Below are 56,688 nucleotides of genomic sequence, written 5' to 3'. Positions count from 1 at the left end.
GACCCGCGAGCCCCGAGGAGAATCATGAAGGGCCTGCACCGGCTCAGCCGGCGTCGCCGGACCCTGACGACAGGAGTGGCGGCCGCAGCGCTGGTGGCCGGTGTCGTGACGCTCCTGCCCAGCTCCGCCGGAGCCGCGTCCCTGGGTACGCAGGCGGCGCCCTCGGGCCGCTACTTCGGCACCGCGGTGGCCGCCGGCAGGCTCGGCGACCCGGCGTACACCGCGATCGCGGACCGGGAATTCAACATGGTCACCCCGGAGAACGAGATGAAGTGGGACGCCATCCAGCCGTCCCGCGGCAAGTTCAACTTCGGCCCCGCCGACCGGATCGTCGACCGTGCCAAGGCGAACGGCCAGCGGCTGCGCGGCCACACCACGGTCTGGCACTCACAGCTCCCGGCCTGGGTCAGCTCCATCGGCGACGCGGGCACGCTGCGCGGCGTGATGAACAACCACATCACCACCACGATGACCCACTTCAAGGGCAAGCTCTACGCCTGGGACGTGGTCAACGAGGCGTTCGCCGACGGCCCCGGCGGCCGGCTCCGCGACTCGGTGTTCCAGAAGGTGCTGGGCAACGGCTTCATCGAGGAAGCGTTCCGCACCGCACGGGCGACCGACTCATCGGCCAAGCTCTGCTACAACGACTACAACATCGAGAACTGGTCGGACGCCAAGACCCAGGGCGTCTACCGCATGGTCAAGGACTTCAAGTCCCGCGGCGTGCCCCTCGACTGCGTCGGATTCCAGAGCCACTTCGGGGCCGGCGGCCCGCCGTCCAGCTTCAAGGCCACCTTGTCCCGGTTCGCCGCCCTGGGCGTCGACGTGCAGATCACCGAGCTGGACATCGCCCAGGCGTCGCCCGCCCACTACGCCGACGCGGTCAACGCGTGCCTGTCCGTGGGCCGGTGCACCGGCATCACGGTGTGGGGTGTCCGGGACAAGGACTCCTGGCGCAGCCGCGAAAGCCCCCTGCTGTTCGACAACGACGGCAAGCCCAAGGCGGCGTACACCGCCGTCATGAACGCCCTCAATTCCACCCCGGGCACCCACCCGGGCACCACCCCTGGCACCACTCCGGGCACCACTCCGGGCAAGCCGGCCGACGGGGCCGGTGGCGGGGAGATCAAGGGCGCCGCCTCCGGCCGCTGTATCGACATCAACAACTCCACCACCGTCAACGGCACCCAGGCACAGCTGTGGGACTGCAGCGGACAGGCCAACCAGCGCTGGACCTACACCGCAGGCAAGCAGCTGAAGACGTACGGCAACAAGTGCCTGGACGCCAAGAACAAGGGCACCGCCAACGCCACCGCCGTGGTCATCTGGGACTGCAACAGCGGTGCCAACCAGCAGTGGAAGATCAACGCCAACGGCACCGTCAGCGGCGTCCAGTCCGGGCTGTGCCTCGACGCCGTCGGCGCGGCCACCGCCAACGGAACGAAGATCCAGCTGCACTCCTGCGCTTCCGTCGGCAACCAGAAGTGGACCGGCCCGGCCGGGAAGCCGACCCCTCCGCCGACGGGCGCCGCGTGTGCCCTTCCGTCGAACTACCGGTGGAATTCAACGGGTTCCCTGGCGCAGCCGGCGAACGGCTGGGTCTCGCTGAAGGACTTCACCAGCGTGATGCACAACGGCAAGCATCTGGTCTACGCGTCGAACTCCACGGGACCGAAGTACGGCTCGATGGCGTTCAGCCCCTTCACCAACTGGTCGGACATGGCGTCCGCAGGTCAGCAGGGGATGAGCCAGCCCACGGTGGCACCCACGCTGTTCTACTTCGCGCCCAAGAAGATCTGGGTGCTGGCGTACCAGTGGGGTTCGTGGCCCTTCATCTACCGCACGTCGAGCGACCCCACCAACCCCAACGGCTGGTCCGCGCCGCAGCCGCTGTTCACCGGCAGTATCACCGGCTCCCTCACCGGTCCGATCGACCAGACCCTGATCGCCGACGACCAGAACATGTACCTGTTCTTCGCCGGTGACAACGGCAAGATCTACCGGGCGAGCATGCCGATCGGGAACTTCCCGGGCAGCTTCGGTTCGTCGTACACGACGGTCATGAGCGACACGGAGGCCAACCTGTTCGAGGCACCCCAGGTCTACAAGGTTCAGGGCAGGCAGCAGTACCTCATGATCGTCGAGGCGAAGGGTGCGAAGGGGCGCTACTTCCGCTCGTTCACGGCCTCCAGCCTGAGCGGTTCATGGACCCCGCAGGCCGCGACCGAGAGCAACCCCTTCGCGGGCAAGGCCAACAGCGGTGCCGCCTGGACCAACGACATCAGCCACGGTGACCTGGTCCGCAACAACCCCGACCAGACCATGACCGTCGACCCCTGCAACCTGCAGTTCCTCTACCAGGGCAAGTCGCCCACCTCGAACGACCCCTACGACCGGCTGCCGTACCGGCCGGGCGTCCTCACCCTGCAGCGCTGACCGCCTGGGCGGGCCGCACCGGATCGTGTAAGCGGCCCGCCCCGGATCTTGTACAAGTCTACGAAGAGCCGTCTCAGCCTGCGGATCTCTTCATGCCTTCCACCCCTATCCGGCGCCGCTCGGCCCGCTGTGTACTCCTCACACCAGTGGCTACGAAGCGAGGGATTTCCCTCGTCCGACAAGGAGTTCTCGTGGGGATCCAGCGGAAGCACACCATGTACCACTCGACGGTCGTCGATGCCGGTCCTGACGCCGTATGGGCCGAGGTGCGCGACGCCCTGAACCTGGTGAAGATCGTGTCCGGCGACGCGGTGAGGGACGTGTGCTGGGCCGAGGGCGGCTCGGCGGAGCGGGTGCCGGCGCGGTACGACTTCACTCTGGTGTTCTGCGACGGCCTCGTCCAGCAGGAGATCGCCGGGCGCGACGAGGTGGAGCGGTCCCAGACCTACCGGGCCGTCGCGCCGACGACGGGTGTCGACGCCTACGTCGCCACCATTCGCGTCCGGACGATCACCAACGACCCGGAGCGCAGTTTCTTCGACTGGACAAGGGAATTGACGATCGCCGAGGACGCCGATCCCGAAGTCGTCGAAGGGATCATCGCCATGATGGCGCATCAGACCGACTCCGTACGGGACCACTTCGCGGCGGCGGGCAAGTAACCTGGAGTAGCGGCAGGGCGGCAACCAAGGGTGGCGGCGGATCTTGTAGAAGTCTACGAAGGGCCGTCTCAGCCTGCGGATCTCTTCATGCCTTCCGTCACTGGCTGACTCCGCTCCGTGGACTGTCTACTCCTCAACGGCTCGCAACAAAACGGCAGTTGCGGCCGAGCGCCCGTTGTTACGACGCAGGGGAGAAAGCCTTGACCGAGACGTTGGCCGAACGGCACATAGAGATCTCATGGCCCGAGCTGGGTGTCACCGTCACCGCCGAACTCGACGACCGCAACCCCGCGTTGGCCGACGCGCTGTGGGAGTCATTGCCCTACCAGAGCCTGCAGGGGCACGCGTTGGTGGCGGGCGAGCACCTCTACCACGCGGCGCCGATCCCCTCGCTGCTGCATCTGCCCGCCGCGTACAAGATCGCCGACCGGCGTGAGGCACCCGACGGGACGGTGTTCTGTTCCGCGCTGCAGCATCTGGGCATCAAGTACGGCACGTTGAGCGAGCCGATGCCGGCGGCCCCGGTGGGCCGGATCCGGGCGGCGGACCTGGGGGGTCTGCGCGAAGCCGGGCGTGCGGTGTGGGATTCGGTCTATTCGACGAAGAAGCCGGCCCTGGTGGAGGTCCGCAGGGTGGGGGAGGAGGGCGGTCACCGCATTCCCCGGCTGACGGCTGCCGATCCTGACGCGAGCCGGCTGATCCAGGACGTGCACGCCGAGACGGAGAAGATCTGGCTGGCCGGGCCGCCCGAGCTCATCGACCTGCACGAGGGGCGGATCGCTTCCGGGGCCGGGAGCTTCGAAACCGTCCTGCCCACCCTGCTGTTCGTCAACGGCGAGACCCGCCCGCTGGGGTACGCCACCTACGGCGGTCTGATCCGGGGCGCGGTCGCGGACATGCCGATGGACGCCCTGCACCAGATGACGCGCCTCTTGATCGGTGTCCCGGCCGAGTTCCTGGGCTACTGCGGGCTGGAGAAGCTATGGGCCTTCACCCAGCGCTTCCTGTCCTGCGTCGACCGCCTCGACCGGGCCGATTTCCTGGCCGTGGCAGGCCAGTTGGCCCTCTACATCAATTGCCTGGGCGGCTGGAACCTGCATCTGTACCCGTGGGACAGCGGAGACCACCTGCGCCGGCAGCGCCCCGTCGAAGCGGGCCGGCAGGCATGAAAACCGTCCTGCCCGACCGTACGGACGTCCTCGTCATCGGCGGCGGCGTCATCGGCACCTCGATCGCGTGCCATCTCGCCGAGTCCGGCGTCGGCACCGTCCTGCTGGAGCGCGGCACGCTCGGATCGGGGGCGTCCGCGGCCACTGCGGGCGTGGTGCGTACGTACTTCCCCGGCGACGCCCGCACCGGCAGCCTCGCCGTCCGCAGTACGCAGGCGTACCACGCCTTCGCCGAGCGGACCGGAACTCCCCTGGGCCTGGAGCGTGTGGGGTTCCTGGTGCTGTTCACCGAAGAGCGCCAGGTGGAGGAGTTCCGACGCGATCAGGCCGCCCAGCGGGCCGCGGGAGTGGACGTCGAGCTGGTGTCCGCGGCCGAGGCGGCGCGGCTCAACCCGCTGCTCGACGAGCGCAGCATCCTGGCGGCGGCCTGGTCGCCCGAGGCCTACTCGTGCGACCCCGCCGCGATCGTGCGCGGCTACGCGGCAGCGGCCCAGGAGGCCGGCGCCGTCCTCCGTACGGAAACACCCGTCACCGGCATCGACCTCGACGGGCGGGTGCACACGCCGGCGGGCAGCATCCTCGCCGAGACCGTCGTCTGCGCGGCCGGGCCCTGGTCGGGAACGGTCGCCGCGATGGCCGGTGTCGACCTTCCCGTGGCGCCGGACCCCATCGAGCTGCTGCTCACCGATCCGCCCGCCGCCGGGCCCGCGTCCGCCGCGCTGCCGATGACCCTGCACCCCTCCAGCCTGCGGATCCGTACCTGGAAGGACCGCCTCCTCGTCGGTATGGGGCGGCCGGGCCCGGACGAATCCCGCAAGGAGTGGCTGCGGAGGCTGTCGGACCAGCTCGGCACCACCTACCCGGCTCTCGCCGGCATCCGCGTGCACCGGGGGTGGAGCGGGTCCCTCGACGCCAGTCCGGACGGGGCCGCCTTCATCGGCCGGGATCCCGCCCGCCCCTTCGTCTACGCGGCAGGGTTCTCCGGCCAGGGACTGTGCCAGGCGCCCGCGGCCGGAGAGATCGTCCGCGACCTGCTGGCGGGCAAGCAGTCCTGGACCGACACGGCCGGCCTTTCCGCCGACCGCTTCACCATCGGGACCGCACAGCCGGCGCAGTCGGCGCAGTCGGCAAGCAAGAGAAGGAAAACACCATGATTGTCTTGGGGTGGAACGGTTTCACCCGTGTCTCGGACTTCTTTGCCGAGAACTTCGGTGCGGTCGGCAAGGAAAAGCACTATCTCCTCGGTCACGACGCGGGCGCATCGCTCCTCGTGGACGGCGAACTGGTCGCCGCCGTGGAGGAGGAGCGACTCAACCGGGAAAAGAAGACCACCGATTTCCCCGTCAATTCGGTGAATTGGTGCCTCGAAAGAGCAGGGCTGCAATTCTCGGACATCGACCTCATCGCCATCCCCTGGAACTGGTCCGACGAGGTCCAGGACCAGATACTCTCCTCCATCTCCTCCGCACCGATGGAGCCCTCGGTGCAGCAGTATCTCGTGGACAGCATGCACAAGCTGTTCGTCGAGGTCGTGAGCCCCGAGGCGGTCCTCGCGGACTTTGCCGCACGTACCGGCTTCACTCCCGATCCGGACAAGGTGGTGTTCGTACCGCACCACTTCGCTCATGCGATGACCGGCTACTACCTGGCGGGAATGAAGGACAGCGCATTCCTCGTCAGTGACGGCCGGGCCGAAATCTTCTCGTCATTGATGGGTGAAATCCGTGACGGGGAGATTCGGGTGTTCGACGAGTCGACCATCGGCGCGGAACATTCGATCGGGCTCCTGTTCGGCGCGATTACGCGATTCCTGGGCTTCGTGCCCAACAACGACGAGTACAAGATCATGGGTCTGGCCGGATTCGCCGAGCCGCCGGTACCGAATCCGTTCCTTGAGAACCTCGTCGAATTGCATGAGGACGGGCGTTATAGCTTCAGCAGTCCTCTGCGGACGGACGACCCCCGCAGCCTGGAGCCCCTGTTCGAGCAGTGGTTCGGTCCGGCGCAGGACACCCGCGCGTACATGGCCGAGGTGGCCTCCGCGGCGCAGGAGATGCTGACCGTCGTCACACGCCACCAGGTCAGCGCGCTGGAATCCAAGTCGGATCTGAACCACCTGCTCTTCGAAGGCGGTGTGGCGCTCAACTGCCTCAACAACACCCCGCTGTTCGAGGGTTCGCGGTTCGACGACATGGACGTGAGCTTCGGCGCCAGCGACACGGGCATCGTCATCGGCGCCGCCGTGCACGCCTGGATCAGCCATCCGGACACCGTCGGAAAGGTGAAGTCCGCGCCGCAGGTCACCCCGTACCTGGGACCGGAGTACGACGACTCGACGATCGAGCGGACCCTGCGGGAATTCGGCGGCCGGGTGCGATGGCGCAGGCTGGCCGACGACGAGGTGGTCGACCAAGTGGCGAAACTGCTCACCGAGAAGGTGGTCATCGGCTGGTACGAGGGCCGGATCGAGCACGGCCCCCGGGCCCTGGGCCACCGCAGCATCCTTGCGAACCCGAACTTCCCGGACATCAAGGACGTCATCAACACCAGGGTCAAGCACCGCGAACCGTTCCGTCCGTTCGCACCGATCGTGCTGGAGTCGGACGCCCCGAAAGTCTTCGACATGGGCCGCAAGACCCGGTCGCCGTACATGACGTTCGTCTTCCCGGTGCGGCCCGAATTCCGCGACGTACTCCCGGGCGCGACGCATGTGGACGGCACGTCCAGGGTGCAGACGATCACCGATCGGGACACCCCGCGGCTGGCGGCTCTGCTGCGCCGGTTCACCGCACTGACGGACGTTCCGTGTCTGCTCAACACCTCGTTCAACGTGGCGGGCGAGCCGATCGTGTGCACCCCGGCCGACGCGCTGAACTGCTTCCTCGGCACGGAGATCGACTACGTGGTGCTCGGCAACTACCTCGTGACGAAGGCCGGGCCGTCCGCCGGTCCCACCCAGGAATCGGCCGCTTGAGCGCGGAGCCCGCCGACCGGATCAGCGGGCCGTCCCCGGCAGGGCCGTCCCCGGCAGGGCCCGCCCCGGCCGGGCTCGCCGACCGGGGCGCGAGAACCACGCTCGTACTGATGCGGCACGGGGAGACGGCGCTGACGCCGGAGAAGCGGTTCTCCGGCAGCGGCGGGGCCGACCCGTCGCTGTCGGCTGCCGGGCGGCGGCAGGCCGGGGCGGCCGCCGCGATGCTCGCCGCGCGCGGGACGGTGCAGGCGGTCGTGTCCTCACCGCTGCGGCGCTGCCGGGAGACCGCCGAGGCGGCGGCCGTAAGGCTGGGTCTTGAGGTACGGGTCGACGAGGGACTGCGCGAGGCGGACTTCGGGGCCTGGGAGGGGCTGACGTACGCCGAGGTGCAGCAGCGCCGCCCGGACGAGCTGGCGGCGTGGCTGCGCTCGCCGACGGCCGCGCCGTCGGGCGGTGAGTCCCTCGACGACGTGGCGCGGCGGGTGGCACCGGCGCGGGACGAGCTGCTGGCCCGGTACGCGGGGCGGACCGTGCTGGTCGTCTCGCACGTGGTGCCGGTGCGGCAGCTGGTCCGGCTGGCGCTCGGGGCGCCGCCGGAATCGCTGTTCCGGATGGAGATCGCGGCGGCTTCAGTGTCGGTGGTGGCGTACGACGCGCAGGGAAATGCCTCGCTGCAGTCGCTCAACGACACCTCGTACTTGCGGTGAGATCACGAGCGGACCGGCTCTTGTAGAAGTCTACGAAGAGCCGGTCTCAGCCTGCGGAGTTTTCATGTCTTCCACTCCTAGCTGTCACCGCTCGGTTGGCTGTGTACTCCTCAACACAGGGTGCAACAGAGCAAAGGTGCGACGAGGCGAGGGGCGAGCGCGTGGACTTCCTCCGACCCGCCCCACGGGCGGATGAGCAGGCCGGGTCCGGGGCCGAGGCCCATGCTGGAAGGGGCACGGCATGAGCGCACCCGATTCCCCCGGATCTTCCTGAATCCCCTATCCCGGCTTTCACCGGCTTTCACCGGCTTTTATCGACTTTCACCGACCTTCACCGACCTTCACCGACACCGATCTTCACCGAACCGAGGAGTCACCGTGACCGCGCACGCCCAAGAGAAGAGCATCCAGGAACTTGAGCGCGCCTGGATGGACGAGGTCATCGGGCTGGCCACCACCAGCGTCCGCAACGGCGGCGGTCCGTTCGGTGCCCTGGTCGCCAAGGACGGCGAGATCGTCGCGATCGGGAACAACCAGGTCACCGCGAACCTGGACCCGACGGCGCACGCCGAGGTGAGCGCGATGCGTGCCGCCTGCAAGGAGCTGAACACCTTCTCGCTCGAAGGCTGTGTCCTGATCACCTCGTGCGAGCCCTGCCCGATGTGTCTCTCGTCCGCACTGTGGGCGCGGGTCGACCGGATCGTCTTCGCCGCCGACCGGGACGACGCCGCGGTGGCCGGTTTCGACGACCGCAAGTTCTACGACCTGTTCGAGAAGAAGCCCCAGTCGGCCTGGCCGGCGACGATCGAGCAGCTGGCCATGGCGAACCGTACGGAGCCGTTCGACGCGTGGCTGGCCAAGTCGGACCGCATCGACTACTGAGGTCCCGCTGTCGAGGGCCGCTGTCGAGGGCCGCTGTCGAGGCCCCCGCTGCCGAGGTCCCGTTCCGTTGGATCAGCCCCAGGTCACACTCGCTGTGACCTGGGGCTGACCCATGTCCGGGCCCCGGTGCGCCTACGACACGTCCTGCGGATACCAGCGCAGCTCGACCGTGTTCCCGTCCGGGTCCTGTACGTACAGGGACTGGGCGTCGCCGCGGGCGCCGAAGCGGGGGACCGGGCCTTCCAGGACCGTGAAGGTGCCGGAGTCGATGACCGCCTGCCAGTCGAGGGGGTCGACGGTCAGACAGATGTGGTCGACGTTGGACTCGCCGCGCGGGCGGCTGAACAGGTCAATGATCGTTGCTGAGTTGACGCGCACGGAGGGAAACGGGACCTTGCCCGCCCGCCACTCCTCCACGCGCACCGGTTCCAGGCCGAGGGGCCCGGTGTAGAAGGCCAGGGAGCGTTCCACGTCCTGGACGTTGAGTACCAGGTGATCGAAGTCCTTCACATGCAGCTGAGGGAGAGACATGGAGGGAATCAAGCAGGGGGGAGTGGCGGCTGTCAATGAGCGGGGACGGCTGTCAACTGGGCGGGCGCTGGGTCCAAACCTCCAGCTCGGGGCGGCCGTTGGCGGCCGGGATGCGGTCCGTGCGGCTCCAGCGCCAGGCGTCGTACGCCGCCTTGGCCGCCGTGTTGGAGGGCTCGATGAGCGTGGTGACGAGCTCGGCGTCGACCCGTACGAGCAGTCGCTCCTGGAGGCGTTCGGCGACCTTCTGGCGGCGGTACGCGGGGGCGACCATCAGGTCGGCCACGTTGAACACCCGCCCTGAGTCCGCGAGTTGGCCGATCTCGGGCGGGGCGATGTCATGGCGTCCGTACCACCAGGAGCCCTGCCGGTCGGGGAGATAGCCGTAGATGCAGCCGACCAGGGCGGTGGCGGTGCTGGCGATCAGCAGGTCGAAGCCCGGTCGCTGGACGTCGGCCGCGAAGCGCGTCAGGAAGGCGGTCCGGTCGTGGAAGGCCGGGTCGTCCGGGGGCACCGGTTCGTACGGATTGCGCCGCGGGGCCGTACTGCTGCTGTCGCGGTACGTCAGTTCGTACAGATCCGCGATGGAATCCCGCTGTTGGTCGGCCTGCCATCTGCTCAGCCGACGGAAGAACACCTCTGCCACTACTGCCATGCCCACAGCGTGACAGTGGGGAGCGGGTTGTGGAACAGGACCTACGCCGACTGCCCGAGCGCCGCCTCTATCTGGGCGGTGACCTCCGCACCGGGCAGCGGGCGGCCCGCGCGGTCGAAGCCGTGGATCGAGGTCTCGCCGAGGCGGACCGTGGGGGTGCCGCGGACCCCGCTGCGGCCGAAGGCCTCGGCCACCGAGACCGCCCAGGGGACGTACGTACCGGAGATGGTCGCCTCGCGGAAGGCGGGCGCGACCAGGCCCACGGACTCGCCGACCCGGAGCACGACCGAGGGGTCGCCGTAGGAGTCGACGCTCTCGTCGGGCTGCTGTGCGTAGAGGGCCTCGTGCAGGGTCTTGAAGTCCTGCTGGCCCTCGTTGAGCGCCGCACCCGCCGCGTTCAGCGCCGTCGTGGAGCCACGGCCGCCGAGCATGGAGTCGAGGAGCGCCGCGAAGTGGTACTCCAGGCGCAGCCGGCCGTCGTCCGCGAAGCGGCGGATCGCGGCGCCCGCGCTGTGCTCCAGGCCCGCGCAGTACGGGCAGCGGAAGTCCTCGTAGAGGGAGAGGACCGGGAGCGCGCCCGCCTCTCCGTACGGGACGACAAGACCGGACTCGCCCGTGGTGTGCGCGGGCGTCCGGGGCTGCTGGGGGGACTGCGACGACTGCGCGGACTGCGACGACTGCGACGACTGCGACGACTGCGGGGACTGGGACGGCGCGGGCTGCTGCGACATGGACCGGGCTCCTTTTCGTCCCTCCCAGATACGCACAGGGGGGCGGGCGGCGCATCTCCAGCCGGTGGTGGTGGCGGTGCTGGTGGTGGTGCCGGTGTCGGTGCCGGTGGGCGTGGAACTTACTTGGCGTCCGCATAGCACTCCACCGCCGCCACCGTGAAGGGGAACCGCACCGGGGTCTCCCCGAAGGTGATCCGCCCGGCCAGCTCACCGGCCGCGCGGATCGCCTCAGCGACCGCTTCCGTCTCCTGCGCCGGGCAGTGCACGATCACCTCGTCGTGCTGGAAGAAGACCAGCTCGGCCTTCATCCCCGCCGCGTGCAGGGACTGCCGCAGCGCCGCCAGCATCAGCAGCGCCCAGTCCGCCGCACTGCCCTGGACGACGAAATTGCGGGTGAAGCGGCCCCGGGCGCGGTTGTTGCGCGAGGCGTAGCCCGGGGTGAACTCGCCTTCGGCCACAAGCGCTTCGTCCGGGTCCTGCGGGATTCCCGCCTCCCCGGCGTCGTCGTCCGAACCCGCCGCCGGCGGGCACGTCCGGCCCAGCCACGTGCGGACGAGCCGGCCCTCCTCGCCCGCTCGGGCCGCGTCGTCCACGAACTGCACGGCACGCGGGAACCTCCGGCGCATCGCCGCCAGGTTCTTCAGGCCGTCGCCGGAGGTCTGCCCGTACACCGCGCCCAGCACGGCGAGCTTCGCGGCCTCGCGGTCACCGGAGAAGGCCCGGTCGGAGACGGCCTTGTAGAGGTCGCCCGGCTGGCCCGCGACGTCCATCAGGCCCGGGTCGCGGGAGATCGCGGCCAGGACGCGCGGCTCCATCTGGTCGGCGTCGGCGACCACCAGGCGCCAGCCCTCGTCGGCGACGACCGCGCGCCGGATGACCTTGGGGATCTGGAGCGCTCCGCCACCGTTGGTCACCCAGCGGCCGGTCACCGTGCCGCCCGGCAGGTACTCGGGTCTGAAGCGGCCGTCGCGCACCCAGTCCTGGAGCCAGCCCCAGCCGTGCGCGGTCTGGATCCGGTAGAGCTTCTTGTACGCGATCAGCGGGGCGACGGCCGGGTGGTCGATCTCTTCGAGCTCCCAGCGCCGGGTCGATTTGACCTTGATCCCGGCCTGCGCGAACGCCTTGATGACGTCGGCCGGCAGCTCGGGGCGGACCCGGCGGCCGAACGCCTCCGACACCTGGTCCGCCAGCTCGGCCATCCGGCGTGGGTCGCCGCCGCCCGCGTACCGCTCGCCGAGGAGCTCGTCCAGTACGGACCGGTGGACGTCGGCCCGCCAGGGCAGCCCTGACTGGTTCATCTCGGCGGCGACGAGCATCCCGGCGGACTCGGCGGCGGTCAGCAGGCGCATGCGGTCCGGGTGGTCGGCCGCGTCGTGCCGGCGGACCTGGTCCTCGTACACCTGGAGGAGGGCCTCGAAGGGGAGGTGCACCGGCTGCGGCTCGAACAGCGAGGACTGGGAGCCGGGCTCGGCGGCGCGCTGCGGGGGATCGGGCGGTACGGGCAGGTGGTGCAGGCGGGCGTACGAGGCCGCGGCGGAACGGGGCTCGCCCAGGCGGCCCGCGTGGCCGAGGAGGAGGAGCTCGGCGTCCTCGATGTCGTAGCAGCGGGAGACGCGGACGCCGGCGGCGAGGAGGCGGGGGTAGATCTCGGGGGTGGAACGCCAGACCCAGCGGGTCGCCGCGGGGCGGGAGCGGACGGCTTCGGCGAGGTCCGGTTCGTGGCAGGGGGTGGCGGCGGGGCGGCCGGCCCGGGTCAGTGGGGCCAGCAGCGCCCCGCCGCCTTCCGTCGCGGCGACAGCCCACCGGTCGTTCATGAGATCGAGTGTGGCAGGGGGGTCTGACAATGCGCCGCGACCGGGCGGAAGGGGGTGCGGGAGAGGTGCGGGCCGGCGCGTGGGGAGGCGGGGGCGCCCTTGTGTCGTACGGGCGTTCACGCTATCTACACGCATTCCCCTGCTCCTGGCGCACAACTTCTCGGCAGTCCCACCAGTCACATGGGTGTGTGAATGTCCGTACCGGAAGAGGAGCTCCATGAACGTCCGTCATGTCCTGGCCGCCGCGGTGGCGACAGCAGCTCTGTCCGCCACCATGGCGCCCGTCGCGTACGCCGCGGACGCACCTGCGGAGTTGCCCTCCTGCAGCGACGTCTCCATGGGTGGCGGCGGCTACGAGCAGAAGCTGATCAAGGCGACCATGTCGGAAGTGGCCGGACCCATCGTCGCCGGCGGCGACTGGTCCCCCTACACCGTCACGGTGACCAGCACCTCCGCCGACGAGCTGAAGAACGTCGGCCGGGGCGTGACCGTCGCGCGCCAGACGGAGAACGGTGAGGACCAGCCAGGACCCTGGATGGACGTCGAGTACAAGTCGAAGGAGACCGGCCAGTGGGTCGCCCTTGAGGGGAACGGCGGCCCGCTGGCGGACCTCGGCACGCTGAAGCCGAAGGAGTCGGTGAAGCAGGAACTGCGGCTGCGGGCCGCCAAGGACATTCCCGCGGTGATCAATTTCATCGACTCGTTCTTCACGGCCTACGTCGACGACGTCTACGTCAACCCGTCGTCCGGTGTGAAGACCCCCTGCCGCGGCAGTTCGGGCGCGATGGACACCTTCGGGGTCAAGCCGGCCGGGACGACCCCGGAGCCGACCCGCACTCCCGGTCCGAAGCCCACTTCGAGCGCCACGCCGACCACCAGGCCGACTGCCACGGTGACTCCGTCCGGCGGTCCTTCGGTGACTCCGGCAGGCAAGCCCACCGCGACCCCGAGCACCGTCCCGACGGCCACCGGGTCGGCCGCCGCCACCCCGCAGCTCGCGGGCGGTACGGGCGTCGCGGGCGGTACGGGCGGTACGGGCAACCTCGCCTCCACCGGCACCTCCGGCGCCCTGCCGGTCGTCGGCCTCGCCGGTGGCGCCGCGGTGTTGCTGGGTGTGGCAGCGATGATCGTCGTACGGCGCAAGGGACGCGCGCAGCAGTAGCGGCGGCCCGCAGCCCCCGCCAGTAGCACTGGAGGTAGCGGTAGCGGTAGCGACGGCCCGCAGCCCACGTCAGTAGCACTGGAGGTAGCGGTAGCGGTAGCGGCGGTCCGCGCACGTGGATGTACGGCCGCACGGCGCGCCCGGGATGCCGACCGGGCGGGCCGCTGTCACGCTCGACGCATGCGAGTGGCACTGGCACAGACCGACTGCGTCCTCGGCGACGTCGAAGCGAACCTGGCGGCGGCCCGGGACCAGATCAGGCAGGCCGTCTCCCAGGGCGCCGACCTCGTCGTCTTCCCCGAGCTCAGCCTGCACGGCTACCACCTGGGCGCCCTCAAGCAGGACACCTCCGTCGAAGCCCGCGACCCGCGGCTGATGGAGCTGGGCACGCTCGGCGCGGACGTCGTCGTCGGGTTCCACGAGTACACCTCCATGAGGGCGTACAACACCTCGGCGTACTACGCGGCCGGCTCCCTGCTGCACGCCCACCGCAAGCTGTACCTCCCGAACTACCTGGCCTGGGAGGAGCGCAAGCACGTCAGCCCCGGCCAGTCGCTGAAGGCGTACGACCTGCCCGGCGGGCGGGGCCGGGCGGCCACGCTCATCTGCAACGACGCCTGGCAGCCCGTGCTGCCCTGGATCGCCGTGCAGGACGGCGCCGAGGTCGTCGTCGTCCCCGCCAACAGCGCGGCCTCCCTCGACCCCGAGGCGATGGACACCGGCCTGTACTGGGACAGCCTGCTGTCCTACACGGCCCGCATGCTGCAGTGCTGGGTGATCTTCGTGAACCGCGTCGGCAGCGAGAACGGGGCGTCCTTCTGGGGCGGCTCCCGCGTCGTCGACCCGCGCGGCATGGTCGTCGCCCAGGCCCCCAAGTGGGAGGCCGCTCTGGTCACCGCCGACATCTCGGTGCCCGAGGCCCGCCGCCAGCGCCGTGCGGTGCCGCTCGTCGCCGAGGCCAGGCTGAGCCTGGTGTCGCGCGAGGTCGGCCGTCTGATCGACGAGGGCGGCGACAGCTGAGCAGCGGCTGAGCGGGCTCCGGCGACAGCCGAGTACGGGCTTAGCCGAGGAAGGGCTTCACGGCCGGGCGCGGTATACCAGAAGGGTGAGCCCGATCGAGGAGATACGTTGACCGACACTGCCGCCTTCCCGGGCGCCGACCAGGCGTTTTCCGCGCTGTACGGAACGGGCGACGACGACCTCGACCTCGGCGCCTCACTGCTCGCCGCCGCCCCCTGGGCGGACGCGGGACGTGAAGTACTGCGACGGGGCGAGGAGTTCGTGCGCCGCGCCTGGGACCGGGGCTGGCAGCCGGCCGACGTCGCCCGCCTCGTCCGCCGCGACCTCAAAGAGGTGCACATACGCCTCCTCGCCGACCTGATCGCCGCCGAGCACCGCCACCGCGCTGCCGCCCGCGCGTACGTGCCGCCGCGCTGGCAGGAGCAGCTGCGGGAACTGGGCGTCCAGGACGGGCCGGTCCGGTGGAAGAGCGATGAGCTGTACGCCGCCGCACTCGCCCGCCGCGAGAAGACCGACCGCTTCTCCCTGGCCACCGCCGTACTGGAGCTGCTGCGGCTGCTGATCCGGCTCCCCACGATCGAGCCCGTCGGGCCCGCGCCCGGCGCCTCCCCGCTCGTGCAGCAGCTGCAGGCCGCACCCGGCGAACCCCGCATGCTCACCCGGATACGCGCGCTGCTCGCCAAGGCGGAGGCCACGGACTACCCGGAGGAGGCCGAGGCGCTCACCGGGAAGGCGCAGGAGCTGATGGCGCGGCACAGCATCGACGACGCCGTCCTCGCAGCGCAGGGACACTCCGCGGACGGGCCCGGCGCCTGCCGCATCGGCGTCGACGCACCGTACGAGACGGCGAAGGCGATCCTTCTCGACGCGGTCGCGACGGCGAACCGCTGCCGGTCCGTGTGGAACAGCGAGTTCGGGTTCTCCACGGTCGTCGGCTTCGAGGCCGACCTGGAGGCCGTCGAGCTGCTCCACACCTCGCTGCTCGTGCAGGGGACGGCCGCGATGACCCGCGCGGAGGCCGCCCAGCGGGCCGGCGGGCGCAAGCGCACCAAGTCCTTCCGGCAGTCGTTCCTGACGGCGTACGCGAGCAGGCTCGGCACCCGGCTGGCGGAGGCCACCGAGCACGTGGTGGAGGAGGCCGGAGCCCAGGAAGCGGGCGGGTCCCTGCTGCCGGTCCTCGCCGCACGGGACGTGGCGGTCACCGACCGGGCGGAGCAGATGTTCCCGCGCACCACGTCCACGCGCGTGCGTGGCGTGAACGACCTGGCGGGCTGGGAGCACGGGACGGCGGCGGCGGACCGGGCCTCGGTGCACGGGGCGCGGGGGCCGCGGGACCGGATCACGCGTTGACGCGACCACGACGACGAAGGCGACGACGAGCCGGGTGCGCAGCCCGCCGAAGAGGCGCCGCGAGCGCCTCTTTGAGGCGGACGTGTCTTTGCCGGTGTTGGCCCTGATGTCCTTTGGCCCTGCTGTCGTTTGTCCTGATGTCGTTAGTCCTGCTGTCGTTCGTGCGGTTCACAGCGGCCCGAAGCGGTAGCCGAAGCCCCGCACCGTCTGTACGTACCGCGGCTTCACCGGTACGTCCTCCAGCTTGGCCCGCAGCCTGCCGACCGCCGCGTCCACGATCCGGGAGTCGCCCAGGAAGGTGTGGTCCCAGACGGATTCGAGGAGCTGCTCACGGCTGAAGACCCGGCAGGGGGAGGCCGACAGTTCGAGCAGCAGCATCAGCAGTTCGGTGGGCGGCAGCGGCACCGGTGTGCCGTTCTTGGTGACGGTCAGCCCGGCGCGGTCGATCACCAGGCCGCCCGGACCGCCGGCCGGGTCGCCGTCCTGAGCGGTGTCGGGGCCCTGCCGCAGTGACGGTTCCGCGCGCCGCAGCGCGGCCCGGATGCGGGCCTCCAGGACGGGCGCGGATGCGGCTGCACACCTCGAAGCCGTCCATGCCGGGCAGCATCAGGACGAGCACGGCCGGCTCGATCTTGCCGTCGCCGGGTCCAGTCAGCAGCGCCAGGGCCTCCTCGCCGGTGGCCGCCGTGTCGACGGCGTACCCGTGCCGTCGCAGCACGAGCTCCATTCCGTCCCGTACGGACGCGTCGTCAAGCCGACCCGTTGGCGGGGGTCCCTCCCTGTTCGAGCGAAGCCGAGAGCTTGGGGGCGGGTGGGCAAGGTAGCGGCCCCCACGCGGAGCACAACCCCCCGACCGCCCGCCCTCGCGACCGCCCCGCCCCGCCCCACCCCACCCCACTTGCCCCACTCCGTCCCCTCCCACCCCCAGCCATTACCCTCGTCCCCATGAGCTGGCTCAAAGCCCTGAAGGACACCGCCCGCTCCGGGCTGACGGTCGAGCCTCAGCGCCTCGACCCCCTCATCGCGGTCCGAGCCGCCATCGGCCTCGCCCTGGTCGTCGGCACCGCCCTCCACCTCTTCGGCCCCGCCGTCGCAGCCAGCTCCGCCTTCGGCGCCTTCCAGGCCGCCCTGGCGACCTTCCAGCGCAGCTGGCGCACCCGCCCCGTCCTCGCCCTCGCCTCGGGCGCGAGCCTCGCCGTGACGACCTTTGTCGGGTACCTGACCGGCGCTCACCCGGTGCTGTTCATCAGCCTGCTGGCCCTGTGGACGTTCCTCTCGGGCATGGCGTGGGCGGTCGGCCCCACCGCAGGCATGATCGCCAGCTCGAACGTGGCGATCATGCTGGTGACCGTCACCCTCCCGACCTCCGTCGCCGCAGCCGCAGGCCACGCGGGAATGATCATGATGGGCGGGGTCGTCCAGGCGGCGCTGATCGTCCTCTTCCCGGTCCGCCGCTGGGGCGCCCAGCGCGACGCCCTCGCCGACGCCCTCGCGGCCGAGGCCGACTACGCGCGACGGCTGCGGCACGACCCCGTCGCCCCGTTCGACCCCGAGCCCCTGATGACCGCCCGCCACGCCGCCGCGATCACACCCCGCCAGGCCCGCCGCCGCCCCGCCGAACTGCACGGCACCCGCGGTCTGGCGGAACGTATCCGCCCCGTCCTCGCCTCCCTCGCCGACCCGGCCCTCGGCGTCCCCGCCGAGGGCGAGGAACGCGCCCGGGTCCGCGAGCTGCTCGCCGCCGCCGGGTCCACCCTCGACGCCGCCGCCCGCGCCGTCCGCAAGGGCGAGCCCGTCACGATGTCCCCGGCGGCCCGAGCGGTGCTCGCCGTCCCCAAGGAAGGCGCCGTCCTTACCGGTCCCGCCCGCCGCGCGGAGTCCCGGCTGATCACCCTGCTGCGGGACGTGATCGAGACCGCCCAGGGCAGTGGCACCACCAATTCCCGGAGCACCGGCCCCGAACGCAGCCTCAAAGAGGACACCGCCTACCGCACCGCCGCCCGCCTCGCCCGCAACGCCGCCCGCCGCGTCGCCCGCCGCCCCGAGCACCGTGCCGACCCCGACGACCACCTGCACCGGCCCACGGTTCTGGAGCTGTTCCCGGTCGCCCTGCGCGCCATGCGCGGCGAACTGCGCCGCGACTCCCCGGTACTGCGGCACGCCCTGCGCGTCGCCGCGGTCAGCGCCACCGGGTACGCCGTCGCGTCGTTGCTCCCGCTCGGCCACAGCTACTGGGCGCCCATGGCCGCCGTCATGATCATGCGGCCGGACTTCTCGCAGACGTACTCGCGCGCCGTCGCCCGCTTCGGCGGCACCCTGCTGGGCGTCGCCCTCGCCACCGGCCTCGTCCAGCTCACCCACCCGGACACCCGGCTGTCGGCGGGGCTCGCCGTCGGATGCGCCTTCCTGATGTTCCTGCTGCTGCGCACCGGCTACGCCGTCACGCAGGTCTTCGTCGCCGCGTACGTCGTCTTCCTGCTCGGCATGGGCGGCCTCCAGTGGACCCAGACCGTCCCCGAGCGCGTCGTACTGACCCTGGCGGGCGGGCTCCTCGCGATGCTCGCGTACGCCGTCTACCCGGCCTGGGAGACCCCGCGCCTGCGCACCCGCCTCGCCGACTGGCTGATCGCCGACGGCCGTTACGCCTCCGCCGTCCTCCAGCGGTACGCCGACCCCGCCGGCGCCCCGCGCGAGGCCGTGCGGGAGACCCTGCTCGGCACCCGCGAGGCGCGGGTCGCCTGGAAGGACGCCCTGGAGCGGGCCGCCAACGAACCCGTACGGCACCGCGGCCTGTCCCGCGCAGCAGCCGCCGACGCCCCGCACGCCCTCGCCCAGCTCGCCCGCGTCGCCATGCTGATGGAGGCGCACCTCCCGGCCCGCGACACCACACCCGTACCGGCCGCCGCCTCCCTCGCGGACGCGCTGCACCGCGACGTCACCGACGCGGCCCGCGCCGTGCGCGAACGCCGCGCCCCGAAGTGGGACACCTACCGTGCCGCCCTGGCCGCGTGGGAGGCGGACTACTCCGACCACGCAGTCGGCGACGACAAGGTCGTACGCAAGGGAGCCGGGCTCCTCCTCGAAGCGCTGGACGAACTCACCGACGCCCTGGCAGGCGAAGGGCCGCGCCCCAAGGGAAGCGCGGCCGCCGTCACCTCATAGAGGAGGTGCTCCGAACGAGGTGTTCTGAACGAGGTGCTCCGAACGAGGTGGTTCTGAACGAGGTGTTCTGAGCCAAGAGCCGGAGTTAGGACTCCGGCAGCTTCGGCATCGACGGCATGTCCGTCGGTATCCGCGTGGGCAGCGCGTCCGACGGCGCCTTGGAGAACTTGTCCTCGATCCCGCTGCCCTCCCACTTCACGGTGAGGGTCTTGCCGTCCGCTCCGACGGTCACCTCGCCCTTCGTGCGATCGGTGTTGCCGTTCGCGCACTTGAGGTCCAGGGAGACCTTCCCCGTGCGGACCGTGCGCCCCGTGCACAGGTGCTCGCCCGCGATGCCTGCCATGTCGTCCTGGACGGTCAGGACGACGAGTTTGCCGTGGGTGGTCGCCATCCAGGAGCCCTTGATGTCGGCGTTCCCCGCGTCCCCGGAGGGCGCTCCGGTCTCGCCGCCGGTCCCTGCGCCGGAGGTGGCGGCCGGCGGTTTGGCGCTGCCCTTTGCGTCGCCGCCGCCGTTGCCGTCGCTGCTGCATCCGGTCAGCAGAAGAGCGGCCGCGAGCGCGGCCGCCCCGGCGCCGCTGCGTATGTGACTGTGCACTCCAGACTCCCCATGTGCTGTTGCCAGTGGATCAATTGGCAGGTGGAAGGAACGCGTCAAGCTACCAGGGCGTCTCTTGAAGGAGTCCGTACGGAATGGGTGCCAATAGAGGCATCCGGTTCTGTAGTCAAGAGGCAACCCCGCGTGCACGTGCATCTGCCCATGCATCGGCAGGTGAACGAAGCTATGATCCGGGTCAGTTGACACCAGTACTTCCGGGAGCGACCTGTGCACCACGCATACAACGGCATGGCTGCCACAGAGCTCCACGGAGTGGTCTGGCAGAAGAGCAGGCACAGCAATTCGCAGGGCTCCTGTGTGGAGTTCGCGAAGCTGCCCGGTGGCAACGTTGCCGTGCGGAACTCGCGGTACCCCGAGGGGCCCGCGCTCGTCTACACACGGGCGGAGATAGAGGCGATGCTGCTCGGCATCAAGGACGGCGAGTTCGACCACCTGACGGCAGGAAACTGACGCACGGGGGAACCCGGCCTGCCGCAGGCTTGCGGGGGCAGAGAACCTGCAGGGGCAGATGCGAGAGCAGGGGCAGGCGCGGGAGTAAACTCGGGAGCAGACGGGCCACTGCTCGCAGGGTGCGGAGCGCTACTGCTCGCCCTGCAGCCGGAACAGCGCCCACACGACCTTGCCGTGCAGCGTCCCGGCCAGCGGGTGCCACCCCCAGCTGTCGCTGAACGAGTCCACCAGGAAGAGCCCGCGCCCGGACTCCGCCGAGAAGTCGTCGCTCTCGCGCGCCGCCGGCCCGTCATGGCTGGGATCACGTACCGCGCACACCAGCCGCGAGCTCCAGCGCATCAGATGCAGCCGCACCGGCGGATCGTTCTCGCGCGGGGTGTCGGCGGGCAGGGCATGCCGCAGAGCGTTGGTGACGAGCTCGGAGACCACCAGGGCCACGTCGTCGAATCTGCTCTCCAGGTCCCACTGGCACAGCGTGCTGCGGGTGAACTTCCGTGCCCCGCCCACCGCTTCGTACCGCGCGGGCAGCGCGCAGGAAGCCGAGGTGGACACCGACGAGGGGTCGATGGGGGGCAGGCCCTGCCGTAACGGCACGAGCATGGTCGATCCATTCATCCCCATGCGAGGCGCTCCCGGGTTCGCGGTCCTGGCGATACGGCGGTGATGCAGCAGCTCTACAGCGGCGGTGCGACAGCGAATGCAGCAGCGATGCAGCAGTAGTCATACGTGCGCGCGGACCAAGGTTCCCGAATGCGTACGGCAGATGCAAGGGCAGATGCACGTGCACGCGCCTGACTTGGGCAACAGAGTGCCGTTTCTTGCTCATTTCTTCCTCCAACCACTTTCACGGCCTTGCCATTTCCGTAACCGAATGCGTACAGGCTGAAGCGTTTTGGTGGCAGACTTCGCCCTCTCGGGACCCTGGGGGAGGGCCTCGCGCACACATGAACGAGAGGGAGGGCCGGAGAAGTGACCGCAGGCGAGTCGAGCGGATCAGTGGTGCGTCGCATCCTGCTCGGCTCTCAGCTCAGGCGGCTGCGCGAGTCGCGCGGCATCACCCGCGAGGCGGCCGGCTACTCGATCCGTGCATCCGAATCGAAGATCAGCCGCATGGAGTTGGGACGGGTGAGCTTCAAGGCCAGGGACGTAGAGGATCTGCTCACGCTCTACGGGGTCACGGACGGGGCGGAGCGCGAGTCGCTGCTCGCACTGGCCCGTGAGGCCAATCTCGCGGGCTGGTGGCACAGCTTCGGCGACGTACTGCCCGGCTGGTTCCAGACGTACGTCGGGCTTGAGGGCGCGGCGTCACTGATCCGGATCTACGAAGTCCAGTTCGTGCACGGCCTGTTGCAGACCGAGGCGTACGCACAGGCGGTCGTCTCGCGCGGCATTCCGCACGCCACCGCCGCAGAGGTGGACCGCCGGGTCGCGCTGCGCCTGGAGCGGCAGAAGATCCTCGTCTCCGAGCGTGCCCCGCACTTCCACGCCGTGCTCGACGAGGCGGCCCTGCGCCGTCCGTACGGCGACCGGGACGTCATGCGGGGGCAGTTGCAGCACCTGATCGACATCTCCGAGCGGTCCAACGTGACGCTCCAGGTGATGCCCTTCAACTTCGGCGGCCACGCGGGCGAGAGCGGCGCCTTCACCCTGCTGCGCTTCCCGGAGTCCGACCTCTCCGACCTCGTCTACCTGGAGCAGCTCACCAGCGCGCTCTACCTGGACAAGTGCGACGAGGTCGGCCAGTACGAGCGCGTCATGGACCGCCTCCAGGAGGACTGCCCGAGCCCCTCCGCCACCCGGGACGTCCTGCGTGGACTCCTTCAACTGATCTGATCCATATGTACGTTGACGGAACCTCATACTCCCCAGGAGCATCAGACTCCGCAGGGGAACCGTGGCAACAGCAGTGGCAGCAGTAAGGGATCGCATGTCCTTCTTCACCGACCTGGCGCACCAGTACATCGATGGCGAGTGGCGGACCGGCAGCGGCTCGTGGGACATCATCGACTTCAACCCGTACAACGGGGAGAAGCTCGCCGCGATCACCGTTGCCTCGGTCGCCGAGGTCGACGACGCCTACCGCGCCGCTGAGCGCGCCCAGCGCGACTGGGCCGCCGTGAACGCGTACAGCCGCCGCGACGTCGTGGACCGGGTGCTGCGCCTCGTCGAGGAGCGCGAGCCCGAGATCGTCGCCGCGATCACCGAAGAGGTGGGCGGTACGTTCGTGAAGGCGACGTACGAGGTGCGCCTCGCCAAGGAATTCCTGCGCGAGGCAACGCAGTTGGCCACGCTCCCCGAGGGCCGCATCCTGGCCTCGCCCGTTCCCGGCAAGGAGAACCGCGTCCACCGGCTCCCGGTCGGCGTCGTCGGCGTCATCAGCCCCTTCAACTTTCCCTTCCTCACCGGCATCAAGGCCGCCGCCCCCGCCCTCGCCCTCGGCAACGCCGTCGTGATCAAGCCGAACCAGAACACCCCCGTCGTCGGCGGCGGGCTCATCGCCCACCTCTTTGAGGACGCGGGGCTGCCCGCCGGACTCCTCAACGTCCTCGTCACGGACATAGCCGAGATCGGGGACGCGCTCCTGGAGCACCCCGTCCCCAAGGTGATCTCCTTCACCGGCTCCGACCGCACCGGCCGGCACGTCGCCGCCGTCGCCGGTGCCCGCTTCAAGCGCACGATCCTCTCCCTGAGCGGCAACAGCGCCCTGGTGGTCCTGGACGACGCGGACCTCGACTACGCGGCCTCGGCGGCCGTCTTCAGCCGCTTCGTCTCCCAGGGCCAGGTCTGCATGGCCGCCAACCGGATCCTCGTCGACCGGTCGGTGGAAGAGGAGTTCACGGAGAAGTTCGTCACGAAGGTGCGGGCACTGCGCACCGGCGACCCCGCCGACCCCGCCACCCAGCTCGGCCCGGTCATCAACACCTTCCACGCCGACGCCCTGTCGGGCCTGGTCGACCAGGCCCTCGCCGAGGGCGCGACCGCTCTCGTACGGGGTGCTACGCGCGGCAACCTCGTCGAGCCGACCGTCCTGGCCGGGCTGCCCGCCGGCTCGCCCATCCTGGAGCAGGAGATCTTCGGCCCCGTCGCTCTCCTGCTGCCCTTCGACGGCGAGGACGAGGCGGTACGCATCACCAACGACAGCCCGTACGGACTGAGCGGCGCCGTCATGACCGGCAACGTCGAGCGCGGCGTCCGCTTCGCGAAGCGCATCGAGACCGGCATGATCCACATCAACGACTCGACCATCCAGGACGACCCGCTCGTCGCCTTCGGCGGCGAGAAGGCGTCCGGCGTCGGCCGGATGAACGGCGAGTCGACGGTCGATGTCTTCACCACCCAGAAGTGGATCTCGGTGCAGCACGGCCGCTCCGAATTCCCCTTCTAGATTCCCCTGCCGGATTCCTTTTCCCGAGGCCGCGATTCAGGACTGAACCTGTCCGCAAGCCGCCCTAACGTAGTGGTTGTTCCGAGCGAGTCCCCTCCTCGAAATACCACCGAAGGGCGGCCATCATGGTCCTGCACGTCAGCGCCGACAACTGCACCGACGAGGCCAGCACACTCCTCGCCTTCCTGGACGAGCAGCGCAAGGGCATCCGCAACGCGCTGCGCGGCCTCACCGACGAGCAGGCGGCGACCACGCCCAGCGCCAGTGAGCTGTCCCTCTCCGGCCTGCTCAAGCACGTCACCGAAGTCGAGCAGAACTGGCTCGCCATGGCCGGCTGCGACATCGAGCCCGTCCAGCGCACCGAGGCCGACTGGGACGAGAGCTTCCGCCTGGTCCCGGAGAAGGGCGAGACGGTCGCCTCGAAGCTCGCCCAGTGGGAAGAAGTGGCCCGCAAGGGCGCCGAGTTCAGCCGCACCGCCGACCTGGAGTCCACCTTCCCGCTGCCCGAGGCCCCCTGGTTCCCCAAGGAGGACGTCTCGCTGCGCTGGGTGCTGCTGCGCCTGATCACCGAGATGGGCCGGCACGCGGGCCACGCGGACATCATCCGCGAGTCCCTGGACGGCAAGAACTCGTACGAACTGGGCGAGTAGCGGCGGTACCCGAGCCTCCTGGCGAGTGACCGGGGCGGGGCGGAAGCCGGGGCGGGGCGGAAGTCTTCGCGGGGGAGAACGCGCACGGCGGGCTTGCACCTCACGCGGCGTGAGGAACCACGCTGGAGCACGTACCGACGAAAACCCCACCTCATAGAGAGGGCAGCGGACAGCCATGAGCCACCCCGTGGGAAAGATCGCCGAGCTCGCCGGAGTCACGGTGCGCACGCTGCACCACTACGACGCGATCGGCCTGCTCTCGCCGAGCGGGCGCAGCCACGCCGGGCACCGCCGCTACAGCGACGGCGACCTCGACCGGCTGCAGCAGATCCTGTTCTACCGGGAGCTCGGCTTCCCTCTCGACCAGGTGGCGGCCCTGCTGGACGACCCGGAGACGGATCCGCGCGAACACCTGCGGCGCCAGCACGCGCTGCTGACGGACCGGATCACCAGGCTCCAGGACATGGCCGCCGCCGTCGAAACCGCCATGGAGGCACGGAAGATGGGCATCAACCTCACGCCCGAGGAGAAGTTCGAGGTCTTCGGGGACTTCGACCCCGACAAGTACGCCGAGGAGGTCCAGCAGCGCTGGGGCGACACCGAGGCGTACCGCCAGTCGCAGCGCAACGCGGCCACGTACACCAAGGAGGACTGGAAGCGGCTCACCGAGGGCTTCGACGCCATCCACCGCCGGATGGCCGACCTGCTCACGGCGGGGGTCGCCGCCGACTCGGAGCAGGCCATGGACCTGGCCGAGGAACACCGCAGGTTCATCTCCGGCAACCACTACGAGTGCGGCCACGAGATGCACATGAGTCTCGGGGAGATGTACGTCGCGGACGAGCGGTTCACCGCCACGTACGAGGCGATCAGGACCGGTCTCGCCGTCTACATGCGCGACGCGATGCTGGCCAACGCGGTGCGGCACGTCTGAGCCGTACGGGGCGGGTCCGCGCTGACCCGCCCCGTACGGAACCACTCACTCCTTGCTGAGGACGACTGCCGTCCCGTACGCACACACCTCGGTGCCGACGTCGGCGGCCTCCGTCACGTCGAAGCGGAACATCAGCACCGCGTTGGCGCCGCGCGCCCGCGCCTGCTCGGTCAAACGCTCCATGGCCTGGTTACGGGTCTCCACCAGGGTCTTGGTGAGGCCGCGCAGCTCGCCGCCGACCAGCGACTTCAGGCCCGCGCCGATCTGACTGCCCAGGTGGCGCGACCGCACGGTCAGGCCGAAGACCTCGCCGATGACCTGTTCCACCCGGTGACCAGGGACGTCATTGGTGGTGACGACCAGAATGTCCGACTTCCCGCTCTGCCCGCCGCCGTACTCCTCGATGCCCATGAGAACCCACCTCTTCCAGTCGACTTCTCCCCGGTTCCTACCGGAGAGCTTTGCGCCGGTCTGTGCAGAGTGCACCCTGGGAGGGCCGGGGGAACCCGGACGTGCACGCGCGCGTTGATACTTTTGGCCAGCCCATCGCAGACGATCCCCCTGGAGTCCGGAACTCGTGAATACGCTTGCGCTAGGACCGGCCTGGCTGGACCCGGACTACCTGCTGAACACGTTCGGGCTGTGGGGCCTGCTCGCCATCGTCTTCGCCGAGTCCGGCCTGCTGATCGGATTCTTCCTGCCCGGCGACTCCCTGCTGTTCACCGCGGGCCTGCTGGTCACCACCAACAAGCTGGACACCCCGCTGTGGCTGCTCTGCCTGCTGATCGTGCTGGCGGCGGTGCTCGGCGACCAGGCCGGCTACCTCTTCGGCCGGAAGGTCGGCCCGGCCCTGTTCCGACGGCCGGACTCGAAGATCTTCAAGCAGGAGAACGTGCAGAAGGCGCACGACTTCTTCGAGAAGCACGGCCCGAAGGCGCTGATCCTGGCCCGCTTCGTGCCCATCGTGCGCACCTTCACGCCGATCATCGTCGGCGTCAGCAAGATGAACTACCGCACGTTCCTCACGTACAACGTCATCGGCGGCGTCCTGTGGGGCGCGGGCGTGACGCTGCTCGGGGCGGCGCTCGGCAATGTCGAGTTCGTCCACAAGCACATCGAGTTCATCCTGGTCGGCATCGTCCTGATCTCGGTCGTCCCGATCGTCATCGAGGTCCTCAGGGCCCGCAGCCAGTCCAAGAAGAACCCCCCGGCCCCGGCCGAGCCCGCCCACGGAACCCCGCCGGCCCCGGGTCAGGCCCCCTACGGAAGCCCGCAGGCCCCGGGTCAGCCCTCCTACGGAGCCCCGCAGGCCCCGGGCCAGCCCTCCTACGGAAGCCCGCAGGCCCCGGGCGCCCCGCTCGGCCCCGAGGCTCAGGACCACGCCACCCAGATCCTGCGCCCCCAGTCCCAGAACCCCCCGAACAATCCGCCGCAGCGCGGCCGTCACGCCAAGAGGTAGCGCCGCGCACCGAGAGCCGCGCACCGAGAAGGGGCGCCCGGGACACGAGTCCTGGGCGCCCCTTCTTCGTACCGCTGGAAAACCCAGAGCCCCCGGAAAACCTGGAGCCCCCGGAGATCCCAGAGCCCCCGGAAAACCTAGAACCCGCGCGTCCGCTTCGCCGCCCGCCGGCTTCCGTCCCGCGCTCCCGGCATCCGCAGGAACAGCCGGGAGATCTCGCCACCCAGGTTCACGCCGATGGCGATCGCCAGCGAGATGGCGGCGGCCTTGGACAGCGACGCCAGACCCGTGTTGACGTCGTTCTGCGCGATGCCGAGGAGACCGTAGTACGTCGCGGAACCCGGCAGCAGCGGCCCGATCGCCGCCGTCACGTACGGCAGCGCCGACGCGTACTGGTAGCGCGAGAAGAGCTGCCCGAAGAGGCCGACGAGCCCCGCCGCGACGGCCGTCGCCGCGACGGCCGAGATTTCGCCCGTCGTGTTCATCGCGCCGAAGACGATCCAGGCGACACCGCCGTTCAGCGCCACCATGATCACCGTGTTGCGCTCCTGCTGGAGCAGGATCGCGAAGGCGAAGCACAGCGCGATCGACGCCAGGATCTGGATCACCGGCCGGGACTCGACGTGCATGGTGGCGTCCGGGTGCAGGTTCGGGTTCAGCCCCGCCCCCACGTACAGCACGATCAGCACACCCAGCACGATCGCGATGAAGAAGTACATGACTTCGAGCAGCCGTGCGGACGCGGTGATGTAGTAGCCGGTCAGCCCGTCCTGCACGCCCGCGACCAGCGCCCGTCCGGGCAGCAGCGCGAAGAGCCCACCGGTGATCACGGCGGACGGCAGGATTCCGCCCACCACGTCCGCCGGTACGAAGGCGAGACCGACGCCCATCGCGGCCGGCGGCATCGCCGCCGCCACGAACTGGTAGAACTCCGGCAGCCCGCGGCCCGCGCACAGCCAGGCCAGCCGGTCGCCCAGGATCGCCCCGATCGCCGCCGCGACGAACACGATGACCCCACCGCCGACGAGCACCGACGCCGACCCGGCGAGCAGCCCGCTGGCGCCGGACAGCGCCCAGCCCGGGTACGGGTGCCGGTTTCGCCGGATCTCCGCGAGGCGCCGGTACGCCTCCTCCAGGGTGACGTCGATGTCCTCGGCGGTGATGTCCGCGATCAGCCGGTAGACGCCCGCCAGCCGGGTGTAGTCGGTGCCCCGGCGCCGTACCGTCCGGCTGGCCGTCACCGGGTCGTCGATGAGCGAGGGCTGGTACGAGATCGACAGAAGCGTGAAGGTGACGGTCGGCTCGCACCGGTCGAGCCCGTAGGCCCGGCACACCGCGAACATGGCCGCCTCGACGTCCTCGGCCCCCTCACCGCCGGCCAGCAGCAGCTCGCCGATACGCAGCGTCAGGTCGAGCACGCGCGGCACGGCGGGACCCGAGTCCTCCTCGTCGCTGTGCCGCTGCACGCTGTCCGGTACGGGCCGGTCGCCGACCGGCATGCGCAGCAGGGTGCGCATCCGGTCCTGCCAGGGGGCTTCCTTCGTGAGCCTGACCACGGGTATGCCCTGCGCGGGAGTGAACGCCGGCGGGGAGTGCCGGGCGCTGTACGTCCTGGGGGTATCGAACACGTTCCGCTTCTGGGCGGCGGTCCTGGGCGCGTCGAAGGCGGAACCTTCCTGCGCCTGCGCCGCCTCGGGCGTCAGCCCCTGCGGAAGGGCGAATTCCGAGGTCGGCTGCTCCTCCTCGGCCGACGGAGCGGTCCGCAGCCCCTCCGGAAGCGCGAATTCCGAGGTCACCGACTGGTCCTCGTCCACGACCACCACCGGGATGGCCTGGGTCGCCCCGATCCCGGACGTGGTGCTGGACGCCGTACGAGCGGTCCGTCCGGCCCCGGAGCCGGACGCCTGGGCCGGCTTCGCGTCGGACGGCTGGGCCGGCTTCGCGTCGGACGCCTGGGCCGGCTTCGCGTCGGACGGTGCCGTGAACGCACTGTGCGCCTCGTCAGACTGCGGCTTGCGGTCCTCGGGCTCCTCGCCCCCGGCACCGCCCCTGCCGCCAGCCTTGCCGCCGCCCTGTGCCTCCGCCACCACTCGCCTCGCTCCCACCACTCCAGTCCCGTACAAACTCCGCCTGCCCAGTATGTTCACGGATCCACGCCGCCCGCCCCGTGGGCCGAGCCTCCTCCACCGCACCCATGCAAACGGGCGGCCACCCCCTCATAGAGGGTGTGCCGCCCGCCGCACGGACTACCTGGCGCCTGCGCGCAGTCAGTGCGCCCCACCCTGCGCCTCAAGGCGCTTGTAGGAAGCCTCGATCTCGGCCTCCGCCTCGGTGCGACCGACCCAGTCCGCACCCTCGACCGACTTGCCCGGCTCCAGGTCCTTGTAGACCTCGAAGAAGTGCTGGATCTCCAGGCGGTCGAACTCCGACACGTGGTGGATGTCGCGCAGGTGCTCCACCCGCGGGTCCGAAGCCGGGACGCACAGCAGCTTGTCGTCGCCGCCGGCCTCGTCGGTCATACGGAACATGCCGATGGCGCGGCACTTGATGACGCAGCCCGGGAAGGTGGGCTCGTCAAGGATGACCAGCGCGTCCAGCGGGTCACCGTCCTCGCCGAGGGTGTTCTCGACGAATCCGTAGTCCGCGGGGTAGCTGGTCGAGGTGAAGAGTCGACGGTCCAGACGGATCCGACCGGTCTCGTGGTCCACCTCGTACTTGTTCCGCGAACCCTTCGGAATCTCGATCGTGACGTCGAACTCCACGGGTGGCTCCTCCATGATCAACACAGTCTGCATAAGGGTGATGCGTCCCTCCGGAGGAAACCGACCCCCCGGAGCCCCGGCCGAATGGGCCGGATGTGCCCCGCGGGGTGCCGTGCTCGCGCAAGACGCAGTGATTAAGTGTCCCTCACGCAGACGTGTGATCGCGAAAGGGGCTGGTCCGCAGTGCCCAAGCTCAAGACCTGGCAGCTCACGGCGGGCTCCGCCGTCGCCGGACTGGCGCTGGCCGCCGGTGCCGTGGCCGTGGCGGGACCCTGGGACTCCGGTCAGCGTAAGGCCGAGCGGGACCTGGCGGCCGCCCAGGACCGTACGGGTGGCGCACATCACGCGACACCGGGCCACAACCCGGCCGAACCGGCCCCCGCACCCAGCGCCCGCGGCGTCCTGAGCGCACTCGGCGCACCCGCCGCACCGTCCGTGAAACCCGACCGCCTCAAAGAGGTGCTCGAACCGCTCCTCGACACGGCCGCCCTCGGCGGTCTCCGTACGGCATCGGTCGTGGACGCGGCCACCGGCAAGCAGCTGTACGGGCGCGGGGAGCGGGACGCGATGACGCCCGCCTCCACGGTCAAGATCGCCACGACGGTCGCGGCGCTCTCGGCCCTCGGCCCCGACCACCGCATCGCCACCACGGTCCTGGCCGCCCCCGACGGAAAGCGGGTCGTCCTCAAGGGCGGCGGCGACCCGACCCTGGAGAAGGACGGCCTGCGCGCCCTGGCCACCGACACCGCCCGCGCCCTGCGCGACAAGGGTGCGGACAAGGTCTCGCTCTCGTACGACACGAGCCTCTACGTCGGCCCCGAGGTCCACCCCATCGGTGCGGGCAACGAGAACCTCGCCCGCGTCACCTCTCTGATGGTGAACGAGGGCCGCACCGACGGCACCCGCAGCGGCATCGGCGCCCGCACCCTCGACCCGGCGGGCGATGCGGCCCGCGCCTTCGCGGCGGAACTGCGCGCGCTCGGCGTGCAGGTGACCGGCGACCCGTCCTCCGGCAAGGCCCCCGCCGACGCGCAGCCGGTCGCCAAGACGTTCTCCGCCCCCCTCTCCGCCCTCGTCGAGCGCACCCTCACCAACAGCGACAACGACATCGCCGAGGCACTCGCACGGCAGACGGCGCTCGCGGCGGGCGGCGAGGTGAGCTTCGCGGGCGCGGGCAAGGCGGTGTACGACCGCCTCGCCGAACTGGACCTTCCGGCGGACGGCCTCCTGGCCGGTGCGCACTTCGCCGACGGCAGCGGTCTCGACCGCAACGACCGGGTGTCGGCGGGGCTGCTCACCGCCCTCCTCGCCCGGTCGGCGGACCCGGCGCACCCCGAGCTGCGCCCCGTCCTCACCGGGCTGCCGGTCGCGGGCTTCAGCGGCACGCTGCAGACGCGCTACGCGGGCACAGCTGCGGGCACCGGCCTGGTCCGCGCCAAGACGGGCACGCTCACCGGCGTCAACACCCTGGCCGGAACGGTCGTCACCAAGGACGGCCGCCTGCTGACCTTCGCGTTCCTGGCGGGCAGCACCCCGGCGGCGGACCCGGCGCAGAAGGCACTGGACGCGATGGCGTCGGCCCTGACGAAGTAGCGGGCGTCGGCCCTGACGAAGTAGCGGCGGCGCTCTCGCGCCCGCCCCGCACGAAGTGCCGGAACCCACCCTCCCCGACCCCCCTCCCCACACGCCCCCGACAACGTACGGTTGACGCATGACGAGCATCGGTGGTGCGGAGATGGTCGACTGGAAGCTCGCGGTGGCGACCGCGACTCGACTCGTGAGGCCCGGTCCCGACATCAGTCGGGACGAGGCCCGAGCCGTTGTCGCGGAGCTGCGCAGGCACGCCAAGGCGTCCGAGGAACACGTCCGGGCGTTCACGCGGATGATCCCCGAAGGTGCGCAGCCGCAGGACACCCCGGTGCTGGTCGTCGACCGCGCGGGCTGGGTGAAGGCGAACGTCGCGGGCTTCCGCGAACTCCTCAAGCCGCTCCTCGGCAAGATGCAGGAGCGCCGCAGTTCCACCCCGGGCGGCGCCGTCATCGGCGCGGTCGGCGGCAAGGTCACCGGCGTGGAGGTGGGGATGCTGCTGTCGTTCCTGTCCTCCCGGGTGCTCGGCCAGTACGAGACCTTCGCCCCGGCGAGCAGGGACCTTCCTGCGGGTGGGGACGGCGGCGGCCGGCTCCTGCTGGTCGCCCCGAACATCGTGCACGTCGAGCGCGAACTCGAAGTGGACCCGCACGACTTCCGCCTCTGGGTGTGCCTGCACGAGGAGACCCACCGCACCCAGTTCACCGCGGTGCCCTGGCTGCGCGACCATCTTGAGGGCGAGATCCAGTCGTTCCTCGGCGAGACCGAGGTCGACCCGATGACGATCCTGGAGCGCTTCCGCGAAGCCGCCCAGGCGTTCGCCGGAGGCCGCCCCGAAGGCGAGGAGAACGAGGGCGGCCGCAGCCTCGTCGAGCTGGTCCAGACCCCGGCGCAGCGCGAGATCCTCGGCCGTCTCACCGCCGTGATGTCCCTGCTCGAAGGGCACGCGGACTACGTCATGGACGGTGTAGGACCCCAGGTCGTACCGTCCGTCGCCGAGATCCGCGAGAAGTTCCAGCAGCGCCGGGCCAAGGGAGCCAGCCGCCTCGACCTCGCCCTGCGCAAGCTGCTCGGCATGGACGCCAAGCTGCGCCAGTACAAGGACGGCGAGCGGTTCGTGCGTGCGGTCGTCGAAGAGGTCGGCATGGACGGGTTCAACCGGATCTGGACCTCGCCGAACACGCTTCCCACCAAGTCGGAGATCGCCAAACCGGCGGACTGGGTCGCGAGGGTGCACCGTAAGGGAGAGGCGTGAAATCGGCGGGTGCGACGACAGGAACGGTAAGGGAAACGCCCTTTAAATCACCCATCTGAGGGACCGTAAGCGCTGGGTAGGCGTGCAATGCTCGGGTAACCGCTCGTTTCTGTCACCATCTACGCACTCTCAGTGACAGAGGCTTCCTCCTCCCGAGGCACCCCAACTCCACCGAAGGGCACCGGACATGGGTCCCCATCCTGCGGTCGCAGCGATACGCCTGGCGGTTCGCCGCGTACTCCACGACGTACTGAACGACCACAATCGAACAGACCGGTACGACCGGAACGGCCTGCGCGACCGGCAGGAGCAAGCCCCGCCGCTCGTGCTCGTGGCGTGCTCCGGAGGGGCCGACTCCATGGCCCTCGCCTCCGCGCTGGCCTTCGAGGCGCCCAAGCTGGGCGTCCGGGCCGGCGGCGTCACCGTCGACCACAACCTCCAGGCAGGCTCCGGCACCCGCGCCGCCGAAGTCGTCGTCCGGATGACCGCACTCGGCCTGGCCCCCGCCGAGGCCGTCGCGGTCACCGTCGGCCGGGCCGGCGGCCCGGAAGCCGCCGCCCGCGATGCCAGGTACGCGGCCCTGGACGGCGCCGCCCTGCGGCACGGAGCGGCCGCCGTCCTGCTCGGCCACACCCGCGACGACCAGGCCGAGACCGTCCTCCTGGGCCTCGCCCGCGGCTCCGGCACCCGCTCGCTGTCCGGAATGGCGGCCGTCTCGGGGGCGGCCGGGCGCTACCGCCGCCCCTTCCTGCAGCTCGACCGGCAGACCGCCCGCAAGGCCTGCATGGTCCAGTCCCTGCCCGTCTGGGACGACCCGCACAACGCCGACCCCGCCTACACCCGCTCCCGGCTCCGCCAGGAGGGGCTGCCCGCCCTGGAGAAGGCGCTCGGCAAGGGCGTCGTCGAGGCCCTCGCCCGTACGGCCCAGCTGTCGCGTGACGACGCCGACGCCCTCGACGACTGGGCCGCCGAGGCCGGCCGTTCCGTACGGGACGAGACGGGCCGCCTGGAGTGCGCCAAGCTCTACGCCCTGCCGCCCGCAGTGCGGCGCAGGGTGCTGCGCAGGGCGGTCATCGAGGTGGGTTCGCCCGCCGGCTCACTGTTCGCCCGGCACATCGAGGAGGTGGACCGGCTGATCACCGGATGGCGGGGGCAGGGGGCCATCAACCTCCCCGGCCGGGTGGAGGCTCAGCGGCAGGGTGGCAGACTGGTCATTCGGCAGGGCTGAAAGTTCTACGAAAGTGATGCGGGTGGACGCGAACGACATGGGCACCGACCTCAAGTCGGTGCTCATCACCAAGGAAGAGATCGACGCGAAGCTGGCCGAACTGGCCGCCGAGGTCGACGCGGAGTACGCGGGCAAGGACCTGCTCATCGTCGGGGTGCTCAAGGGCGCAGTGATGGTGATGGCGGACCTGGCGCGTGCGCTGTCCACCCCGCTGACGATGGACTGGATGGCGGTGTCGTCGTACGGCGCGGGCACCCAGTCCTCCGGTGTGGTCCGGATCCTCAAGGACCTGGACACCGACATCAAGGGCAAGCACGTCCTGATCGTCGAGGACATCATCGACTCCGGCCTGACGCTGTCGTGGCTGCTGTCGAACCTCGGCTCCCGGGAGCCGGCCTCCCTCAATGTGTGCACACTGCTGCGCAAGCCGGAGGCCGCGAAGGTCGCCATCGACGTGAAGTGGGTCGGTTTCGACATTCCAAATGAGTTTGTCGTCGGATACGGCCTGGATTACGCCGAGAAGTACCGCAACCTCCCCTTCGTCGGGACTCTCGCGCCCCACGTCTACGGGGGCTGACGGCCCCTTCGGGCGGCCACTTGGCGGTCCCGGACCATATCGGGGTCCATATCGGGGAACCCCCGCGCAATTCCCGCCGTTGGAGCAGGGGAGGGCCGGTTTGCCAGCAGTCCCCTGCGGTCGTGGGTGACAATGCTGGGGTACCGTCCGAAGAACAGTCTTTTATTCAGCGGCATTTACCTACGGGCAGGAGGGACGGGGCATCAGTTCGCCCCGTATGGATGGACGTGAAGCGATACTTCCGTGGGCCGGTCATGTGGATCGTGCTGGCCGTCCTCGCCGTGGTCGTGCTGATGCAGGTCGTCGGCTCGTCTGGCGGCTATAAGACGGTCGACACCGGCAAGGTCATCCAGGCGATCGACAAGGACCAGGTCGACCAGGTCAAACTGACCATCGGTGACGAACAGATCATCAAGGTGCAGCTGAAGGGCGACCTGAAGGTCGACGAAAGCTCCAAGATCCAGGCGAGCTACATCGGGGACCAGGGCTCCAAGCTCGCCGCCAAGCTCGACCAGAAGTACGAGAGCGGCAAGATCGAGAAGGGTTACACCGTCTCGCCGACGAAGCAGAACGCCTTCGTCGGGATCCTGCTCTCCCTGCTGCCCTTCGTCCTCATCGTCGTCGTCTTCCTGTTCCTGATGAATCAGATGCAGGGCGGCGGCTCCCGGGTCATGCAGTTCGGGAAGTCCAAGGCGAAGCTCATCACCAAGGACACCCCGAAGACGACCTTCTCCGATGTGGCGGGGTCCGACGAGGCCGTCGAGGAGCTCCACGAGATCAAGGAGTTCCTCCAGGAGCCGGCCAAGTTCCAGGCCGTCGGCGCCAAGATTCCCAAGGGCGTGCTGCTGTACGGCCCGCCCGGAACGGGCAAGACGCTGCTCGCGCGTGCTGTCGCGGGCGAGGCGGGCGTGCCGTTCTACTCCATCTCGGGTTCCGACTTCGTCGAGATGTTCGTGGGTGTCGGCGCCTCGCGTGTCCGTGACCTCTTCGAGCAGGCCAAGGCGAACGCCCCGGCGATCGTCTTCGTCGACGAGATCGACGCCGTCGGCCGCCACCGCGGCGCCGGCATGGGCGGCGGTCACGACGAGCGCGAGCAGACGCTCAACCAGCTGCTCGTCGAGATGGACGGCTTCGACGTGAAGGGCGGCGTCATCCTGATCGCCGCCACGAACCGGCCGGACATCCTCGACCCGGCGCTGCTGCGTCCGGGCCGTTTCGACCGGCAGATCGCGGTCGACCGTCCGGACATGCAGGGCCGTCTGGAGATCCTCAAGGTTCACCAGAAGGGCAAGCCGGTCGCCACGGACGTCGACCTGAGCGCGGTCGCCCGCCGTACGCCCGGCTTCACGGGCGCGGACCTGGCGAACGTGCTGAACGAGGCCGCGCTGCTCACCGCGCGCAGCAACATGAAGCTGATCGACAACCACATGCTGGACGAGGCGATCGACCGCGTCGTGGCGGGTCCGCAGAAGCGGACCCGGATCATGTCCGAGAAGGAAAAGAAGATCACCGCGTACCACGAGGGCGGACACGCCCTGGTCGCGGCGGCTCTGCCGAACTCGGACCCGGTCCACAAGATCACGATCCTGTCGCGCGGCCGGGCCCTGGGTTACACCATGGTCCTGCCGGAAGAGGACAAGTACTCGACCACGCGCAACGAAATGCTCGACCAGCTGGGGTACATGCTGGGCGGGCGCGCGGCCGAGGAACTCGTCTTCCACGACCCGACGACAGGCGCTGCGAACGACATCGAGAAGGCCACCAGTACGGCCCGCGCGATGGTCACGCAGTACGGCATGACCGAGCGCCTCGGCGCGATCAAGTTCGGCGGCGACAACACCGAGCCCTTCCTGGGCCGGGACATGACGCACCAGCGCGACTACTCGGAAGAGGTCGCCGCGCTCGTCGACGAAGAGGTCAAGAAGCTCATCGAGACCGCGCACAACGAGGCGTGGGAGATCCTGGTCGAGAACCGCGACGTTCTCGACAACCTGGTTCTGGCCCTCCTGGAGAAGGAGACGCTGAACAAGGAGCAGATCGCCGAGATCTTCCAGCCGATCGTGAAGCGCCCGGCCCGCCCCGCGTGGACCGGTTCCTCCCGCCGTACGCCGTCGACCCGGCCGCCGGTGCTGTCGCCCAAGGAGCTGGCACTCACCAACGGTGCCGCCAACGGTGCGACGGCTGCGATCACCTCGGTGACCAAGGACTCGACGCCCGGCGACGCGGTCCCGGCTCCGGAAGAGCGCCCGGAGAGCAGCTGACCTTCCCCAAGCTCTCAGCTGCGTTCGAGCAGGGGAGACCCCACCCGTAACCGGGGTCACACCCGGCCCGGAATGGATGCCGCGACCCCCAGGTTTTAGCCTGGGGGTCGCGGCATTTCTCATATGCCTGCACGGATGAAGCACAGGAACGAGGCACTGATGACCGACCCGGTGACGCTTGACGGCGAGACCACCGTCGGCGAGTTCGACGAGAAGCGGGCCGAGAATGCGGTGCGCGAGCTCCTCATCGCCGTGGGGGAGGACCCCGACCGCGAGGGCCTGCGGGAGACGCCGGCGCGAGTGGCGCGGGCGTACCAGGAGATATTCGCCGGTCTGCGGCAGAAGCCCGAGGACGTCCTGACGACGACCTTCGACCTCGGCCACGACGAGATGGTGCTGGTCAAGGACATCGAGGTGATGTCCAACTGTGAGCACCACCTGGTGCCCTTCCACGGCGTCGCGCACGTCGGCTACATCCCGTCCGCCGACGGCAAGATCACCGGTCTTTCGAAGCTGGCCCGCCTGGTCGACGTGTTCGCGCGCCGGCCGCAGGTGCAGGAGCGGCTGACCACGCAGGTCGCCGACTCGCTGATGGAGATCCTGGAGCCGCGCGGCGTGATCGTCGTGGTCGAGTGCGAGCACATGTGCATGACGATGCGCGGGGTGCGCAAGCCGGGTGCGAAGACGATCACGTCGGCGGTACGCGGGCAGCTCCGCGACCCGGCGACGCGGGCCGAGGCGATGAGCCTGATCATGGCCCGCCGCTAGCTCCTACGCGCGTATGCACACGGCCTGCTCGTGGAGGCGCGCGTCAGGCGGTGTCGGCCGTCGGGGTCGGCCGTCAGGCGGTGTCGGCCGCCGGGGCGGTGTCGTCGTCCTCCGGGAGGCGCAGGACGCGCTCCAGGAAGAACGCGGCAGCGACGACCGCCGCGCCCGCCAGGACCGAGAAGCCCGCGTAGAGGGCCTGGGCGTGGCGGGCGGGCAGGTCGGCGAGCTGAGTGAGCAGGTGGACGCCCACGCCTCCGTACACCCCGGCGACGAGTGCGGCGACGAGGGCGCTCGCCTGGCCGAAGACGACCGCGCGGGCGGCCAGCATCGGGTCGACGCCCTTGGCGCCGGGGCGGCGCTCGCGCTGGGCGCGCAGCCGGGCACGCAGGGACAGCGCGGTCGCCAGCAGCACGGCGGCGATCAGGGCCAGCACGATGGGCGCCGCGACCGGCACACCGGGCAGGCTGTCGATCGAGGCCCACAGCCGGGCGCCCGCCCAGGACAGCACTCCGGCCACGACGAAGATGCCGGTCAGTACCCCGAGCCGTAGTTGCTTCACGAAGCTTCGCTTTCCGTCACGTCGTCACGAGTGTCCCTGCGACACCGCTCGCCCGCCCAGTGTGATCCGCGCAGTGTGAACCGCCCGTGTGATCCGTGCGGTGTCGTACGAAGCGGTGTCGTACGAAGTCAACGCTTACTCGGGCAGTCGGAGTTCCAGATCGACGCGCGGAAGTACGCCGTCGGTGGAGACGGTGCCGAGGAGATCGGCGACCGCACCGCGGCCCGGGACCTGCGCCTCGGGGTCCACGTCGTGCCACGGGACGAGCACGAAACCGCGCTCGTGGGCGCGTGGGTGCGGGAGCGTGAGCACCGGGTCGTCGGAGACGACGTTGGCGTACGAAAGGATGTCGACGTCGATCGTGCGGGGGCCCCAGCGCACCTCGCGGACCCGGTCGAAGGCCTCCTCGATGGCTTGGCCGCGCTCCAGGAGCGAGGACGGCGGGAGGGTGGTCCTCACCAGGACGACCGCGTTGAAGTACGACGGCTGGGAGCCGGCGTCGACGCCCCACGGCTCGGTCTCGTACACCGGGGAGACCGCCTTCACGCGGACGCCGGGGGTGTCCTCCAGGAGGTCGACGGCGCCCTGGAGGGTCTCCAGGCGGTTGCCCAGGTTGCTGCCGAGGCCGATGACGGCCCATTTGGGGTTGGAGAGGGTGGTGTCGGCGGCGTCCACCTGCTCCGTCACGGAGCTGGGAACCGGCTGCACGGTGGGGTCGCTCTGCGTCTGGTTCATACACGGCTCCGGGTGATGGTGATGGTCACGTCGTCGAAGGGCACGGTGATCGGGGCGTCCGGCTTGTGGACGGTGACCTCGATCTCGTCGACCCCGGCGTGCTTGAGGCACTGCTGGGCGATCCGCTCGGCGAGCGTCTCGATCAGATTGACCGGCTCGCCCTGCACGACCTCCACGACCTCCTCGGCGACCACGCCGTAGTGGACGGTCTTCGTCAGGTCGTCGTCGGCCGCGGCGGGACGGGTGTCCAGGCCGAGGACGAGGTCCACGATGAAGGTCTGGCCCTCTTCGCGTTCTCTGGGGAACACGCCGTGGTGTCCACGGGCCTTGAGGCCGCGCAGCGCGACACGATCCACGCGAATCACTCCTGCTGTTCGTAGTCATCGGGGCCCGTGCCGAGTGCGGTCGGCACATCACCTGAGAAACCGAATCTACCTGCGCGCACTGACAGACCCCGTCCGCGGGGCCGTCGGCAGCACGCGGAAGGGGCTCTTCCGGGGTTCCTCCCGAAGCCCCTACCCACTCACGCCGGGGAATCGCCGTTCCTCAGGAGGGGGAACCGTGGGGACCTCGGGAGGGGAGCCGTGGGGAATCGACAGGAAACCGTCAGGAGTCGTTCAGGAGGAGTCCTCGTCCTCGTCGTCGTCGGAGTCCGCCAGCACGGGCGAACCGTGGTGCGCCCACAGCCTCCAGCCGTCCGGAGTGCGGCGGAAGACATTGGTGGCGACGACCAACTGGCCGACCAGCGGCCCCAGTTCGCCGCTCTCCTCGGCGGGGCCGCCGCTGAGAATGTTCTCGGTGCAGGTGGCCAGGGCAGTGTCGCCCATGACGGAAACCAACACGTCGGTGAGGAAGAACTGGATGTACTCGGTGTGCGCCATGATCAGCGCGTACGAGCGCAGGACCTCGCCGCGTCCGGAGAGCACCGGCCAGCCGGGGTGGACGCAGGTGATCTCGTCGTCGAGCCAGAGCGCGGACAGCTCTTCGAAGTCGCCGCGTTCCAGACATTCGTAGAACGCCGTGTTGGCCAGTTCGACCTGTTCGGCGTCGGTGCTGCGGGGGCTCACTTCGCTCCTGCCACGGCGCGGGCGACCCGTACCGCGTCGGCCGTCGCGCGTACCTCGTGCACCCGGACCGCCCAGGCGCCCTCGTGGGCGGCGATCGCGGAGACAGCGGCGGTGGCGGCGTCGCGCTCGCGCGCGGGCGGCGGGGTGGCGCCGTCCCCGGCCAGTACGTGGCCCAGGAAGCGCTTGCGGGAGGCGGCCACCAGCAGCGGGCGGCCCAGCGAGCGCAGGTCGCCGAGGTGGGCGAGGAGGGCGAGGTCGTGCTCGGCGCGCTTGGCGAAGCCGAGGCCGGGGTCGACGACGATGCGCTCGGGGGCGATGCCGCCCGCGACGACCGCGTCCACGCGCGCGTGCAGCTCGGCGAGGACTTCGGCGACGACGTCGTCGTACACCGCGAGGCTGTTCATGCCCTCGCTGAAGCCGCGCCAGTGCATGACGACGAAGGGGACGCCGGTGGCCGCGACGGCGGGGACCATGGCGGGGTCGGCGAGGCCGCCGCTGACGTCGTTGACGAGGACCGCGCCGGCCGCGACGGCCTGTTCGGCGACGGCGGCACGCATGGTGTCGACGGAAACGGTGACGCCCTCGGACGCGAGGCCCCGGACGACCGGCACGACCCTCTTGAGCTCTTCGTCGGCGTCGACGCGGCTGGCGCCGGGGCGGGTGGACTCGCCGCCCACGTCGACCAGGTCGGCGCCCTCGGCGACCAGGGCCAGGCCGCGCTTGACGGCGGCGGCGGTGTCGAACCAGCGCCCGCCGTCGGAGAAGGAGTCGGGCGTCACATTCACGACGCCCATGACCGCACAGCGGTCCCACTCCGGGAGTCCTTCGGCGGGGTGGGCGTGCAGCAACGTACTCATACGTCCAGCCTAGGCGTCAGCGCCTGGTCTCCGAACCGTCAAGACCGTCCGTACCGTCGGGGAAGACGCGGCCGAGGAGCGTGAACAGGGCGGTGCGCTCCGTGTCGTCCAGGGCGTCCAGGGCGGCCAGCGTGGTGTGCATCCGGGCCCGGATGGTGTCGATGGTGACCTCGCCGTACTGGGTGAGCACGACGTTCTTGACGCGGCGGTCGGTGGCGCTGGGCTCGCGGCGCACCAGCTCGCGCTTCTCCAGCCGGTCCACGATGCCGGTGATGTTGGAGGCGTCGCAGGCCAGAGTGGTGGCGAGGGCGCGCATCGGGGCGGGCGAGGAGCGCAGCACGCTGAGCGTCTTGGCCTGGCTGGCGGTGAGCCCTGCGGTGGCGGCGGCGAGCGTGAAGTCCCCGTAATAGAGACCGAAGGACGCGGCCAGCCGGTCGACGAGTTCCGCCTTGGTCGGCGGGTTGGCCTGGTTCGGCGGGTTGGCTGCCATGACATGCAGTGTACGCCGGAAAACTTGACCATCTCAACGATTGAGGTTTACCGTCGGAACAGTTACTTGAGATAGTCAACTATTGAGTCTGGAGTGCTTCCCCATGAAGGCCATCACGTACAGCGCATACGGCAGCCCCGACGCCCTGGAGTACGGCGAGCGTCCCGAGCCCAAGCTCGGCCCGGACTCCGTACTCGTCAAGGTCCGCGCCGCCTCCGTCAACCCGGTCGACTGGAAGATCCTCGCCGGGTATCTGGACCCGGCGCTGGACGCCGTCTTCCCGGTGGTGCCGGGGTGGGACGTGGCGGGCGTCGTCGAGAAGGCGGGCGCCGCGGTGTCCGAGTTCGCCCCGGGCGACGAGGTCATCGGCTACGTCAGGGAGGACTTCGTGTCCCGGGGGACCTTCGCGGAGTACGTGGCCGCGCCCGTCCGCACCCTGGCGCGCAAGCCCGCCGGCATCAGCTTTGAGGAGGCGGCGGGGCTGCCGCTGGCCGGGCTGACCGCGTACCAGGCGCTGACGCGGAACCTGAAGGTGAAGGCGGGGGACAAGGTGCTGGTGCACGCGGCGGCCGGCGGCGTCGGCTCGCTCGCCGTGCAGATCGCGCGGTCGCTGGGGGCCGAGGTCATCGGTACCGCGAGCGAGCGCAACCACGAGTACCTGCGGTCGCTGGGCGCCACCCCCGTCGCGTACGGGGAAGGGCTGGCGGGCCGGGTGCGGGAGATCGCGCCGGACGGTGTCGACGCGGTGCTCGACCTCGTGGGCGGGGAGGCGCTCCAGGCGTCGCCCGAGCTGCTCGCGGACGGCGCACGGCTGGCGTCCATCGCGGACGGGGCCGTGGCGGGGCTGGGCGGGGACTACGTCTTCGTACGGCCCGACTCGGCGGACCTGACGGCGCTGGGGGACCTGGTGGAAAGGGGCGAGCTCACTGTGGAGGTCGCGGCGGTCTATCCGCTGGAGAAGGCCGCGGACGCTTTCCGGGAGAGCATCGGGGGGCACACGCGGGGGAAGATCGCGATCAGCGTGGCGTAGCGGGCCGCTTGTGCGCGGTGCGGGCCGCTTGGGCGCGGTGCGGGGGCGGGGGTTTCTGTGCGGGTTCGTTGTGGCTGGGCGCGCAGTTCCCCGCGCCCCTGAGGGGCGCCCGTGAAGGGCGCCCCTGGGTGCGGCGGATCAGGCGACCGGTTCTACTTCTCGTACGGGTGCAGTTGTGTGTGCGCAGGGCTGGGGGCCCCTCTTTGAGGCTGCCTTCCGGGTGAAGCGGGCGAACGGGCGCGGCAGTCCCAGCGTGACGAAACCTTCTGCCTGCATCGCGGCGAAGCTGATCCGCGGCAGGTCCCTGGGCGTCCGGAAGACCACGAAGCGCGGCTCCCAGCGCGGCTGGAACTTCGCGTTGAACTTGTACAGCGACTCGATCTGGAACCACCGGGAGAGGAAGACCAGCAGCCCGCGCCAGCCCCGCAGCACCGGCCCCGCGCCCAGCTTCTCGCCGCGGGCCAGTGCCGAGCGGAACATCGCGAAGTTGAGCGACACCTTCTTGATGCCGAGACCGGGGGCCGCCGTGAGGGAGGCGACGATCAGGAGTTCGTTCATGCCGGGGTCGGCCGCCCGGTCACGCCTCATGAGGTCGAGGGACATGCCGTCGGCGCCCCAGGGGACGAAGTGCAGCACTGCCTTGATGTCGCCGTACGGGCCGGGCGTCGCGCCCTCCTCGTCGGCCTTGTGGGCGGTCGCGATGAAGCAGTCCTCGTCGCCCGGCTCGCCGACCCGGCCCAGCGCCATCGAGAAGCCGCGCTCGGTCTCCGTGCCGCGCCAGTCGGCGGCGGCCCGGCGGATGCGGTCCAGCTCCTCGGCCTCCAGGTCGCCGACCCGGCGCACCCGGGTCTCGTAACCGTTGCGCTCGATGCGCTTGACCATCTGCCGCACGTTGCGCATCGCGCGCCCCGCGAGGGAGAAGTCGGGGACGTCGACGACGGCCTCGTCGCCCAGTTCGAGGGCGTCCAGGCCGGTCTCGCGGGTCCAGACCTCGCCGCCGGTCTCCGAGCAGCCCATCACGGCCGGCGTCCAGGAGTGTGCCTTGGCCTCCTCCATGAACCGCTCGATGGCGCCGGGCCAGGCCTCGACGTCGCCGATCGGGTCGCCGCTGGCCAGCATCACGCCGGACACGACGCGGTAGGTGACGGCGGCCTTGCCGCTGGGGGAGAAGACGGCGGCCTTGTCGTGCCGCAGGGCGAAGTGGCCCAGCGAGTCGCGGGCGCCGTGCTTGGCCAGCAGGCCGCGCAGCTGCGCCTCGTCCTCCTCGGTGAGCCGGGCGGCCGGGTGCTCGGGACGGAAGGCCAGGTACACCGTGGTGATCGCGATGATCCAGCCGAGGGCGCCCAGCGAGTAGCCGACCGTCCAGGAAGCCTGCTTGGTGTAGTCGATCGGGCCCTCGAAGCCGGCCAGGCCGTAGACGACGTGCGTCAGGCGGTCGCCGAAGCCGGGGCTGCCGACGATCGTCTTCGGGTGGGAGCTGACGATCAGCAGGCCGAGCCCGATCGAGCCCAGGCCGGTCAGTGCGAGGTTCGCGACCGCCTTCCAGCGGCTGCGCGGGTCGGGCAGCGCGGCGAACTCACTCCGATGGACGATCAGCAGCGCCAGAAGTACGAGCGCGATCAGCGCACCCAGCCAGGAGCTCCGGTACGAGATCTGCGCGATCGCGCCCACCGGGAGCAGGACCACCGCGGAGCGCCAGGCGCGACGCTTGCGCCTCTTGAGGCCGTGGGCAAGCAGGAGCAGCAGCACGCCCACGGTCAGCGAGAAGGCGGCGGCGAACGGCCCGAACGTACCGGGCAGCACCTCGGCCACGCTGTGCATCCGGCTGTGCCGGAAGCGGGGGATGACCCCGGCCGCGATGTCGAGCAGACCCACCAGAGTGACCGCCGCGCCGACCAGCGCGGGGACCTTCTCGGGTCGCGGACCGCGCAGGATCCGCCGCACCCGATCCGGAACCGCTCCGGACTTATCCCCATCTATTCTGATTGACATCGCTTCCCGAGGTTTCCGCGAGAGGTTTTATGCCCGCGGAACCTGGAGAAGGTCCCGTCCGGACAATGTGCGTTCACTAGGACGGTGCTTCCGGGGGGTGGGTTCACTCAGCTCTCAGGAAATTCTCATCCAGGAAGTAACGATCTCGTCATGGGTCTCACCAGTACCAAGGTCCTCCTGCTCGCTCTCCTGATCGCGGTCCTGCTCTTCGCCGCCACGATCTGGTACTGGCCGCGGCTGTCCGGCCGCAGCTGGAGGGCAGTCCTCGGCCGGATCGGCCTGCTGCTGGTGACCCAGCTGGCGCTGTTCGCCGCGGTCGGTCTCGCCGCTAACAAATCGTTTCTCTTCTACGGGTCCTGGGCCGACCTCTTCGGCCAGGAGGAGGAGATGGGCGTGGTCGTCGACCACGCGGCGGGCGCCAACCGGCAGGCGCAGCTGATCGGCACCCGCGCGATGGACGTCCCGGGCGGCAACAAGCCGTCCGTCGGCGGGCAGATACAGGAAGTACGGATCGAGGGCGCGAAGTCGAAGATCGTCAGCCCGGCCTACGTGTACCTGCCGCCGGAGTACTTCCAGCCGAAGTACGCGAAGAAGCAGTTCCCGGCGACGGTCGTGCTCACCGGCTACCCGGGCACCGCGATGAACCTGATCAAAGGGCTCCGGTACCCGCAGACCGCTCTGATGCAGGCCCGTGCGGGCAAGGCGCAGCCCATGGTCATGGTCATGATGCGGCCGACCGTCGCCCCGCCGCGCGACACCGAGTGCGTGGACATTCCGGGCGGCCCGCAGACCGAGACGTTCTTCGCCGACGACCTGCGGCGCGCCGTCTCGTCCGCGTACCGCGTGGGCACGAAGCCGCAGAACTGGGGCTTCATGGGGAACTCCACGGGCGGCTACTGCGCCGTGAAGATCGCCATGGCGCACCCGGACAAGTTCGCCGCGGGCGCGGGCCTGTCCCCGTACTACAAGGCGGCCGACGACCCGACGACCGGTGACCTCTTCGGCGGCAACGCGAACCTCAAGAAGCGCGCCGACCTCCTGTGGGCGCTGGACAACCTGCCGGCGCCCAAGACCTCCCTGCTGCTCACGACCAGCAAGAAGGGCGAGGACAACAAGAAGCCGACGGCAGCGTTCATCAGCAAGGTGAAGCCGCCGACGCACGTGTCGTCGATCACACTGAACAGCGGCGGTCACAACTTCAACACCTGGAAGCGCGAGATCCCCGCCGTCGTCGAGTGGCTGAGCAAGAAGCTCACCGCCTGACGCACCGAGCACCGGGCACTGGGCTGCGGACTGCGGGCTGCGGGCACCGGGGCTCTGGGCGGCTGTCAGCCGATGGTCTCCACTTCCACCTCCGTACGGGACACCTTGCGGCCGTCCGCGTCGATCGACCGGCGCAGCGCCTCGTGCAGTCGGGCCGGGGTGAGCACCCCCAGGAACCGGCCCTCGCTCCGCTCGTCGATGACGGCGATCCATCCCGCGTCGTGCTGGAGCATCGTCGCGAACGCCTGCTTGAGCGACGCCCCCACCGGAAGCCACGCTTCCATCCGGCGCGCGTGCTCCCGCACCGTCCCGCCCTCGTGCGTCGCGCCCTCATGCGTCGCGCCGTTGTGGGGCCCGGCCGGCTCCGTCGCCCCGGCCGGGATCCAGCCGTGCAGGTTGTCCTCGCTGTCGAGTACGACGGCCCAGCGCGCGCCCTCTGCCGACAGCCGTGCCGTGGCGCTCCTGAGGGAGTCGTCGAGGTGGACGACCGGCGGCTGGTCCAGGTCGCTCTCCTCGATGGGAGTGACCGAGAGCCTCTTGAGGCCGCGGTCGGCGCCCACGAAGTCCGCGACGTACGGGGTGGCGGGCGCGCCGAGCACGACGGCGGGGGCGTCGAACTGCTCGACGGTGCCCTGCCCGTAAACGGCGATGCGGTCGCCGAGCCGGACCGCTTCCTCGATGTCGTGCGTGACGAACAGCACCGTCTTGCGGACCTGCGACTGGAGCTTCAGGAACTCGTTCTGCAGATGCTCGCGGACCACCGGGTCGACCGCGCCGAACGGCTCGTCCATGAGGAGGACGGGCGGGTCGGCCGCCAGGGCGCGGGCGACGCCGACGCGCTGTCGCTGGCCGCCGGAGAGCTGTTCCGGATAGCGGGAGCCGTAGACCTTGGGATCCAGGCCCACCAGGTCGAGGAGCTCGGCGGCCCGCGCGCGTGCCTCCGTCCGCTTCACGCCGAGTAGGTGCGGCACGGTCGCGGTGTTGTCGAGGACCGTCTTGTGCGGGAAGAGGCCCACCTGCTGGATCACGTAGCCGATGCGGCGCCGCAGTTCCACCGGGTCGACGGTGGATATGTCCTGGCCGTCGAGGAATATGCGGCCCTCGGTCGGTTCGATGAGCCGGTTGACCATCTTCATCGTGGTGGTCTTGCCGCAGCCCGACGGGCCGACGAGCGTGATGAGTTCACCTGCGGCGACCTCGAAGGACAGGTCGTCGACGGCGGTCGTTCCGTCGGCGTAGCGCTTGGTGACGTGCTCGAACCGGATCATGGGTCCCCATTGTGACGGCTGGTGACGGGTCTTGTGTGAAGGGCGTGTTGCCGTGCTGTGGCAGCCCGAACCGGGCCGGGCCCGTTGTCAGTGGTCGGCGATATGGTCTTTGAACATACGTTCTCAAGTGTGCGCGGAGCAGTTGCCGACCGGGCTGCTTGGGACGGCCGGAGCGGGGGAGGTGGGGACGGGTGAGCGAGCAGAGCTGTCTGGCGACGAACGACTGGATCTGCGGTGAGTACCTGCGTTCCCGCAGCCAGGAATTGACCGATGCGACCCTCCAGCACATCTGGATCACGGTGGCCTCGGTGCTGATCGGGCTGGCCGTGGCCTTCCCCCTCGCACTCCTGGCCCGGCGGCACAAGCGCTTCGCGGGGCCGGTGCTCGGGTTGACCACTGTGCTCTACACGGTGCCCTCGCTGGCGATGTTCTCACTGCTGCTGCCGCTGTTCGGGCTTTCGGCCGCGCTCGTGATCACCGGCCTGGTGCTGTACTCGCTGACGATCCTCGTGCGGAACATCCTGGCCGGCCTCGAAGCGGTGCCGGAAGAGGCCCGGGAGGCCGCACGCGGGATGGGGTACGGGCCCTGGCGGATGCTCTGGGAGGTCGAACTGCCGCTCTCCCTCCCGGCGCTGATGGCCGGGGTGCGGATCGCCACCGTCTCGACGGTCGCGCTGACCACGGTCGGCTCCATCGTCGGCCGCGGCGGCCTCGGCAACCTCATAGAGGACGCGCTGCCCACCTTCTTCAAGGCGCAGGTGCTCGCCGCGTCCGTGCTGTGCGTGCTGCTCGCCCTCGTTGCGGACCTGCTGCTGCTCGGACTCCAGCGGCTGCTCACGCCATGGACCCGGGTGTCCCGGGCGAAGCCCGAGCCGCGTACAACTCGAATACAGAAGACTTCTGCGGCTGTGGGGGCGGGCTGATCTCGATGGGTGTGCTCGGCGACGCCTGGACCTGGCTGGTCACGGGCTCGAACTGGTCGGGGGACGGTGGGGTCTGGGCCCGGCTGACGGAGCATCTGTACGTCAGCGGGGTCGCGCTCGCCGTGGCCTGCCTGCTCGCGCTGCCGCTGGCCTTCCTGCTCGGACACCTCGGCAGGGGAGGTGCGCTCGCGGTCAACATCTCCAACGTGGGGCGGGCCGTCCCGGTGTTCGCGGTGCTGGCGCTCTTCATGGTCTCGCCGCTGCGCTCCGCCGGATACCTGCCGACGATCATCGCGCTGGTGCTGTTCGCGGTGCCGCCGCTGCTCACCAACGCGTATGTCGGGATGCGGGAGGTGGACCGGGCGGTGGTGGAGGCCGCGCGCGGCATGGGCATGTCGGGCATGCAGCTCTTCCTGCGGGTCGAACTGCCCCTCGCGTACCCGCTGGTGATGACCGGGCTGCGGTCGGCCGCCGTGCAGGTGGTGGCCACCGCCTCGATCGCCGCGATGGTCGGCCAGGGCGGGCTCGGGCGGATTATCACCGCCGGGTTCAACACGTACGACACCGCGCAGGTGGTCGCGGGGGCGCTGCTGGTGGCGCTGCTCGCGCTGCTGGTGGAGGGCGCGCTGGTGCTGCTCGGCCGTCTGTTCTCGCCGCTTCGGAAAACCGCCTGACGGCGCGGCAGCCTTCTTGCTTCTCTTTGGTACGTGGATACGTCGTTCTCTTTGATACGTCCGTCTTCGATACGTCCCTCTTCCCTGCACCTCGTGCACTTCATGGATGGTGAACCCTCATGAGCAAGACCTCACGCCTCGCGGGTGCGGTAGTCGGCCTGGTGGCACTGACCGGGTCGCTCGCCGCGTGCGGCGGCGACAGCCTGGAGAAGGGCAAGCCCGGCGCCGCAGCGCCCGCCGGGGGCGGCAAGAAGGGCTCGCTGGTGGTGGGCGCCGCCGCGTTCACCGAGTCCAAGGTGCTGGCGGAGCTGTACGCGCTGGCACTCAAGGACGCCGGGTACGCCACGTCGGTGACCGTCGTCAAGAACCGTGAGCTGTACGAACCCTCGCTGGAGAAGGGCGAGATAGACGTCGTCCCCGAATACGCGGCGACGCTCACCGAATTCCTCAACGCGAAGGTGAACGGAGCCAAGGAGGCCGAGAAGAAGCCGCTCGCCTCCAGCGACGCCGCCGCCACCGTCGCCGCGCTGGAGAAGCTGGCCGGCCCGCTCGGGCTGAAAGTCCTGCCCGCCGGAGAGGCCGTCGACCAGAACGCCTTCGCGGTGACCAAGGAATTCGCCGCGAAGAACAAGCTCAAGACCCTTTCCGACCTGGGCAGGTCCAAGATCAAGGTCAAGATCGCGGCGGGCGACGAATGCAAGGTCCGACCGTTCTGCGCGCCCGGACTGAAGTCCAAGTACGGCATTGACGTCACCGGGATCGACCCCAAGGGCGTCGGTACCCCGCTGTCCAAGCAGGCCGTCAAGGACGGTGAGGACCAGCTCGTCCTCACCACCACGACGGACGCCACGATCGACAGCTTCGGCCTCGTCTTCCTGGCCGACGACAAGAAGCTGCAGAACGCCGACAACCTGCTGCCCGTCGTCAACGCCAAGGAAGCGGCAGACCCGGCCGTCGCCGAGGCGCTCGGCAAGCTCACCAAGGCGCTGACCACGGCGGATCTCGGTGAACTGAACCGCAAGGTCGACATCGACCGGGCCAAGCCGGCCGATGTCGCGAAGGCATATCTGGAGGAGAAGAACCTCCTCAAGAAGTAGCGGAATCAGGAATGGGGGTGCCGTCCGGAGCTGTTTCGGCAGTGGTTCGCCAGGAGCCCGGGTAACCGCAAGGGAACAGATTGCCGAGCGGTGCCCCATCCGTGTCTCGCACACGGTAAATTTCGGGCCATGCCACGTGGACGCCACCGCCATTCCCCACCCCTGCACAAGCTGCTGCCCTCCTCGGCGGTCGCGGGCGTCTCGCTCGTGTGCGCCGTCGGCGCCTGGTTCGTGGCGGAACCCGTGGTGATCCGGTCACTGGTCGCCGCAGCGGCGGCGGCAGCCGTCACCGGGGCGGCCCTGATGCGCAGTTGGGACCGTACGGCGGGCCGCAAGGTCGCCGAACTGACCCGGGCGCGCGAGGCCGACGTGTGGAAGACCGAGGAGCGCGTCGCCGACCTTGAGGGCGACCTTGAGGAATCGCGTGCGCTGCGGGTCAGGCTCGATGCGAAGCTGCGTGCCAAGCGCGTGGAGCTGGCTGCTCTGCGCAACGAGCACGCCGCGCTCCTGCGCCGGTACGCGACCGCCGAGACCGAGCGCGCGACGGCCCTGGAGCGCCGTCGGCAGCTTGCTCTTGAGGCGGCGGCGAAGACCGCTGCGAAGGCCACTCCGAAGGAACTGCCGGCGGCGGCCTCGACGCCGACCCCGGCCGCGTACATGCGGGCGGCCGCGGCGCTGGAGAACCTGGGGCGGAACGGGGTGGTGCAGCGGGAGCGGGCGGAAGCGGCGGCTGTCGCTGCTTCAACCGGTGCGGTGGAGGTACGGGTTCCGGCCCAGCCTCCGGTACGGGTGGAAGTGCCGCGGGCGGAGGTGCCGACTCCGGTTCCGGCCCCGGATCTGCGGGAGCACACGCGCACGTCCGCGCCCCGGACCCCCTCCGCGCCCCAGGCTTCCTCCGTGGCTCCGGCCCCGCCCGCGGCCCTCGCCCCGTACGCCCCGCAGAACCTTCCCGCCGTACGGAAGCAGGGCGGCTTCGACTTCTTCGGCACGGGTGCGTCCGCGCTGGAGCCGGTCAAGGACTCCGTACAGCAGCAGCACAGCGTGCTGGACGAGGACCTCGCGGACGTCGTCGGCGAGGAGGTACTGGCCGACCACCACCGGTCGTCGCGTGCCGCCGCCGGCCGGGACGCGGTCGGCGAGGTCATCGACCTGACGGCGCACGACGAGACCGAGCAGCTGGACGTGGCGGACCTCAGGAGCGCGATCAGCTCCTGAAGTCCCTTCCGTACGGCGCGACGTGCCGATGCGGCGCTACTTGTCGATGTCTCCGACGACGAAGAAGAGCGAGCCGAGGATCGCGACCATGTCGGCGACCAGCGTGCCCGGCAGCAGTTCCGTCAGGGCCTGGATGTTGTTGAACGACGCCGAGCGCAGCTTCAGCCGGTACGGGGTCTTCTCGCCCTTGGAGACCAGGTAGTAGCCATTGATGCCGAGCGGGTTCTCGGTCCAGGCGTACGTGTGACCCTCAGGGGCCTTGAGGACCTTCGGCAGCCGCTGGTTGATCGGTCCCGGCGGCAGGTCGGCCGCCCGGTCGAGACAGGCGTCGGCGAGGTCCAGGGCATTGTGCGTCTGCTCAAGAAGGCACTCGAACCGGGCCAGGCAGTCGCCCTCCTCCCTGGTCACCACCTTGAGGGTGTCCTGGAGTTCGCCGTACGCGAGGTACGGCTCGTCGCGCCGCAGGTCGAAGTCGACCCCCGAGGCACGGGCGATGGGACCGGAAACGCCGTACGCGTGGACGGCCTCGGCCGACAGCACGCCGACGCCGCGCGTACGGCCGCGGAAGATCTCGTTGCCGAGAACCAGGCCGTCGTACACGTCCATCCGCGAACGGACGGAGGCGACGGCGTCGCGCACCCGCCCGAGCCAGCCCGCCGGCACGTCCTCTTTGAGGCCGCCGACCCGGTTGAACATGTAGTGCATGCGACCGCCGGAGACTTCCTCCATCACGGCCTGGAGCTCTTCGCGCTCGCGGAACGCGTGGAAGACGGGGGTGATGCCACCGAGTTCGAGGGGGTACGAGCCGAGGAACATCAGGTGGTTGAGGACCCGGTTGAGCTCGGCGAGGAGGGTGCGGGTCCAGACGGCTCGTTCCGGGACCTCCATGCCCAGCATGCGCTCGACGGCCATGACGACGCCGAGTTCGTTGGAGAACGCGGAGAGCCAGTCGTGGCGGTTGGCCAGCATGACGATCTGGCGGTAGTCGCGGGCCTCGAAGAGCTTTTCGGCGCCGCGGTGCATGTAGCCGATGACGGGTTCGGCGTGCTGGATGCGTTCGCCGTCGAGGACGAGCTTGAGGCGCAGGACGCCGTGGGTGGAGGGGTGCTGGGGGCCGATGTTGAGCACCATGTCGGTGGACTCGGCAGCGCCGCCGATGCCGACTGTCGTCGTCTGCGTCATGCGGGACAGTATCCCTTGGGGGTGAGGAGGGGGAGTGGGGCAGGCTTTTAGGGGCGCGGGGAACTGCGCGATCAGCCACGACGCACCCGCGCGACGACCACCGGCCCTCCTGCCCAAGAAGGCGGCGGCAGAAGCGGCGGTCAGGGGGCGGGGGCTGGGTCTAGGTGGCGGGATTGGCCCCGTCCACTCCCTGCATGAGCCAGGCGAAGTCGCCCAGGCCGCCCCGGGCACGTAGTTCCGCCGCCTCGCCTGCCGTGGTCAGGGCTCGTACGTATGCCGTGGGATCCGTCGATGCCAGGGCCAGGGGTGGCCGTTCGCCCGTGATGCCGAGCCGACGCAGCGCCTCCCGTTGGGTGAGCAGTTCGGTCCGGTGGCCTTGGGCACCGGCAGCTTCCGCCCCGCACGCATCCAGCGCCACATGCGCCGTCACGTCGCATCCCCCGTCCGGCACCGCCCGCACCTCCCGCCCGTCCGCGAAACCGCTCAGCGTGCCGAACGGGGGCCGGGCGCCCCGCTCGTGCGCGTAGTCCACGGCCACCGCGAGCCCCGCGTCCAGGGTCGCCACCGCCCGCGCCCACGCCTCGTCCCGGGGGCGCCCGATCTCCGCCCGATGGCCCGGCCGCCCCTCCAGCGGCCACCACCGTGCCAGCCACTCGGCGTCCGCACCGGTCACGGGGCCGCCGAGCCGCTCCGCGCCGTCGGACATCCGTACCTCGACGTACCGGGTCACCCCGTCCTCGTCCACCTCCGCGACGTCGACCGGCTCGTTGTCCAGCCACTCGTTGGCGAATACCAGACCGGTGACGCCCGACGGCGGTTCGGCGCACCACTCGATGCGGTGGTCGAGCCCGTCCGGCCTCGCCGCCCTCTCGACGGCGTACGCGCGCACCTCGAAGCCCTCGGGAAGCGCCGCCAGCACCCCCGTCAGCAGCTCTCCCCGCCCGGCGCCGATGTCGACCAGATCGATTCCGTCCGGCCCGCCAGGACCGTCAGACCCGTCCGGCCCGCCTCCCAACTCCTCGTACGTCCGCACCAAAAGCCGGGCCACCGCCCCCGCGAACAGCGCGGAGGCGTGCACGGAGGTACGGAAATGGCCTGCCGGGCCCTCGGGGCGCAGGTAGAAGCCGCCGGGACCATAGAGCGCGGCCTCCGTCGCCTCGCGCCAGCCGCGCCACTCAGATCCCTCGGACCCCTCAGATCCCTCAGGCCCCTCGAGTTCCTCGCCGTGCCCTGCTTCCGGCGGATCCGTCTCGTCTCTCACGGCACCAAGTCTCCACTGCGTCTCCACCTTGGGGAGTAGTGGCCCGGCTCCCGGATCGCCCCTCCGGTTGACCCATTGACCTCTGCGGTTTCCCTACGCTGGATACGTGCAGCGCCTCTACGACTTCATCCGCAGACATCCGACGAGCGTCGACAGCTTCTGGGCTGTGATTCTCCTCGGAATGTCCGCGATGTCGGCCGGATCGATCGGCTCCGGTGCGGGCGGCGCCGCGGTGGTGGTCTGCGTCCTCCTGATGTGCCTGACGGTCGCCCTGCGCCGCCGCGCCCCGGAGAAGATGGTCGTCCTGGCGGTCGTGACCGGACTCCTCCAGGTCGCGCTCGGCATCGAGCCGAACGTCTCCAACTTCGCGATGCTCGTCGTCGTCTACACGGTGGCCGCGAACGGCGCCCGCTGGGCGTCCCGGCTGGCCCTCGGCGCCTCGCTGGTCTCCGCCACGATCTCGCAGCTCCGCTGGCCGGTGGAGAAGGGCGACACGGTGGCGCCCATCGCCTTCGCGATCTTCCTGACCGTCCCGTTCGTCCTCGCCTGGGTGCTCGGTGACTCGATGCGCACCCGGCGCGCGTACTTCGCGCAGCTGGAGGAGCGGGCCACCCGGCTGGAGAAGGAGCGCGAGGCGCAGGCGAAGGTCGCCGTCGCCGCCGAGCGCGCCAGGATCGCCCGCGAGCTGCACGACGTCGTCGCGCACAACGTGTCCGTGATGGTGGTGCAGGCGGACGGTGCGGCGTACGTCATGGACGCCTCGCCCGAGCAGGCCAAACAGGCCCTGGAGACCATCTCGATGACCGGCCGGCAGGCGCTCGCCGAGATGCGCCGGCTGCTCGGCGTACTGCGTACGGGAGAGCAGCAGGTGAGCGGCGAGTACGTTCCGCAGCCGGACGTGCAGCAGATCGAGGACCTGGTGGAACAGGTCCGCACCGCGGGCCTCACCGTGGACTTCAAGATCGAGGGCACCGCCCGCCCGCTGCCCAGCGGCGTCGAACTCACCGCGTACCGCATCGTGCAGGAAGCCCTCACCAACACCCGTAAGCACGGCGGCCCCGAGGCGGGCGCGAGTGTGCGCCTGGTGTACTTCGACGACGGGCTCGGTCTGCTCGTCGAGGACGACGGCCGGGGCGCCTCCCACGAGCTGTACCAGGACGGTGGCGCCGACGGCCAGGGCCACGGCCTCATCGGGATGCGCGAGCGGGTGGGTATGGTCGGCGGCACGCTGGACGCGGGACCGCGCCCCGGCGGAGGCTTCCGCATCAGCGCCCTGCTCCCGCTCAAACCGGCCCACTGACGCCGGCCCGCCGAGTCCGGCCCACCCCCACTGACCGGCCCACCGACACCGGCCCGCCGAAGCCGGTCCACCGACACCTGAAGACGCTCCAAGCCGCTCCAGCCCCGCTCCCACCCGCTCTCCGGAAGGTCCTTCCCCATGCCGCCGATCCGCGTGATGCTCGTCGAGGAGCGCGGGACACATACACATAGGCTGTGACCTGCGCCGATGAAACATCAGGGGAGTGCGGGGAACCATGGGGCAGAGCGCGGACATAGCCGGGGGGCCGTTCATATGCGAGTTGTGCGGGAAGGCTGAGGCTCAGCCGATCGACCTGTACACGCGCAAGTCACGGAAGCTCAAGGCGGACGATCACCGCAGGGAGCAGAGCACCGACGCGCAGACGGAGCAGGGGCACCGCTGGGCGCACCGGAACGGCTACGCGGTCCGGAAGGTGTGGAAGGACCTTCAGAGCGCTTACAAGGATGTGAAGCGGTCCGACTTCGACCGTGCCTTGCGAGCGCTGGCAGGCGGGGAGGCTCCGGCCTTGTGGGCGTATGCGATCGACCGCTTCAGCCGCAAGGGCGCTGAGGATCTGTTGAAGGTCATCGGCAAGGCACGCGTGATCTTCGACATGGACGGCTTGGACTCCAACGAGCCGCGTGACCGTCGTTGGATCATCAACCGGGCGGAAGAGGCACGCGAGTACTCCGAGACTCTGTCCCGCCGCGTGAGCGACACCAAGGCGGAGCAGCGAGACCAGGGGCTTTGGGTGGCTGGACGTCCGCCGTGGGGGCTCTCCGTCTCGCGTGATCGGCGTCTGTCGGAGGACGTGACCCCTGCCGCTGAGGGGATGCAGTCGCGCGCTGACGTAGTGCGGGAAATGTTCCGGCGGGTAGCACATGAGGGCGCGTCTACCCGGGAACTTGCTCGCTGGCTGGATGAATCGGGAGTACCCGGACCGGGTGGCAAGGGATGGCGCTATCCGAACATTGCCCGGATGCTCAGGCACCCCGCGTATGTCGGTTGGCAGATGGTGCAGATCGGCTCACGTCCGACTGTCTACCGGAACGGGCAGGGGCAGCGTGTAGCCCTTCAAGGGCAGGGTGGGAAGCCCGTGGGGTTGGTCGCTGAGGCTGAGCAGCGCAAGGCACTGGACACCCTTACCCGGCTTGCTGATCTCGCCCCCATTCCGCCCAACCCTCAGAAGAGGGACACCCGTGCCAAGCACTTGCTGACGGGGCTTGCCCGGTGTGCTGGCTGCGGTCTCTCGGCTCCCTTTCAGGGGAAGTCGTACGCGTGCGGGGGTGTGCTCGGGGGACGGGATTGCACGGCGCGCGCGTCGGCACGGGGCCCTCTGCTTGAGGGCTACGTCTTCGAGTGCTGGCTTGCACGGCTCACCAGTTCCGAACCTGACGACGACATCATGATTGCCGTCTCGGAGCGCTGGGCGGCCCGTGTGAGGCCGGAGGAGACGGAAGGGGAGCAGGCGGCGCGGGCGGCCCTGCGAGCGGCTGAGATGGGCTTGCAGCGACTCTTGGGCGACCGTCAGAAGGGTGTCTATGACGGTGCGGCAGCCCGTTACTTCGCGCCGATGCTCCGGGACGCGAGTGACGCCGTGGAGCTTGCCCGGAAGGAAGTCGGCAAGTACGTGGCTGACGGGCCGTTGGATCTGCCGTTCATGAGCGTCGATCGGGAGATCATCATCGAGTCGTGGGAAGGTGCCGATCTGCCGTTGAAGCGTGACCTGCTGCGCCTTGCCATCAACCGCGTGATCATCAAGAAGGCACCGCACCAGGGGGCTAGGTTCGATGGGGATGCGCGCGTCACGATCGAGTGGGCGGAGCCTGCGGAGAGCTGACTGAGCGCCGTTTGCGGCCCGTTGCTGGGAGTCCCCGGTGGCGGGCCGTTCGGCGTTTCGGGGGGCGGGTGTGGCTTCGGGAGTCCCGGGGGCATGTCAGCGCGGACGCATACAGTCGGGGGAAGCCGGGGATCGGTCACGGTTCTGTCGGGGGGATGACGGAGTGAAGTGACAGGGGTGCGGTCTGCTGCGCCTCCTTTGCTTCTTTACTCCCCGTTCCGCGATGGGCGTTGACCCTTGCGGTTACTGGCCTGCGAGGGGGTCGCCGGAGGGTTTCATGATCAACAAAAGTGGTGAGGGGTGGGGTTGTGTCGGCGTTGGAAGAGGCGCGCGCGACGTGTTCGGAGTGTCTGGGGGAGCGTGCGCGTGATGGCCGTGGGACGTGTGGCGCGCCGTTGTGTCTTGAGTCGGCCCGGTTGCAGCGGCTTGCCCGTAAGGCGCGTGAGGCTGTGCGCGCTGCTGTAGGTCCTGCGCGTTGCCATCGTTGCGACAAGCCGCATGGTCGTGAGTCGTGGGCGCGGTATTGCGTGCCGTGTGCTGGTGAGGTGGACGAGTCCCGGCAGGCTGAGCGTCGGAAGTTGGCGGAGCAGCGGAGAGAGGCGGAGGGTCGCAGGCCGTGTCAGGGTCCGAATTGCTTGAACCTGGTGGGGGTTTCTCGGGGTCCTGCCCGTCGGTATTGCTCGGAGGTGTGCAGTCGTGCCGCTGAGTACATCCGTAAGCGCACCCGGACCAAGCCTGATCCGGTGCCGTG

General features: G+C 70.0%; 49 protein-coding genes and 2 pseudogenes. 31 read left to right on the top strand and 20 right to left on the bottom strand.

What is annotated here, in order from left to right; all coding sequences use genetic code 11:
• The first annotated feature begins 24 nt into the window (after positions 1-24).
• From AB0D18_RS20910 to AB0D18_RS20880, 7 genes and pseudogenes are all read left to right on the top strand, one after another.
• Complete coding sequence (locus AB0D18_RS20910) at positions 25-2,436, top strand: non-reducing end alpha-L-arabinofuranosidase family hydrolase (protein WP_362420428.1); 2,412 nt, start codon at positions 25-27, stop codon at positions 2,434-2,436.
• Positions 2,437-2,627: 191 nt separating this feature from the next.
• On the top strand, positions 2,628-3,098 hold the full coding sequence (locus tag AB0D18_RS20905; protein WP_362420425.1) for an SRPBCC family protein: 471 nt from the start codon (positions 2,628-2,630) through the stop codon (positions 3,096-3,098).
• A gap of 200 nt (positions 3,099-3,298) precedes the next feature.
• On the top strand, positions 3,299-4,267 hold the full coding sequence (locus tag AB0D18_RS20900; RefSeq protein ID WP_362420422.1) for a hypothetical protein: 969 nt from the start codon (positions 3,299-3,301) through the stop codon (positions 4,265-4,267).
• Positions 4,264-5,421, top strand: coding sequence for an FAD-binding oxidoreductase (locus AB0D18_RS20895; protein ID WP_362420419.1), 1,158 nt, complete (start codon positions 4,264-4,266; stop codon positions 5,419-5,421). Before AB0D18_RS20900 ends, AB0D18_RS20895 begins: the two co-directional genes overlap by 4 nt.
• Positions 5,418-7,241 (top strand): carbamoyltransferase C-terminal domain-containing protein, encoded by a 1,824-nt coding sequence (locus AB0D18_RS20890; protein WP_362420416.1) that lies wholly within the window; start codon positions 5,418-5,420, stop codon positions 7,239-7,241. Before AB0D18_RS20895 ends, AB0D18_RS20890 begins: the two co-directional genes overlap by 4 nt.
• A 77-nt stretch (positions 7,242-7,318) precedes the next feature.
• Positions 7,319-7,948: pseudogene (locus AB0D18_RS20885) on the top strand (histidine phosphatase family protein); the annotation flags it as partial.
• Between the two features lie 429 nt (positions 7,949-8,377).
• Complete coding sequence (locus tag AB0D18_RS20880; protein WP_362420707.1) at positions 8,378-8,830, top strand: nucleoside deaminase; 453 nt, start codon at positions 8,378-8,380, stop codon at positions 8,828-8,830.
• Positions 8,831-8,962: 132 nt separating this feature from the next.
• Here AB0D18_RS20880 and AB0D18_RS20875 read toward each other — a convergent pair whose 3' ends face one another.
• The 4 genes from AB0D18_RS20875 to AB0D18_RS20860 form a co-directional block, all read right to left on the bottom strand.
• Positions 8,963-9,361 (bottom strand): VOC family protein, encoded by a 399-nt coding sequence (locus AB0D18_RS20875; RefSeq protein WP_362420413.1) that lies wholly within the window; start codon positions 9,359-9,361, stop codon positions 8,963-8,965.
• Positions 9,362-9,413: 52 nt separating this feature from the next.
• Complete coding sequence (locus AB0D18_RS20870; protein WP_362420410.1) at positions 9,414-10,013, bottom strand: GNAT family N-acetyltransferase; 600 nt, start codon at positions 10,011-10,013, stop codon at positions 9,414-9,416.
• A gap of 41 nt (positions 10,014-10,054) precedes the next feature.
• A complete protein-coding gene (locus AB0D18_RS20865) occupies positions 10,055-10,744 on the bottom strand; it encodes a thioredoxin domain-containing protein (protein ID WP_362420407.1) in 690 nt (229 codons plus the stop codon).
• 119 nt (positions 10,745-10,863) lie between these two features.
• Positions 10,864-12,558, bottom strand: coding sequence for a bifunctional 3'-5' exonuclease/DNA polymerase (locus tag AB0D18_RS20860; RefSeq protein ID WP_362420404.1), 1,695 nt, complete (start codon positions 12,556-12,558; stop codon positions 10,864-10,866).
• A gap of 217 nt (positions 12,559-12,775) precedes the next feature.
• Between AB0D18_RS20860 and AB0D18_RS20855 the strand changes: the two genes are divergently transcribed.
• The 3 genes from AB0D18_RS20855 (at position 12,776) to AB0D18_RS20845 (ending at position 16,090) form a co-directional block, all read left to right on the top strand.
• Complete coding sequence (locus AB0D18_RS20855; RefSeq protein WP_362420401.1) at positions 12,776-13,720, top strand: hypothetical protein; 945 nt, start codon at positions 12,776-12,778, stop codon at positions 13,718-13,720.
• Positions 13,721-13,900: 180 nt separating this feature from the next.
• A complete protein-coding gene (locus tag AB0D18_RS20850; protein ID WP_362420397.1) occupies positions 13,901-14,740 on the top strand; it encodes a nitrilase-related carbon-nitrogen hydrolase in 840 nt (279 codons plus the stop codon).
• Positions 14,741-14,848: 108 nt separating this feature from the next.
• A complete protein-coding gene (locus tag AB0D18_RS20845) occupies positions 14,849-16,090 on the top strand; it encodes a DUF2786 domain-containing protein (RefSeq protein ID WP_362420394.1) in 1,242 nt (413 codons plus the stop codon).
• 168 nt (positions 16,091-16,258) lie between these two features.
• Here the strand turns inward: AB0D18_RS20845 and AB0D18_RS20840 are convergent.
• Positions 16,259-16,817 (bottom strand): annotated as a pseudogene (locus AB0D18_RS20840) (response regulator transcription factor).
• A gap of 218 nt (positions 16,818-17,035) precedes the next feature.
• Here AB0D18_RS20840 and AB0D18_RS20835 point away from each other — a divergent pair.
• A complete protein-coding gene (locus AB0D18_RS20835) occupies positions 17,036-19,252 on the top strand; it encodes an FUSC family protein (RefSeq protein WP_362420391.1) in 2,217 nt (738 codons plus the stop codon).
• 85 nt (positions 19,253-19,337) lie between these two features.
• Here the strand turns inward: AB0D18_RS20835 and AB0D18_RS20830 are convergent, their stop codons facing one another.
• Positions 19,338-19,847: a hypothetical protein gene (locus AB0D18_RS20830; protein ID WP_362420388.1), complete on the bottom strand. Its 510-nt coding sequence runs from the start codon at positions 19,845-19,847 to the stop codon at positions 19,338-19,340.
• A gap of 228 nt (positions 19,848-20,075) precedes the next feature.
• On the opposite strand from AB0D18_RS20830, the gene AB0D18_RS20825 reads away from it, so the two are divergent.
• Entirely contained in the window at positions 20,076-20,318 is a 243-nt protein-coding gene (locus tag AB0D18_RS20825; RefSeq protein WP_362420385.1) for a DUF397 domain-containing protein, read from the top strand.
• 129 nt (positions 20,319-20,447) lie between these two features.
• On the opposite strand, the gene AB0D18_RS20820 is transcribed toward AB0D18_RS20825, so the two are convergent.
• Complete coding sequence (locus AB0D18_RS20820) at positions 20,448-20,939, bottom strand: ATP-binding protein (protein ID WP_362420382.1); 492 nt, start codon at positions 20,937-20,939, stop codon at positions 20,448-20,450.
• A 348-nt stretch (positions 20,940-21,287) separates the two neighbouring features.
• Between AB0D18_RS20820 and AB0D18_RS20815 the strand changes: the two genes are divergently transcribed.
• The 4 genes from AB0D18_RS20815 to AB0D18_RS20800 all read left to right on the top strand — a co-directional run bounded on the left by AB0D18_RS20815 (position 21,288) and on the right by AB0D18_RS20800 (position 25,287).
• The gene (locus AB0D18_RS20815) at positions 21,288-22,151 is read left to right on the top strand and encodes a helix-turn-helix transcriptional regulator (protein WP_362420379.1); all 864 of its coding nucleotides are present in this window, start codon (positions 21,288-21,290) and stop codon (positions 22,149-22,151) included.
• 94 nt (positions 22,152-22,245) lie between these two features.
• Positions 22,246-23,703: an aldehyde dehydrogenase family protein gene (locus AB0D18_RS20810; protein ID WP_362420376.1), complete on the top strand. Its 1,458-nt coding sequence runs from the start codon at positions 22,246-22,248 to the stop codon at positions 23,701-23,703.
• A 125-nt stretch (positions 23,704-23,828) separates the two neighbouring features.
• Positions 23,829-24,353 carry a DinB family protein gene (locus tag AB0D18_RS20805; protein WP_362420373.1) on the top strand — a complete coding sequence of 175 codons (525 nt, stop codon included), beginning with the start codon at positions 23,829-23,831 and terminating at the stop codon, positions 24,351-24,353.
• 175 nt (positions 24,354-24,528) lie between these two features.
• Positions 24,529-25,287 carry a MerR family transcriptional regulator gene (locus tag AB0D18_RS20800; RefSeq protein WP_362420370.1) on the top strand — a complete coding sequence of 253 codons (759 nt, stop codon included), beginning with the start codon at positions 24,529-24,531 and terminating at the stop codon, positions 25,285-25,287.
• 45 nt (positions 25,288-25,332) lie between these two features.
• Here the strand turns inward: AB0D18_RS20800 and AB0D18_RS20795 are convergent, their stop codons facing one another.
• Positions 25,333-25,698, bottom strand: coding sequence for a YbjQ family protein (locus AB0D18_RS20795; protein ID WP_362420367.1), 366 nt, complete (start codon positions 25,696-25,698; stop codon positions 25,333-25,335).
• A gap of 166 nt (positions 25,699-25,864) precedes the next feature.
• Here AB0D18_RS20795 and AB0D18_RS20790 point away from each other — a divergent pair, with 166 nt between their 5' ends.
• On the top strand, positions 25,865-26,746 hold the full coding sequence (locus tag AB0D18_RS20790; RefSeq protein WP_362420364.1) for a VTT domain-containing protein: 882 nt from the start codon (positions 25,865-25,867) through the stop codon (positions 26,744-26,746).
• Positions 26,747-26,883: 137 nt separating this feature from the next.
• Here the strand turns inward: AB0D18_RS20790 and AB0D18_RS20785 are convergent, their stop codons facing one another.
• Positions 26,884-28,542 carry a threonine/serine exporter family protein gene (locus tag AB0D18_RS20785; RefSeq protein ID WP_362420704.1) on the bottom strand — a complete coding sequence of 553 codons (1,659 nt, stop codon included), beginning with the start codon at positions 28,540-28,542 and terminating at the stop codon, positions 26,884-26,886.
• Positions 28,543-29,013: 471 nt separating this feature from the next.
• On the bottom strand, positions 29,014-29,508 hold the full coding sequence (locus AB0D18_RS20780) for an inorganic diphosphatase (protein ID WP_185034151.1): 495 nt from the start codon (positions 29,506-29,508) through the stop codon (positions 29,014-29,016).
• A gap of 183 nt (positions 29,509-29,691) precedes the next feature.
• On the opposite strand from AB0D18_RS20780, the gene dacB reads away from it, so the two are divergent.
• The 6 genes from dacB (at position 29,692) to folE (ending at position 37,184) form a co-directional block, all read left to right on the top strand.
• Positions 29,692-31,101: a D-alanyl-D-alanine carboxypeptidase/D-alanyl-D-alanine-endopeptidase gene (gene dacB, locus AB0D18_RS20775; RefSeq protein WP_362420361.1), complete on the top strand. Its 1,410-nt coding sequence runs from the start codon at positions 29,692-29,694 to the stop codon at positions 31,099-31,101.
• Between the two features lie 118 nt (positions 31,102-31,219).
• Positions 31,220-32,350 carry a zinc-dependent metalloprotease gene (locus AB0D18_RS20770; RefSeq protein WP_362420358.1) on the top strand — a complete coding sequence of 377 codons (1,131 nt, stop codon included), beginning with the start codon at positions 31,220-31,222 and terminating at the stop codon, positions 32,348-32,350.
• A gap of 187 nt (positions 32,351-32,537) precedes the next feature.
• Positions 32,538-33,578, top strand: coding sequence for a tRNA lysidine(34) synthetase TilS (gene tilS / locus AB0D18_RS20765; RefSeq protein WP_362420356.1), 1,041 nt, complete (start codon positions 32,538-32,540; stop codon positions 33,576-33,578).
• A 16-nt stretch (positions 33,579-33,594) separates the two neighbouring features.
• The gene (gene hpt / locus AB0D18_RS20760; protein ID WP_266664910.1) at positions 33,595-34,155 is read left to right on the top strand and encodes a hypoxanthine phosphoribosyltransferase; all 561 of its coding nucleotides are present in this window, start codon (positions 33,595-33,597) and stop codon (positions 34,153-34,155) included.
• Positions 34,156-34,376: 221 nt separating this feature from the next.
• On the top strand, positions 34,377-36,416 hold the full coding sequence (gene ftsH, locus AB0D18_RS20755; RefSeq protein WP_362420353.1) for an ATP-dependent zinc metalloprotease FtsH: 2,040 nt from the start codon (positions 34,377-34,379) through the stop codon (positions 36,414-36,416).
• Positions 36,417-36,575: 159 nt separating this feature from the next.
• A complete protein-coding gene (gene folE / locus AB0D18_RS20750; protein WP_362420701.1) occupies positions 36,576-37,184 on the top strand; it encodes a GTP cyclohydrolase I FolE in 609 nt (202 codons plus the stop codon).
• A gap of 73 nt (positions 37,185-37,257) precedes the next feature.
• On the opposite strand, the gene AB0D18_RS20745 is transcribed toward folE, so the two are convergent.
• From AB0D18_RS20745 to AB0D18_RS20720, 6 genes are all read right to left on the bottom strand, one after another.
• On the bottom strand, positions 37,258-37,743 hold the full coding sequence (locus tag AB0D18_RS20745; protein WP_362420350.1) for a DUF3180 family protein: 486 nt from the start codon (positions 37,741-37,743) through the stop codon (positions 37,258-37,260).
• A 135-nt stretch (positions 37,744-37,878) separates the two neighbouring features.
• Positions 37,879-38,478 carry a 2-amino-4-hydroxy-6-hydroxymethyldihydropteridine diphosphokinase gene (folK, locus tag AB0D18_RS20740; RefSeq protein WP_362420347.1) on the bottom strand — a complete coding sequence of 200 codons (600 nt, stop codon included), beginning with the start codon at positions 38,476-38,478 and terminating at the stop codon, positions 37,879-37,881.
• Positions 38,475-38,834, bottom strand: coding sequence for a dihydroneopterin aldolase (folB, locus tag AB0D18_RS20735; protein WP_362420344.1), 360 nt, complete (start codon positions 38,832-38,834; stop codon positions 38,475-38,477). Before folB ends, folK begins: the two co-directional genes overlap by 4 nt.
• A gap of 261 nt (positions 38,835-39,095) precedes the next feature.
• Positions 39,096-39,545, bottom strand: coding sequence for a nuclear transport factor 2 family protein (locus tag AB0D18_RS20730; RefSeq protein WP_362420342.1), 450 nt, complete (start codon positions 39,543-39,545; stop codon positions 39,096-39,098).
• The gene (gene folP / locus AB0D18_RS20725; protein ID WP_362420340.1) at positions 39,542-40,402 is read right to left on the bottom strand and encodes a dihydropteroate synthase; all 861 of its coding nucleotides are present in this window, start codon (positions 40,400-40,402) and stop codon (positions 39,542-39,544) included. The genes AB0D18_RS20730 and folP overlap by 4 nt, the downstream gene beginning before the upstream one ends.
• A gap of 16 nt (positions 40,403-40,418) precedes the next feature.
• Positions 40,419-40,892: a MarR family transcriptional regulator gene (locus tag AB0D18_RS20720; RefSeq protein WP_362420338.1), complete on the bottom strand. Its 474-nt coding sequence runs from the start codon at positions 40,890-40,892 to the stop codon at positions 40,419-40,421.
• Between the two features lie 103 nt (positions 40,893-40,995).
• Between AB0D18_RS20720 and AB0D18_RS20715 the strand changes: the two genes are divergently transcribed.
• The gene (locus AB0D18_RS20715) at positions 40,996-41,922 is read left to right on the top strand and encodes an NADP-dependent oxidoreductase (protein ID WP_362420335.1); all 927 of its coding nucleotides are present in this window, start codon (positions 40,996-40,998) and stop codon (positions 41,920-41,922) included.
• 138 nt (positions 41,923-42,060) lie between these two features.
• Here AB0D18_RS20715 and AB0D18_RS20710 read toward each other — a convergent pair whose 3' ends face one another.
• Entirely contained in the window at positions 42,061-43,914 is a 1,854-nt protein-coding gene (locus AB0D18_RS20710; RefSeq protein ID WP_362420332.1) for a phosphatidylglycerol lysyltransferase domain-containing protein, read from the bottom strand.
• Between the two features lie 150 nt (positions 43,915-44,064).
• Between AB0D18_RS20710 and AB0D18_RS20705 the strand changes: the two genes are divergently transcribed.
• Positions 44,065-45,177 (top strand): alpha/beta hydrolase-fold protein, encoded by a 1,113-nt coding sequence (locus AB0D18_RS20705; protein WP_362420329.1) that lies wholly within the window; start codon positions 44,065-44,067, stop codon positions 45,175-45,177.
• Between the two features lie 65 nt (positions 45,178-45,242).
• Here AB0D18_RS20705 and AB0D18_RS20700 read toward each other — a convergent pair whose 3' ends face one another.
• On the bottom strand, positions 45,243-46,445 hold the full coding sequence (locus AB0D18_RS20700; RefSeq protein ID WP_362420326.1) for a betaine/proline/choline family ABC transporter ATP-binding protein: 1,203 nt from the start codon (positions 46,443-46,445) through the stop codon (positions 45,243-45,245).
• Positions 46,446-46,636: 191 nt separating this feature from the next.
• Between AB0D18_RS20700 and AB0D18_RS20695 the strand changes: the two genes are divergently transcribed.
• The 4 genes from AB0D18_RS20695 to AB0D18_RS20680 all read left to right on the top strand — a co-directional run bounded on the left by AB0D18_RS20695 (position 46,637) and on the right by AB0D18_RS20680 (position 50,354).
• Positions 46,637-47,368 (top strand): ABC transporter permease, encoded by a 732-nt coding sequence (locus AB0D18_RS20695; RefSeq protein WP_362420323.1) that lies wholly within the window; start codon positions 46,637-46,639, stop codon positions 47,366-47,368.
• Positions 47,369-47,373: 5 nt separating this feature from the next.
• Positions 47,374-48,042 (top strand): ABC transporter permease, encoded by a 669-nt coding sequence (locus AB0D18_RS20690; protein ID WP_362420321.1) that lies wholly within the window; start codon positions 47,374-47,376, stop codon positions 48,040-48,042.
• Between the two features lie 119 nt (positions 48,043-48,161).
• A complete protein-coding gene (locus AB0D18_RS20685) occupies positions 48,162-49,139 on the top strand; it encodes an ABC transporter substrate-binding protein (RefSeq protein ID WP_362420318.1) in 978 nt (325 codons plus the stop codon).
• Positions 49,140-49,268: 129 nt separating this feature from the next.
• Entirely contained in the window at positions 49,269-50,354 is a 1,086-nt protein-coding gene (locus AB0D18_RS20680) for a hypothetical protein (RefSeq protein ID WP_362420315.1), read from the top strand.
• Positions 50,355-50,390: 36 nt separating this feature from the next.
• On the opposite strand, the gene AB0D18_RS20675 is transcribed toward AB0D18_RS20680, so the two are convergent.
• Both AB0D18_RS20675 and AB0D18_RS20670 read right to left on the bottom strand, forming a co-directional pair.
• The gene (locus tag AB0D18_RS20675) at positions 50,391-51,536 is read right to left on the bottom strand and encodes an NADH-quinone oxidoreductase subunit D (RefSeq protein ID WP_362420312.1); all 1,146 of its coding nucleotides are present in this window, start codon (positions 51,534-51,536) and stop codon (positions 50,391-50,393) included.
• Between the two features lie 160 nt (positions 51,537-51,696).
• Positions 51,697-52,797 (bottom strand): SAM-dependent methyltransferase, encoded by a 1,101-nt coding sequence (locus tag AB0D18_RS20670; RefSeq protein ID WP_362420309.1) that lies wholly within the window; start codon positions 52,795-52,797, stop codon positions 51,697-51,699.
• A 106-nt stretch (positions 52,798-52,903) separates the two neighbouring features.
• Between AB0D18_RS20670 and AB0D18_RS20665 the strand changes: the two genes are divergently transcribed.
• Positions 52,904-54,097 (top strand): sensor histidine kinase, encoded by a 1,194-nt coding sequence (locus AB0D18_RS20665; protein WP_362420306.1) that lies wholly within the window; start codon positions 52,904-52,906, stop codon positions 54,095-54,097.
• A gap of 235 nt (positions 54,098-54,332) precedes the next feature.
• Positions 54,333-55,937, top strand: coding sequence for a recombinase family protein (locus AB0D18_RS20660; RefSeq protein ID WP_362420303.1), 1,605 nt, complete (start codon positions 54,333-54,335; stop codon positions 55,935-55,937).
• The last annotated feature ends 751 nt before the right edge of the window (positions 55,938-56,688 follow it).

This window comes from Streptomyces sp. NPDC048442 (assembly GCF_040651475.1).
GTDB lineage: Bacteria > Actinomycetota > Actinomycetes > Streptomycetales > Streptomycetaceae > Streptomyces.
Note: the sequence above shows the minus strand (reverse complement) of the source record. Positions and strands in the feature narration are given on the sequence as shown.

Bases quoted from the DNA above. Each gene is read 5' to 3' on its own strand.
- AB0D18_RS20800 (WP_362420370.1), top strand. From the start codon at position 24,529: ATGAGCCACCCCGTGGGAAAGATCGCCGAGCTCGCCGGAGTCACGGTG.
- tilS (WP_362420356.1), top strand. From the start codon at position 32,538: ATGGGTCCCCATCCTGCGGTCGCAGCGATACGCCTGGCGGTTCGCCGC.
- AB0D18_RS20675 (WP_362420312.1), bottom strand. From the start codon at position 51,536: ATGACGCAGACGACGACAGTCGGCATCGGCGGCGCTGCCGAGTCCACC.
- AB0D18_RS20855 (WP_362420401.1), top strand. From the start codon at position 12,776: ATGAACGTCCGTCATGTCCTGGCCGCCGCGGTGGCGACAGCAGCTCTG.
- folK (WP_362420347.1), bottom strand. From the start codon at position 38,478: ATGAACCAGACGCAGAGCGACCCCACCGTGCAGCCGGTTCCCAGCTCC.
- AB0D18_RS20660 (WP_362420303.1), top strand. From the start codon at position 54,333: ATGGGGCAGAGCGCGGACATAGCCGGGGGGCCGTTCATATGCGAGTTG.
- AB0D18_RS20720 (WP_362420338.1), bottom strand. From the start codon at position 40,892: ATGGCAGCCAACCCGCCGAACCAGGCCAACCCGCCGACCAAGGCGGAA.
- AB0D18_RS20850 (WP_362420397.1), top strand. From the start codon at position 13,901: ATGCGAGTGGCACTGGCACAGACCGACTGCGTCCTCGGCGACGTCGAA.
- AB0D18_RS20820 (WP_362420382.1), bottom strand. From the start codon at position 20,939: ATGGGGATGAATGGATCGACCATGCTCGTGCCGTTACGGCAGGGCCTG.
- AB0D18_RS20910 (WP_362420428.1), top strand. From the start codon at position 25: ATGAAGGGCCTGCACCGGCTCAGCCGGCGTCGCCGGACCCTGACGACA.
- AB0D18_RS20715 (WP_362420335.1), top strand. From the start codon at position 40,996: ATGAAGGCCATCACGTACAGCGCATACGGCAGCCCCGACGCCCTGGAG.
- folP (WP_362420340.1), bottom strand. From the start codon at position 40,402: ATGAGTACGTTGCTGCACGCCCACCCCGCCGAAGGACTCCCGGAGTGG.
- AB0D18_RS20810 (WP_362420376.1), top strand. From the start codon at position 22,246: ATGTCCTTCTTCACCGACCTGGCGCACCAGTACATCGATGGCGAGTGG.
- AB0D18_RS20805 (WP_362420373.1), top strand. From the start codon at position 23,829: ATGGTCCTGCACGTCAGCGCCGACAACTGCACCGACGAGGCCAGCACA.
- AB0D18_RS20690 (WP_362420321.1), top strand. From the start codon at position 47,374: ATGGGTGTGCTCGGCGACGCCTGGACCTGGCTGGTCACGGGCTCGAAC.
- AB0D18_RS20870 (WP_362420410.1), bottom strand. From the start codon at position 10,013: ATGGCAGTAGTGGCAGAGGTGTTCTTCCGTCGGCTGAGCAGATGGCAG.
- AB0D18_RS20880 (WP_362420707.1), top strand. From the start codon at position 8,378: ATGGACGAGGTCATCGGGCTGGCCACCACCAGCGTCCGCAACGGCGGC.
- hpt (WP_266664910.1), top strand. From the start codon at position 33,595: ATGCGGGTGGACGCGAACGACATGGGCACCGACCTCAAGTCGGTGCTC.
- AB0D18_RS20700 (WP_362420326.1), bottom strand. From the start codon at position 46,445: ATGATCCGGTTCGAGCACGTCACCAAGCGCTACGCCGACGGAACGACC.
- AB0D18_RS20680 (WP_362420315.1), top strand. From the start codon at position 49,269: ATGCCACGTGGACGCCACCGCCATTCCCCACCCCTGCACAAGCTGCTG.
- AB0D18_RS20770 (WP_362420358.1), top strand. From the start codon at position 31,220: ATGACGAGCATCGGTGGTGCGGAGATGGTCGACTGGAAGCTCGCGGTG.
- AB0D18_RS20710 (WP_362420332.1), bottom strand. From the start codon at position 43,914: ATGTCAATCAGAATAGATGGGGATAAGTCCGGAGCGGTTCCGGATCGG.
- AB0D18_RS20865 (WP_362420407.1), bottom strand. From the start codon at position 10,744: ATGTCGCAGCAGCCCGCGCCGTCCCAGTCCCCGCAGTCGTCGCAGTCG.
- AB0D18_RS20895 (WP_362420419.1), top strand. From the start codon at position 4,264: ATGAAAACCGTCCTGCCCGACCGTACGGACGTCCTCGTCATCGGCGGC.
- AB0D18_RS20795 (WP_362420367.1), bottom strand. From the start codon at position 25,698: ATGGGCATCGAGGAGTACGGCGGCGGGCAGAGCGGGAAGTCGGACATT.
- AB0D18_RS20685 (WP_362420318.1), top strand. From the start codon at position 48,162: ATGAGCAAGACCTCACGCCTCGCGGGTGCGGTAGTCGGCCTGGTGGCA.
- AB0D18_RS20890 (WP_362420416.1), top strand. From the start codon at position 5,418: ATGATTGTCTTGGGGTGGAACGGTTTCACCCGTGTCTCGGACTTCTTT.
- folE (WP_362420701.1), top strand. From the start codon at position 36,576: ATGACCGACCCGGTGACGCTTGACGGCGAGACCACCGTCGGCGAGTTC.
- AB0D18_RS20835 (WP_362420391.1), top strand. From the start codon at position 17,036: ATGAGCTGGCTCAAAGCCCTGAAGGACACCGCCCGCTCCGGGCTGACG.
- AB0D18_RS20875 (WP_362420413.1), bottom strand. From the start codon at position 9,361: ATGTCTCTCCCTCAGCTGCATGTGAAGGACTTCGATCACCTGGTACTC.
- ftsH (WP_362420353.1), top strand. From the start codon at position 34,377: ATGGACGTGAAGCGATACTTCCGTGGGCCGGTCATGTGGATCGTGCTG.
- AB0D18_RS20705 (WP_362420329.1), top strand. From the start codon at position 44,065: ATGGGTCTCACCAGTACCAAGGTCCTCCTGCTCGCTCTCCTGATCGCG.
- AB0D18_RS20860 (WP_362420404.1), bottom strand. From the start codon at position 12,558: ATGAACGACCGGTGGGCTGTCGCCGCGACGGAAGGCGGCGGGGCGCTG.